Annotated in this window: 61 protein-coding genes and 4 tRNA genes (1 of these 65 only partly in view); 55 read left to right on the top strand and 10 right to left on the bottom strand. The window is 62.5% G+C overall.

Going from position 1 to position 54,545, the window contains the following annotated elements; all coding sequences use genetic code 11:
- Positions 1–173: 173 nt before the first annotated feature.
- Positions 174–737: a type 1 glutamine amidotransferase domain-containing protein gene (locus tag KUW00_RS17380; protein WP_124805273.1), complete on the top strand. Its 564-nt coding sequence runs from the start codon at positions 174–176 to the stop codon at positions 735–737.
- A 158-nt stretch (positions 738–895) separates the two neighbouring features.
- Here KUW00_RS17380 and nhaC read toward each other — a convergent pair whose 3' ends face one another.
- Both nhaC and KUW00_RS17370 read right to left on the bottom strand, forming a co-directional pair.
- Entirely contained in the window at positions 896–2,389 is a 1,494-nt protein-coding gene (gene nhaC, locus KUW00_RS17375) for a Na+/H+ antiporter NhaC (RefSeq protein ID WP_222569686.1), read from the bottom strand.
- Positions 2,390–2,410: 21 nt separating this feature from the next.
- Positions 2,411–3,550 carry a trans-sulfuration enzyme family protein gene (locus KUW00_RS17370; protein ID WP_222569685.1) on the bottom strand — a complete coding sequence of 380 codons (1,140 nt, stop codon included), beginning with the start codon at positions 3,548–3,550 and terminating at the stop codon, positions 2,411–2,413.
- Positions 3,551–3,703: 153 nt separating this feature from the next.
- Here KUW00_RS17370 and KUW00_RS17365 point away from each other — a divergent pair, with 153 nt between their 5' ends.
- The 48 genes from KUW00_RS17365 (at position 3,704) to KUW00_RS17130 (ending at position 38,734) form a co-directional block, all read left to right on the top strand.
- On the top strand, positions 3,704–4,384 hold the full coding sequence (locus tag KUW00_RS17365; RefSeq protein ID WP_213230097.1) for a FadR/GntR family transcriptional regulator: 681 nt from the start codon (positions 3,704–3,706) through the stop codon (positions 4,382–4,384).
- Positions 4,385–4,752: 368 nt separating this feature from the next.
- Positions 4,753–5,805: a biotin--[acetyl-CoA-carboxylase] ligase gene (locus KUW00_RS17360; protein WP_222517135.1), complete on the top strand. Its 1,053-nt coding sequence runs from the start codon at positions 4,753–4,755 to the stop codon at positions 5,803–5,805.
- Entirely contained in the window at positions 5,802–6,641 is an 840-nt protein-coding gene (locus KUW00_RS17355) for a type III pantothenate kinase (RefSeq protein ID WP_045990874.1), read from the top strand. The genes KUW00_RS17360 and KUW00_RS17355 overlap by 4 nt, the downstream gene beginning before the upstream one ends.
- A gap of 210 nt (positions 6,642–6,851) precedes the next feature.
- A tRNA-Tyr gene (locus tag KUW00_RS17350) sits at positions 6,852–6,935 on the top strand.
- Positions 6,936–7,053: 118 nt separating this feature from the next.
- Positions 7,054–7,127: transfer RNA gene (locus KUW00_RS17345), tRNA-Gly, on the top strand.
- 41 nt (positions 7,128–7,168) lie between these two features.
- Positions 7,169–7,243, top strand: a tRNA-Thr gene (locus KUW00_RS17340).
- Between the two features lie 143 nt (positions 7,244–7,386).
- Positions 7,387–7,462 (top strand) — tRNA-Trp (locus KUW00_RS17335).
- 72 nt (positions 7,463–7,534) lie between these two features.
- Positions 7,535–7,903 carry a preprotein translocase subunit SecE gene (gene secE / locus KUW00_RS17330; RefSeq protein ID WP_045990873.1) on the top strand — a complete coding sequence of 123 codons (369 nt, stop codon included), beginning with the start codon at positions 7,535–7,537 and terminating at the stop codon, positions 7,901–7,903.
- A gap of 8 nt (positions 7,904–7,911) precedes the next feature.
- The gene (gene nusG, locus KUW00_RS17325) at positions 7,912–8,445 is read left to right on the top strand and encodes a transcription termination/antitermination protein NusG (RefSeq protein ID WP_045990872.1); all 534 of its coding nucleotides are present in this window, start codon (positions 7,912–7,914) and stop codon (positions 8,443–8,445) included.
- A gap of 141 nt (positions 8,446–8,586) precedes the next feature.
- Entirely contained in the window at positions 8,587–9,018 is a 432-nt protein-coding gene (gene rplK / locus KUW00_RS17320) for a 50S ribosomal protein L11 (protein WP_045990871.1), read from the top strand.
- Positions 9,019–9,020: 2 nt separating this feature from the next.
- The gene (gene rplA / locus KUW00_RS17315) at positions 9,021–9,713 is read left to right on the top strand and encodes a 50S ribosomal protein L1 (protein WP_045990870.1); all 693 of its coding nucleotides are present in this window, start codon (positions 9,021–9,023) and stop codon (positions 9,711–9,713) included.
- 253 nt (positions 9,714–9,966) lie between these two features.
- Positions 9,967–10,470: a 50S ribosomal protein L10 gene (gene rplJ, locus KUW00_RS17310; protein WP_045990869.1), complete on the top strand. Its 504-nt coding sequence runs from the start codon at positions 9,967–9,969 to the stop codon at positions 10,468–10,470.
- An 80-nt stretch (positions 10,471–10,550) separates the two neighbouring features.
- Positions 10,551–10,925: a 50S ribosomal protein L7/L12 gene (gene rplL, locus KUW00_RS17305; protein WP_108133877.1), complete on the top strand. Its 375-nt coding sequence runs from the start codon at positions 10,551–10,553 to the stop codon at positions 10,923–10,925.
- 234 nt (positions 10,926–11,159) lie between these two features.
- Complete coding sequence (rpoB, locus tag KUW00_RS17300) at positions 11,160–15,239, top strand: DNA-directed RNA polymerase subunit beta (RefSeq protein ID WP_045990867.1); 4,080 nt, start codon at positions 11,160–11,162, stop codon at positions 15,237–15,239.
- A gap of 87 nt (positions 15,240–15,326) precedes the next feature.
- Positions 15,327–19,544, top strand: a complete 4,218-nt coding sequence (gene rpoC / locus KUW00_RS17295) for a DNA-directed RNA polymerase subunit beta' (protein WP_222569684.1) — start codon at positions 15,327–15,329, stop codon at positions 19,542–19,544.
- A 148-nt stretch (positions 19,545–19,692) separates the two neighbouring features.
- On the top strand, positions 19,693–20,067 hold the full coding sequence (gene rpsL, locus KUW00_RS17290) for a 30S ribosomal protein S12 (protein WP_045990865.1): 375 nt from the start codon (positions 19,693–19,695) through the stop codon (positions 20,065–20,067).
- A 112-nt stretch (positions 20,068–20,179) separates the two neighbouring features.
- The gene (gene rpsG / locus KUW00_RS17285; RefSeq protein ID WP_023007554.1) at positions 20,180–20,650 is read left to right on the top strand and encodes a 30S ribosomal protein S7; all 471 of its coding nucleotides are present in this window, start codon (positions 20,180–20,182) and stop codon (positions 20,648–20,650) included.
- Positions 20,651–20,680: 30 nt separating this feature from the next.
- Entirely contained in the window at positions 20,681–22,801 is a 2,121-nt protein-coding gene (gene fusA / locus KUW00_RS17280) for an elongation factor G (protein ID WP_045990864.1), read from the top strand.
- Positions 22,802–22,829: 28 nt separating this feature from the next.
- Positions 22,830–24,023: an elongation factor Tu gene (tuf, locus tag KUW00_RS17275; protein ID WP_045990863.1), complete on the top strand. Its 1,194-nt coding sequence runs from the start codon at positions 22,830–22,832 to the stop codon at positions 24,021–24,023.
- A 160-nt stretch (positions 24,024–24,183) separates the two neighbouring features.
- The gene (gene rpsJ, locus KUW00_RS17270; RefSeq protein ID WP_045990862.1) at positions 24,184–24,495 is read left to right on the top strand and encodes a 30S ribosomal protein S10; all 312 of its coding nucleotides are present in this window, start codon (positions 24,184–24,186) and stop codon (positions 24,493–24,495) included.
- 151 nt (positions 24,496–24,646) lie between these two features.
- Positions 24,647–25,285 (top strand): 50S ribosomal protein L3, encoded by a 639-nt coding sequence (gene rplC, locus KUW00_RS17265; protein WP_045990861.1) that lies wholly within the window; start codon positions 24,647–24,649, stop codon positions 25,283–25,285.
- A gap of 14 nt (positions 25,286–25,299) precedes the next feature.
- Entirely contained in the window at positions 25,300–25,908 is a 609-nt protein-coding gene (gene rplD / locus KUW00_RS17260; RefSeq protein ID WP_045990860.1) for a 50S ribosomal protein L4, read from the top strand.
- Positions 25,905–26,201 (top strand): 50S ribosomal protein L23, encoded by a 297-nt coding sequence (rplW, locus tag KUW00_RS17255; protein ID WP_045990859.1) that lies wholly within the window; start codon positions 25,905–25,907, stop codon positions 26,199–26,201. Before rplD ends, rplW begins: the two co-directional genes overlap by 4 nt.
- 17 nt (positions 26,202–26,218) lie before the next feature.
- Positions 26,219–27,049 carry a 50S ribosomal protein L2 gene (gene rplB / locus KUW00_RS17250; protein WP_108133879.1) on the top strand — a complete coding sequence of 277 codons (831 nt, stop codon included), beginning with the start codon at positions 26,219–26,221 and terminating at the stop codon, positions 27,047–27,049.
- Positions 27,050–27,082: 33 nt separating this feature from the next.
- Complete coding sequence (gene rpsS / locus KUW00_RS17245) at positions 27,083–27,358, top strand: 30S ribosomal protein S19 (protein WP_045990857.1); 276 nt, start codon at positions 27,083–27,085, stop codon at positions 27,356–27,358.
- A gap of 18 nt (positions 27,359–27,376) precedes the next feature.
- On the top strand, positions 27,377–27,709 hold the full coding sequence (gene rplV / locus KUW00_RS17240) for a 50S ribosomal protein L22 (protein ID WP_045990856.1): 333 nt from the start codon (positions 27,377–27,379) through the stop codon (positions 27,707–27,709).
- Positions 27,710–27,720: 11 nt separating this feature from the next.
- A complete protein-coding gene (gene rpsC, locus KUW00_RS17235) occupies positions 27,721–28,419 on the top strand; it encodes a 30S ribosomal protein S3 (protein ID WP_045990855.1) in 699 nt (232 codons plus the stop codon).
- A 15-nt stretch (positions 28,420–28,434) separates the two neighbouring features.
- A complete protein-coding gene (rplP, locus tag KUW00_RS17230) occupies positions 28,435–28,848 on the top strand; it encodes a 50S ribosomal protein L16 (RefSeq protein ID WP_045990854.1) in 414 nt (137 codons plus the stop codon).
- Entirely contained in the window at positions 28,848–29,039 is a 192-nt protein-coding gene (rpmC, locus tag KUW00_RS17225) for a 50S ribosomal protein L29 (protein WP_045990853.1), read from the top strand. The genes rplP and rpmC overlap by 1 nt, the downstream gene beginning before the upstream one ends.
- 1 nt (position 29,040) lies before the next feature.
- Positions 29,041–29,301 (top strand): 30S ribosomal protein S17, encoded by a 261-nt coding sequence (gene rpsQ, locus KUW00_RS17220; RefSeq protein WP_045990852.1) that lies wholly within the window; start codon positions 29,041–29,043, stop codon positions 29,299–29,301.
- Between the two features lie 48 nt (positions 29,302–29,349).
- Complete coding sequence (gene rplN, locus KUW00_RS17215) at positions 29,350–29,721, top strand: 50S ribosomal protein L14 (protein WP_009723896.1); 372 nt, start codon at positions 29,350–29,352, stop codon at positions 29,719–29,721.
- Positions 29,722–29,735: 14 nt separating this feature from the next.
- Entirely contained in the window at positions 29,736–30,053 is a 318-nt protein-coding gene (gene rplX, locus KUW00_RS17210) for a 50S ribosomal protein L24 (RefSeq protein WP_045990851.1), read from the top strand.
- 18 nt (positions 30,054–30,071) lie between these two features.
- Positions 30,072–30,611, top strand: coding sequence for a 50S ribosomal protein L5 (rplE, locus tag KUW00_RS17205; protein ID WP_045990850.1), 540 nt, complete (start codon positions 30,072–30,074; stop codon positions 30,609–30,611).
- Between the two features lie 10 nt (positions 30,612–30,621).
- On the top strand, positions 30,622–30,927 hold the full coding sequence (rpsN, locus tag KUW00_RS17200; protein ID WP_045990849.1) for a 30S ribosomal protein S14: 306 nt from the start codon (positions 30,622–30,624) through the stop codon (positions 30,925–30,927).
- Between the two features lie 32 nt (positions 30,928–30,959).
- Positions 30,960–31,352 carry a 30S ribosomal protein S8 gene (rpsH, locus tag KUW00_RS17195; RefSeq protein WP_045990848.1) on the top strand — a complete coding sequence of 131 codons (393 nt, stop codon included), beginning with the start codon at positions 30,960–30,962 and terminating at the stop codon, positions 31,350–31,352.
- Between the two features lie 9 nt (positions 31,353–31,361).
- Complete coding sequence (gene rplF / locus KUW00_RS17190) at positions 31,362–31,892, top strand: 50S ribosomal protein L6 (RefSeq protein ID WP_045990847.1); 531 nt, start codon at positions 31,362–31,364, stop codon at positions 31,890–31,892.
- 9 nt (positions 31,893–31,901) lie between these two features.
- Positions 31,902–32,252 (top strand): 50S ribosomal protein L18, encoded by a 351-nt coding sequence (rplR, locus tag KUW00_RS17185; protein ID WP_045990846.1) that lies wholly within the window; start codon positions 31,902–31,904, stop codon positions 32,250–32,252.
- A gap of 11 nt (positions 32,253–32,263) precedes the next feature.
- Positions 32,264–32,764: a 30S ribosomal protein S5 gene (rpsE, locus tag KUW00_RS17180; RefSeq protein ID WP_045990845.1), complete on the top strand. Its 501-nt coding sequence runs from the start codon at positions 32,264–32,266 to the stop codon at positions 32,762–32,764.
- Between the two features lie 6 nt (positions 32,765–32,770).
- Complete coding sequence (gene rpmD, locus KUW00_RS17175) at positions 32,771–32,953, top strand: 50S ribosomal protein L30 (protein WP_045990844.1); 183 nt, start codon at positions 32,771–32,773, stop codon at positions 32,951–32,953.
- A 3-nt stretch (positions 32,954–32,956) separates the two neighbouring features.
- On the top strand, positions 32,957–33,391 hold the full coding sequence (gene rplO, locus KUW00_RS17170) for a 50S ribosomal protein L15 (RefSeq protein ID WP_222569683.1): 435 nt from the start codon (positions 32,957–32,959) through the stop codon (positions 33,389–33,391).
- Positions 33,392–34,723, top strand: a complete 1,332-nt coding sequence (secY, locus tag KUW00_RS17165; protein ID WP_045990842.1) for a preprotein translocase subunit SecY — start codon at positions 33,392–33,394, stop codon at positions 34,721–34,723.
- Between the two features lie 49 nt (positions 34,724–34,772).
- Positions 34,773–34,886 carry a 50S ribosomal protein L36 gene (gene rpmJ / locus KUW00_RS17160; protein WP_031384759.1) on the top strand — a complete coding sequence of 38 codons (114 nt, stop codon included), beginning with the start codon at positions 34,773–34,775 and terminating at the stop codon, positions 34,884–34,886.
- A gap of 122 nt (positions 34,887–35,008) precedes the next feature.
- Complete coding sequence (rpsM, locus tag KUW00_RS17155; protein ID WP_045990841.1) at positions 35,009–35,365, top strand: 30S ribosomal protein S13; 357 nt, start codon at positions 35,009–35,011, stop codon at positions 35,363–35,365.
- Between the two features lie 39 nt (positions 35,366–35,404).
- On the top strand, positions 35,405–35,791 hold the full coding sequence (gene rpsK / locus KUW00_RS17150) for a 30S ribosomal protein S11 (RefSeq protein WP_013331014.1): 387 nt from the start codon (positions 35,405–35,407) through the stop codon (positions 35,789–35,791).
- A 12-nt stretch (positions 35,792–35,803) separates the two neighbouring features.
- A complete protein-coding gene (gene rpsD, locus KUW00_RS17145; protein ID WP_045990840.1) occupies positions 35,804–36,424 on the top strand; it encodes a 30S ribosomal protein S4 in 621 nt (206 codons plus the stop codon).
- 80 nt (positions 36,425–36,504) lie between these two features.
- The gene (locus tag KUW00_RS17140) at positions 36,505–37,503 is read left to right on the top strand and encodes a DNA-directed RNA polymerase subunit alpha (RefSeq protein ID WP_108133880.1); all 999 of its coding nucleotides are present in this window, start codon (positions 36,505–36,507) and stop codon (positions 37,501–37,503) included.
- A 39-nt stretch (positions 37,504–37,542) separates the two neighbouring features.
- On the top strand, positions 37,543–37,932 hold the full coding sequence (rplQ, locus tag KUW00_RS17135) for a 50S ribosomal protein L17 (RefSeq protein WP_045990838.1): 390 nt from the start codon (positions 37,543–37,545) through the stop codon (positions 37,930–37,932).
- A gap of 226 nt (positions 37,933–38,158) precedes the next feature.
- Positions 38,159–38,734: a lysozyme inhibitor LprI family protein gene (locus KUW00_RS17130; protein ID WP_222569682.1), complete on the top strand. Its 576-nt coding sequence runs from the start codon at positions 38,159–38,161 to the stop codon at positions 38,732–38,734.
- Between the two features lie 162 nt (positions 38,735–38,896).
- Here the strand turns inward: KUW00_RS17130 and uvrA are convergent, their stop codons facing one another.
- A complete protein-coding gene (gene uvrA / locus KUW00_RS17125) occupies positions 38,897–41,767 on the bottom strand; it encodes an excinuclease ABC subunit UvrA (RefSeq protein WP_045990837.1) in 2,871 nt (956 codons plus the stop codon).
- 184 nt (positions 41,768–41,951) lie between these two features.
- Here uvrA and KUW00_RS17120 point away from each other — a divergent pair, with 184 nt between their 5' ends.
- Together KUW00_RS17120 and ssb are read left to right on the top strand one after the other, a co-directional pair.
- Positions 41,952–43,337, top strand: coding sequence for an MFS transporter (locus KUW00_RS17120; protein ID WP_108133424.1), 1,386 nt, complete (start codon positions 41,952–41,954; stop codon positions 43,335–43,337).
- 294 nt (positions 43,338–43,631) lie between these two features.
- Entirely contained in the window at positions 43,632–44,297 is a 666-nt protein-coding gene (gene ssb, locus KUW00_RS17115) for a single-stranded DNA-binding protein (RefSeq protein WP_045990835.1), read from the top strand.
- Positions 44,298–44,502: 205 nt separating this feature from the next.
- Here ssb and nadE read toward each other — a convergent pair whose 3' ends face one another.
- Together nadE and KUW00_RS17105 are read right to left on the bottom strand one after the other, a co-directional pair.
- Positions 44,503–45,333, bottom strand: a complete 831-nt coding sequence (gene nadE, locus KUW00_RS17110) for an ammonia-dependent NAD(+) synthetase (protein ID WP_108133425.1) — start codon at positions 45,331–45,333, stop codon at positions 44,503–44,505.
- Between the two features lie 26 nt (positions 45,334–45,359).
- The gene (locus tag KUW00_RS17105; RefSeq protein ID WP_222569681.1) at positions 45,360–45,884 is read right to left on the bottom strand and encodes a CinA family protein; all 525 of its coding nucleotides are present in this window, start codon (positions 45,882–45,884) and stop codon (positions 45,360–45,362) included.
- A 203-nt stretch (positions 45,885–46,087) separates the two neighbouring features.
- Between KUW00_RS17105 and KUW00_RS17100 the strand changes: the two genes are divergently transcribed.
- The 3 genes from KUW00_RS17100 to KUW00_RS17090 all read left to right on the top strand — a co-directional run bounded on the left by KUW00_RS17100 (position 46,088) and on the right by KUW00_RS17090 (position 48,745).
- A complete protein-coding gene (locus KUW00_RS17100; RefSeq protein WP_045990832.1) occupies positions 46,088–46,861 on the top strand; it encodes a sulfite exporter TauE/SafE family protein in 774 nt (257 codons plus the stop codon).
- 235 nt (positions 46,862–47,096) lie between these two features.
- Positions 47,097–47,993, top strand: coding sequence for a sugar nucleotide-binding protein (locus KUW00_RS17095; protein WP_045990831.1), 897 nt, complete (start codon positions 47,097–47,099; stop codon positions 47,991–47,993).
- Complete coding sequence (locus KUW00_RS17090; protein WP_222569680.1) at positions 47,990–48,745, top strand: lysophospholipid acyltransferase family protein; 756 nt, start codon at positions 47,990–47,992, stop codon at positions 48,743–48,745. The genes KUW00_RS17095 and KUW00_RS17090 overlap by 4 nt, the downstream gene beginning before the upstream one ends.
- Before the next feature lie 72 nt (positions 48,746–48,817).
- Here KUW00_RS17090 and KUW00_RS17085 read toward each other — a convergent pair whose 3' ends face one another.
- From KUW00_RS17085 to fabA, 4 genes are all read right to left on the bottom strand, one after another.
- Entirely contained in the window at positions 48,818–49,381 is a 564-nt protein-coding gene (locus KUW00_RS17085) for a PH domain-containing protein (protein WP_108133428.1), read from the bottom strand.
- Positions 49,382–49,468: 87 nt separating this feature from the next.
- Complete coding sequence (locus tag KUW00_RS17080) at positions 49,469–50,224, bottom strand: M48 family metallopeptidase (RefSeq protein WP_222569679.1); 756 nt, start codon at positions 50,222–50,224, stop codon at positions 49,469–49,471.
- A gap of 292 nt (positions 50,225–50,516) precedes the next feature.
- The gene (gene fabB / locus KUW00_RS17075) at positions 50,517–51,734 is read right to left on the bottom strand and encodes a beta-ketoacyl-ACP synthase I (RefSeq protein WP_045990828.1); all 1,218 of its coding nucleotides are present in this window, start codon (positions 51,732–51,734) and stop codon (positions 50,517–50,519) included.
- Between the two features lie 13 nt (positions 51,735–51,747).
- A complete protein-coding gene (gene fabA, locus KUW00_RS17070) occupies positions 51,748–52,263 on the bottom strand; it encodes a 3-hydroxyacyl-[acyl-carrier-protein] dehydratase FabA (RefSeq protein WP_045990827.1) in 516 nt (171 codons plus the stop codon).
- A 222-nt stretch (positions 52,264–52,485) separates the two neighbouring features.
- Between fabA and KUW00_RS17065 the strand changes: the two genes are divergently transcribed.
- A complete protein-coding gene (locus tag KUW00_RS17065; protein WP_108133430.1) occupies positions 52,486–54,342 on the top strand; it encodes a putative bifunctional diguanylate cyclase/phosphodiesterase in 1,857 nt (618 codons plus the stop codon).
- A gap of 19 nt (positions 54,343–54,361) precedes the next feature.
- Here KUW00_RS17065 and KUW00_RS17060 read toward each other — a convergent pair whose 3' ends face one another.
- Positions 54,362–54,545, bottom strand: partial view of a DUF2878 family protein gene (locus tag KUW00_RS17060; protein WP_222569678.1) — the final stretch only. The gene runs 317 nt beyond the window's last position; the window shows 184 of its 501 coding nt (coding positions 318–501); the start codon falls outside the window, past its right edge; it ends in the stop codon at positions 54,362–54,364.

Below are 54,545 nucleotides of genomic sequence, written 5' to 3'. Positions count from 1 at the left end.
CTAAGCCAGCGCTATCACCGGAATCTTCCACCAGAAGGGGAGAGTGGCGACCGACAAACTTGATTTAGGCTTGTGCGATACGCGGGTTGAAGCACGGCGGCTGGACCTCCATCTTGTACAAGCACGTGACAGATAGAGTCGATTGTCTGATTTATCGATCCATGGAGGATGTCATGACGCAGCAAGTGGAAGGCAAACGTGTCGCGATTCTCGCCACCCACGGTTTCGAGGAGTCGGAGCTGGCGGTACCCAAGGCGAAGCTCCAGCAGCAGGGCATCGTGGTGCACGTGGTCTCCCCGGAGGCCAAGGGCATCAAGGCCTGGGCAGAAAACGACTGGGGCGACACCTACGACGTCGACGTGGCCCTGGATGATGTCAGCGAACATGACTATCACGCTCTGGTGTTGCCTGGCGGCCTGTTCAATCCCGACGCCCTGCGCCAGGACGAGAAGGCCTTGAGCTTCGTCAAGGCTTTCTTCCAGGCTCACAAGCCGGTGGCAGCGATCTGCCACGCCCCCTGGATCCTGATCAACGCCGGGGTGGTCGAAGGTCGCAGGCTGACCTCCTACCCGAGTGTCGAACAGGATCTGCGCAATGCAGGCGCCGATTGGGTCGACGAGCAGGTAGTGGTGGATAACGGCCTGGTGACCAGCCGTAAGCCTGATGATCTGGATATCTTCTGCCACAAGCTGGTCGAGGAAATCCACGAAGGGCGTCACGAGAAGCAGCACGCCTGACGCTGTTCGATACAGCAACCTGGCGGAACGCAACAGGCCCCCGGCGACCAAGTCGCCGGGGGCCTGTTGCGTGTCGAGGTGGTGTTGGCTGGTGATGTAGCCGAGCCAGTTCGACGGGCTAGTTCGACGGGCTAGTTCGAAGGGCTAGTTCGACGGGCCTATTTGACGGTGGAAGAAGCGTTCATTGATGGAGTGACCGAATCGGTCTGTTCCTCGCCAGTGGGCTCGATGCGCTTTACGCCGAACCAGCCGGTCCAGGGCCCGATCATGGCCAGCAGGATCGAGAAGACGATACCCAAGTAATTGAACAGCGCCCATGGAGCGTAGTCGAGGGTGGCGACACCCAGGGTGCCTACCATGTAGACGGCGGAGACGGTCCAGGGGGCCAGCGGCTCGGGAATCATGCCGCCGTCTTCCATGCTGCGCGACAGATTGAGCTGGTGCAGGCCTCGCTTGCGATATTGCTCGGCGAACAGCTCACGGGTCAAAAAGAAGGTTACGTAGCTGTTGCCGGTGGCCAGGATGATGGTGCTGCTGGCCGCCAGCGAGGCCAGGATAGTGCCGCGGGCGGAGCGCACGTAGGCCAGGCTGCGATCGAGCACGACCTTGAGGATGCCGGCTGCCTCAAGCGCCGAGGCAAAGAAGAAGGCGCACAGCGCGAACAGCACTGCTCCGTGCATGCTGTAGAGCCCGCCACGGTTCAGCAGGCTGACCAGTGCCGGGGGCAGGGTGGCGACGTCCAGGCCCGGGTTGAAGCCGGCCAGCAGGCTGACGTTGAAGCCCGAGACTGCGGCCTTGGCCACCGCCTCGGGACTGGCGCCCTGGAGCAGTATCGCCAGCAGGGCGGCGCAGGCCGAGGCCAGGAACAGTACCACCAGGGTCGGCTTCTTGCGCACCGAGCCGAACAGCACGATGGCCACCGGCAGCAGCAACAGGAAATTCAGCTGATAGAGCCCGCCGATGGTCTCGGCGCTGGCGGCGATGGCCTCCGGGGTGCCCTCTGCCAGGTCCATGTTGAGGCCGAGTATCAGGTAGACCACAGCGGCCACCACGCTGGCGGGCAGTGAGGTGTACATCAGGTGGCGGATGTGTCGGTACAGGTCTTCGCCTACCACCATGGAAGCCATGATGGTGGTGTCCGACAGCGGCGATAGCTTGTCGCCGAAGTAGGCGCCCGAGAGCACCGCGCCGGCGGTGATCGCCAGGTTGATGTCCATGGCCGCGGCGATGCCCATGATGGCCACCCCCAGGGTCCCGGCGGAGCCCCAGGAGGTGCCGGTGAAGGTGGAGACGATGGCGGTGCCGAAGAACGCCATGACGTACAGGTAGCGGGGATCGATCAGCTCCAGGCCATGGTAGATGAAGTAGGGAATGGTGCCCGAGATCATCCAGGTGCCGATGATGATACCGATGCTGTAGAGCACCAGTAGCGCGGACAGGGCGGTGCGTACCTTGTTGCCCATGATGTCCATGACGCCTTCCCAGGTCCCGCCGTGCAGCAGACTGAACAGGGTGGCGGCGGCGCCCAGGGTGATCAGCACCAGTTCGGTGGGTAGGCCCGCCACCACGATGCCGTAGACGATGGCGAAGGCGATGGCGGTCAGCAGTATCAGGGATGGAACAAGACCAGGTTGTCGTTGTGTAGCTGGCATGGGATGTCCTCCTCGTGGTGATCAGCGGTCGAGCGCGGCGAACCCCCGCTCGAGGTCGTCGATGATGTCGTCGATGTGTTCAAGCCCGATGGCCAGGCGAATCAGCGGCTGGCCGCTGCCGTCGGGGCGCATGGGAGACAGCGCGAGACTTTCGTAGCCGCCCCAGCTGACGCCGATACGCATCAGTTCGAGGGCGTCGATGAAATTCGCGATGCGCGAGTAGCTGGGGTGGTGAAGCGCAAGGCTGAGCAGGCCCGAATGGCCGTGCAGCTGGCGGGCGGCCCAGTCGGCGGCGGCGCCTTTGGCGAGGCTCGGGTGATGCACCGCTGCGACCTGCGGGTGGTCAGCGAGAAAACGGGCGACCGCCAAGGCGTTGCGCTGATGCTCGGCCATGCGCACCGGCAGGGTGCGTAGACCGCGCAGGATCAGCGAGGCGCTGTGGGGCGACAGAGCGGCGCCCAGCAACTGGTGACCGTTGGCGAAGAGCCTGTCGATCAGCTCGGCGTCGGCGATGACTGCGCCGCCGACCACGTCGCTGTGCCCGCCGATGTACTTCGACAGCGAGTGCACCACCATATCGATGCCGTGGGTAAGCGGCTTCTGGAACAGCGGGGTGGCCCAGGTGTTGTCGATCAGCGTGAGGATGCCGCGTTTCCGGGCGATGGCGGAGATAGCCTCGAGGTCGGCCAGCTCCATGCGCAGCGATGACGGACTCTCGATGTAGATCAGGCGGGTCTCGGGCCGCAGGTGGTCGCTCACATCCTGATCACCGCCAATACCGTCGTGGCTGACGCCGTAGCGGGCCATATGGTCGAGCAACTCGACGCTCGGCCCGTAGGTCTGGTTGATGCGCAGGACGTGGTCGCCGTGCTTCAGCAGCGAGAATAGCGTGGCGGAGATGGCGCCCATGCCGGAGGCAAAGGCCTTGCAGGCCTGGCCACGTTCCAGCGCCGCCAGCTTGTCTTCCAGCAACTTGACGGTGGGATTGAGCCCGCGGCTATAGATGAAGTGGTCGCGTTCGGCCAGCTGTGCGCGGCTGAAGCTTTCGAGGTCCGGGAAGGTGAAGATGCTGGTCTGGTAGACGGGAGGTGCCACGGCGCCGTGATGATCCTGGCGGTGTTCGAAGGCGTGACTACAGATATGGCGATCCTGTGGGTCCACGGTGCGGTCTCCGCAAGCAGGGTGGATTGAGCTATCAGCCTGTCTGATAGCTAAGCTAGCACGGCCCTGCTGGCCCCACAATTGATCCAGAAGAGGTTTGCCGTTACCGTCGATCAGGCCCCTGGACGCCTTTCCTGCCTGGATGCCAACGTCATGAAACGACTCTACTTATCGGACACCGTCGCCGGAGAGATCAGCGCCTATATCGCCAAAGAGCAGTTGGCGCCGGGGGCGCGCCTACCTTCGGTGGGGGAGTGGATGGAGCGCCTGGAGGTAGGTCGATCTACCCTCCGGGAGGGCCTCAAGAAGCTCCAGGCCGAGGGCATCATCGAGGTGGTCAACGGCAAGGGGATCTTCGTCAGCGAACAGCGGACCTTTCAACTGCTGGCCAGTCTTGGCATCCACGACGCCAGGGCGCATCTGCTGGAGATGCTCGAGGTTCGCCAGGCGCTGGAGGCTCAGGCCATCCTGCTGGCCGTGCGGCACGCCGAAGAGGCCGCCTTCGAGGCCATGGCCGGCCACCTGGATGACTATCGACGTGCTCGGGCGAGGGAGGATTTCCTCGCGGTCAGCGAGGCCGACGCGGCCTTTCACCTGGCGATCTATCAGGCCTGCGGCAATCGCGTGCTGGTCGGGCTGATCCAGATGATGCACGACGAGCTGTACCTGTCCTGGGACTCGCCGGACGATCGTCATGAAGTCTTTGACGCAAGTTTTGCCCACCACGAAGACCTGCTCGAGGCCATGCGGCGGCGTGATGAGCAGGCCGCTCTGGCCGCCTTCGACAACCTGGTCGGTGCCACGCGCAAGAGCATCGAAGCCATGGTGTCGTGAAGACGCCGGCCTGGTGGCTGGTTCGTTGCGCCTGCAGCAATAGCGTACAGGGCGGGCTTCGCCCATCAGATATTGCTGCTTCGATGCAGCAAGCAGCGACGCAGTGGCCAGTCAGTAGGCGGCTGGCATTGGCGTTGTGGAGGACTTTCGAGTCCAGGCTCGGGCATTGTCCGCGTGGCTACAATCGAGCAGAGTGGCGGACGCTTGCATGGTGCCTTTTTCCTTTTGCTCGCCACCGCCCGCCGGTGCTCGTAACACCTGGAGGAGTTGCTCAGAGGCACACCCACAGGAGTGTTGCAGACGCGTGGATTTCCGGCGACAGGCGACATTCGATAGACTATGCCCTTTTCCCGTGGAAGGGGCGAGGGATGACCATTGGTGAGCTGATTCGGCTGTTGAGTGACGGCGAGTTCCACTCCGGCCAGCAGCTGGGGGAAAAGCTGGGCGTGTCGCGGGCGGCGGTGTGGAAGCAGCTGCGCAAGCTTGAGGATCTCGGCATCCCCATGGAGGCGGTCAAGGGGCAGGGGTATCGGCTAGCCGAACCCCTTGAGCTGCTCGATGGGCCCTCGGTGGTAGCCGCGTTGTCACGCGAGTCGCGTCGGCACCTCTCGCGCCTCTTCGTGGAAGACACCCTGCCCTCGAGCAACGAGTTCCTGCGCGAGCGTTTTCGTCAGGGAGCAGGGCACGCTGAGGCCTGCCTGGTCGAACAGCAGAGCGCCGGCCGTGGGCGGCGCGGGCGCACCTGGACGACCCCCTGGGGGCGCACGCTGATGTGCTCCGTGGGCTGGCGCTTCGATTCGGGTGTCGCTGCCCTGGAAGGCCTCAGCCTGGCCATCGGTGTGGTGCTGGCCCAGGTGCTGGAACGCCATGGGCTCAAGCCCGGGCTGAAGTGGCCCAACGACGTGCTGTTGCCCTTGGGCCCGCAAGGGTCGGCTCAGCAAGGATTGGATGAGCAGGGAGCGACCGGGCAGGGGGCGGGTCAGCAGGGCTTTGGCAAGCTGGCCGGTATTCTGGTCGAGATGAGCGGTGACGCCGCCGGCCCCTGCGAGGTGGTGCTCGGCATGGGCATCAACGTGGATCTGCCGGAGAGCTTCCGGGCGAAGATCGATCAGCCGGTCGCTTGTGTGCATGATCAGGCTCCAGGGCTATCCCGTAACGTGCTGGCGGCCGAATTGCTGGACGGTCTGCTGGGCATGCTGGCAGGTTTCGAGGAGCAGGGGTTCGATGCCTGGCGCGACGCCTGGAACGCACGTCACGCCTTTGCCGGTTGGGACATCGAAATCATTCGAGGGGAGCAGCGCGAGCTGGCCCAGGCAGGAGACGTGGATGGCAGTGGCAATCTCTGGGTGCGCAAGGGCGTTGACGGAGAGCGGCAAGAGCGCCTGGTGGGAGGAGAGATCAGCGTGCGGGCTCGCCCATGATTCTTGATCTGGATATCGGCAATACCCTGTCCAAGTGGCGCCTGAAGGACGCTGACAGCAGCGAGATTCGCTCCAGGGGCGCGGTGTGGACCCGGGAGGAGTGGAAGCCCGGGTCGGACATTCCCGACCTCGACGTGGTCGAGACGGTGCGCATTTCCAGTGTAGCGAGGCGTTCGGTGCTGGCGCAGACCGAGTCGCTGCTCAAGGACCGGGTGCGTTCGGTGCACGTGGCGCGCTCCTGCCACGAAGCACTGGGCGTCACCAACGGCTATCACGAGCCGGGTCGACTGGGCGTGGATCGCTGGATGGGGGTGCTGGCGGGCTATCAGCTCGCCGGTGCCAGCTGCACGGTGGACTGTGGCAGTGCCATCACCATCGACTTCGTGCTGCCAGGCGGGCGTCATCTCGGGGGGTACATCCTGCCGGGGCTGCGTCTGATGAAAGAAAGCCTGAAGTTGGGCACCCGCAACGTGGCCATCGATCCGGACAGCGAGGCAGACGAGCTGCTCGCTCCTGGGCGGCGCACGGTAGAGGCGGTCAATCACGGCATCTACATGGCCGCTGTCAGCGCGGTCAATCGGATCTACAGCGAGGTCTGCGACCGTGAGGGGGTGGCGCTACCCATGCTGGTCACCGGCGGCGATGCCAGGGTGGTGTCTCGTGGTATTCGCGTACCCCACGCGATCTGGCCGGACATGGTCTACGCCGGTCTTGAAGCGTGTTTCCCTCTGACGGCAGCAGAACGTGCCGGCAAGATGGCGGGGGCGCCGGTGCCACCCGCGCCCGTAGCGCTGGAAAAGATCCGCGCGGGCCTGGCGTTTTCGATGCTGCTGTGACCGTGGTTTTCCGGTGCGCCGTAAAAAAAGCCTATGGAAGCCTTGCGTTATCCATTCTGCTTTGACACAATGCGCCGCGTTCCGAGGTACAGCGACCCGCGGGTTGCAGGCTGCCGTCGAGATAGGTTGTAAGAGTTTTGCGTACAGCTTGATTCTTTTAAAGCAACCACTTGATTTCTCGGAGCAGGGCGATAAAATACGTCGCCAGTTGGAGGGGTTCCCGAGTGGCCAAAGGGAGCAGACTGTAAATCTGCCGCGAAAGCTTCGAAGGTTCGAATCCTTCCCCCTCCACCAGATTTTGATCGATCAGAGTTGTGGTTTCTGGTTGATGTGGAGCAGGCGGTCGGACGCTGCCAGGCTGGTTTGGGTTCGGTGGGCTTTGCTTCAGCAAAGAAGGTTTAGTACCGATTTTGCGGGCATAGTTCAATGGTAGAACCTCAGCCTTCCAAGCTGATGATGCGGGTTCGATCCCCGCTGCCCGCTCCAGAGTTCAGGCAATGTGAAGTAGTTGGATTGCCGAAGAGTGCGCTCATGTAGCTCAGGGGTAGAGCACACCCTTGGTAAGGGTGAGGTCGACGGTTCAAATCCGTCCATGAGCTCCATCTAAGAAAAGCGAGCCTAGGCTCGCTTTTTCTTTCTCCGCCGCGTCTGCAGGGCGGAGGGGGTTGCCAGGCGAGATCCGTTTCGCTATCATGGCGCCCGCTGTTGCAGAGGCTGCCCGCAAAGGGTGGTTTGCATCGAGTACAGGCCAGTAGCTCAATTGGCAGAGCAGCGGTCTCCAAAACCGCAGGTTGGGGGTTCGATTCCCTCCTGGCCTGCCAGTCTTCCCCAGGCTGGCAGTTTTTTATATACTTTCGTGTTTCGATTGCCGCGCCCTGAGGAGTCTCGTTTTCATGAAGCATAACGCCGAGGTGCAGGAGTCGCGCCACGACGGGCTCAAGTGGGCGGTTGTCGTCGTTCTTCTGGTGCTGGCCGTCGTTGGCAACACCTACTTTGCCGACCAGCCGCTTCTGTATCGTGTTCTGGGCGTTGTTGCCCTGTCTGTCGTTGCTGCCCTGGTCGCATTGACCACCACCAAGGGGCGTGAATTGGTGGAGCTGGCGCAGAGCGCCAGGAAGGAAATTCAACGTGTCGTCTGGCCGACGCGCCCCGAGACCATCCAGACCACCGCCATCGTGCTGGTGGCTGTGCTGGTGGTCGGGCTGCTGCTCTGGTTGATCGACACGCTGCTCAGCTGGGCGATGTCCGGCGTCATCGGTTAGGAGTCTTCATGTCCAAGCGTTGGTACGTCGTCCACGCCTACTCCGGCTTCGAGAAGCACGTCATGCGCTCGCTGATCGAGCGTGTGAAGATGCACGGCATGGAAGATCTCTTTGGTGAGATTCTGGTGCCGACCGAAGAAGTCGTCGAGATGCGTGACGGCAAGCGCCGCAAGAGTGAGCGCAAGTTCTATCCCGGCTATGTGCTGGTCGAGATGGAAATGGTCGACGAGACCTGGCACCTGGTCAACGAGACGCCCCGTGTCATGGGCTTTATCGGCGGGACCAAGGAGAAGCCGGCGGCGATCACTCAGCGCGAGGCCGACGCCATTCTCAGTCGCGTCAGGGATGGGGCCGAAAAGCCGCGTCCCAAGACCATGTTCGAGCCCGGTCAGTCGGTGCGCGTCATCGATGGCCCCTTCGCCGATTTCAACGGCGTGGTCGAAGAGGTCAACTACGACAAGAGTCGTCTGCAGGTCAGCGTGCTGATCTTCGGGCGCGCCACTCCCGTCGAGCTGGAGTTTTCCCAGGTCGAGAAGGAGTAGGTCGACAAGTTTCTTACGGTGGGTCTGCTCAGGCAGGCCCGCCGTCATGTGCTGAAAGTTTTCAGTGCGTAGGGGTCGCCTCGAGAGGCGGCCGTTTTGTCCGGGGAGCCGCAAGGCGCTACTACCCAACTGGAGTCCATCATGGCCAAGAAAGTACAGGCTTACATCAAGCTGCAGGTTGCAGCTGGTAAGGCCAACCCGAGTCCCCCCGTGGGTCCCGCGCTGGGTCAGCACGGTGTCAACATCATGGAATTCTGCAAGGCGTTCAACGCCGAGACGCAGAACATCGAGCCGGGTCTCCCGACTCCCGTGGTCATCACCGTCTACTCCGACCGCAGCTTCACCTTCGTCACCAAGACACCGCCCGCCGCGGTGCTGCTGAAGAAGGCCGCTGGCATCAAGTCCGGCTCTGGTGAGCCGAACAAGAAGAAGGTCGGTACCGTGACCCGCGAGCAGCTCGAAGAGATCGCCAAGACCAAGGAGCCGGACATGACGGCTGCCGATCTCGACGCCGCGGTGCGTACCATTGCCGGTAGCGCCCGCAGCATGGGCCTCAACGTGGAGGGTCTCTGATCATGGCAAAGCTTACCAAGCGCGCAAAGCAGATTCGCGACAAGGTTGACGCCACCAAGGTCTACTCCATCGACGAGGCCGTGGCTCTGCTCTCCGAGCTGTCCACCGTCAAGTTCAAGGAGTCGCTGGACGTCGCCATCAACCTGGGCGTCGATCCGCGTAAATCCGACCAGGTGGTTCGCGGTGCGACCGTGATGCCCAACGGTACCGGCAAGGACGTGCGCGTTGCCGTCTTTACCCAGGGTGCCAACGAAGAAGCCGCCAAGGAAGCCGGTGCCGACATCGTCGGTATGGACGACCTGGCCGAGCAGGTCAAGAAAGGCCAGCTCGACTTCGACGTGGTCATTGCCTCGCCGGACGCCATGCGTGTCGTCGGCCAGCTGGGTCAGATCCTGGGTCCGCGTGGCCTGATGCCGAACCCCAAGGTCGGCACCGTGACCCCCGACGTCGCTACCGCCGTCAAGAACGCCAAGGCCGGTCAGGTGCGTTTCCGTACCGACAAGAACGGCATCATCCACACCACCCTGGGCAAGGTCGATTTCGAAGCCGACGCCATCAAGGGCAACCTGGATGCGCTGCTCGCCGACCTGAAGAAGCTCAAGCCGAGCACTTCCAAGGGCGTGTACTTCAAGAAGATGACCCTGTCCACCACCATGGGCCCGGGTCTGACCGTCGATCACTCCGCGCTGGTGTGATGCGACACAACAGGCAAGACACTTTGCGGTCCCCGTGCCGGGTGATTCACCCGGCCGGCGGGGCACCGTCAAAGACCGCAGGCGCCGCCGCCTGACCTTCGGGTCTGCCGGCGGCTTAATCGCCCCCGGGCACCTGCGCAGATGGTGTTGCCGCCAGGCATCTGGTGAGCACCATCATTGAAGCCCCTCTTCTACGGAAGGGGAGATGGTAACCATCGGAGCCCTCGGGTTCCGGCACGAAGGAGTGATCACAGTGGCACTAGCACTCGAAGGCAAGAAGGCAATTGTTGCCGAGGTCAGTGAAGTCGCCAAGGATGCACTCTCCGTCGTAGTTGCCGACTCTCGCGGCGTCGCGGTCCACAAGATGACCGAACTGCGTAAGCAGGCTCGCGAGAATGGCGTCCAGGTGCGTGTTGTGCGCAACACCCTGGCACGCCGCGCCCTGACCGGTACTCCCTGGGAGTGCCTGTCAGAGACCTTCGTTGGTCCGACTCTGCTGGCCTTCTCCAACGAACATCCGGGCGCTGCCGCTCGTCTGTTCAAGGAGTTCGCCAAGGATGAGAAGAACTTCGAAGTCAAGGCGCTGGCCTATGAAGGTGAGCTGATCCCGGCAAGCGATATCGACCGTCTGGCGACCCTGCCGACCTACGATGAGGCGATCGCCAAGCTGATGTCCGTCATGAAGGAAGCTTCTGCCGGCAAGCTGGTTCGTACTCTCGCTGCGCTGCGCGACCAGAAGCAGGAAGAAGCCGCTTAAGGCGTCGTCCTGTCGACCGACCACGATCCATTTCGCGTTCTCGGGTGACCGAGACGCCCGCAAAGTTAGGAATCTAGACAATGGCACTGACCAAAGAAGATATCATCAACGCCGTCTCCGACATGTCCGTCATGGAAGTCGTCGAGCTGATCGAAGCCATGGAAGAGAAGTTCGGCGTTAGCGCCGCTGCTGCTGTCGTGGCTGGCCCGGGCGCTGGTGGCGAAGCCGCCGCTGCCGAAGAGCAGACCGAGTTCGACCTGGTGCTGACCTCCGCTGGCGACAAGAAGGTCAACGTCATCAAGGCCGTCCGCGAGATCACTGGTCTCGGCCTGAAGGAAGCCAAGGGTGCCGTCGACGGCGCGCCGGCGACCATCAAGGAAGCGATGAGCAAGGACGACGCGGAAGAAGCCAAGAAGAAGCTGGAAGAAGCCGGCGCGTCCGTGGAGCTCAAGTAATCCTTGTGCCCATGGCTTTACGCGCTGCGTAAGCTTCCACGGCTGGTGGCGGGACGCCCGCTACCGGCCTTTTTCTGTTGTCACTAGCTGCCTGCCCCCAAGGGCCTGTAGCTTGCAGAATTCCGACGGCGAGTCACTCATCCGAGGACTTGCCGTCAGCGCCTGACGGAGACCGTCCGTCGGGTGGCGCCGACACGCATCGGTCACCCATGGTGAACAAGCTGGGGAATACAGATGGCTTACTCATACACTGAGAAAAAACGCATCCGCAAGGATTTCGGCAAACTGCCCCAAGTGATGGATGTGCCTTACCTGCTGGCCATCCAGCTTGATTCCTACTACGACTTTCTCCAGCAGGACCGCTCTCCCGAAGAGCGCATGGAAGTCGGCCTGCACGCCGCCTTCAGGTCCGTGTTCCCGATCGAGAGCTTCTCCGGCAACGCTGCGCTCGAGTACGTCAGCTATCGTTTCGGCACTCCGGCCTTCGACGTCAAGGAATGCCAGCTGCGCGGCGTCACCTACTCCGCTCCTCTGCGTGTCAAGGTTCGCCTGATCATCTACGACAAGGAGTCGTCGAACAAGGCCATCAAGGACATCAAGGAGCAGGAAGTCTACATGGGGGAGATCCCCCTGATGACCGAGAACGGTACCTTCGTGGTGAACGGTACCGAGCGCGTCATCGTGTCTCAGCTTCACCGTAGTCCCGGCGTGTTCTTCGATCACGACAAGGGCAAGAGCCACAGCTCCGGTAAGCTTTTGTACTCCGCTCGCGTGATTCCTTACCGCGGCTCCTGGCTGGACTTCGAGTTCGACCCGAAGGACAACGTCTTCGTGCGTATCGACCGTCGTCGCAAACTGCCGGCGTCCGTGCTGCTGCGCGCGCTGGGCATGAGCGCCGAGGAGATCCTCGACGAGTTCTTCGACACCAGCACCTTCCATATCGAGAAGTCCGGCTTCTCGGTGGAGCTGGTGCCGTCTCGCCTGCGTGGCGAGACCGCGACCTTTGACATCAAGGGCGCCGACGGTGAGGTCATCGTCGAAGAGGGTCGTCGTGTCACCCAGAAGCATATCCGCCAGTTGGAGAAGGCGGGTCTCGAGCGTCTGGAAGTGCCGATGGACTACCTGTTCGGCAAGACCCTGGCCAAGGATCAGATCAACCCCGCCACCGGCGAGCTGATCTGCCCCTGCAACTCCGAGATCACCCCGGAGCTGCTCGAGGCCCTCGGTCAGGCCGGCATCACCACCATCGAGACGCTCTACACCAACGATCTGGACTGCGGTCCCTTCGTCTCCGACACCCTCAAGCTGGACACCACCGGTTCCCAGCTCGAGGCGCTGGTCGAGATCTACCGCATGATGCGCCCCGGCGAGCCGCCCACCAAGGAAGCCGCCGAGACGCTGTTCAACAACCTGTTCTTCAGCGAAGACCGCTATGACCTGTCCGGCGTCGGCCGGATGAAGTTCAACCGTCGTCTGCGTCGTGATTCCGACACCGGTTCCGGTGTGCTGGATCGTACCGACATCCTCGACGTGCTGCGCGAGCTGATCAACATTCGTAACGGCTTTGGCGATGTCGACGACATCGACCACCTGGGCAACCGCCGCATCCGCTGCGTCGGCGAAATGGCAGAAAACCAGTTCCGTGTCGGCCTGGTGCGTGTCGAGCGCGCGGTCAAGGAGCGTCTGTCCATGGCCGAGAGCGAAGGCCTGATGCCTCAGGACCTGATCAATGCCAAGCCGGTGGCCGCTGCGGTGAAGGAGTTCTTCGGCTCCTCTCAGCTGTCCCAGTTCATGGACCAGAACAACCCGCTGTCCGAGGTGACCCACAAGCGTCGTGTGTCCGCTCTCGGCCCGGGTGGCCTGACCCGTGAGCGCGCCGGTTTCGAGGTGCGTGACGTTCACGCTACCCACTACGGCCGTCTTTGCCCGATCGAGACGCCGGAAGGTCCGAACATCGGCCTGATCAACTCGCTGGCGACCTACAGCCACACCAACAGCTACGGCTTCCTCGAGACGCCGTACCGTAAGGTCGTGGATGGTGTGGTCACCGACGAGGTGGTGCACCTGTCGGCCATCGAGGAAGGTGACTTCGTCATCGCCCAGGCCTCGGCCACCGTCAACGCCGACAAGAAGCTGGTCGACGATCTGGTCCAGGTGCGTCACCGCGGCGAGACCACCTTCATGCGTCCCGAACAGGTGACGCTGATGGACGTGTCTCCGCGTCAGGTGGTGTCCGTCGCCGCCGCACTGATTCCGTTCCTCGAGCACGATGACGCCAACCGCGCCCTGATGGGTGCCAACATGCAGCGTCAGGCGGTGCCGACCCTGCGTGCCGACAAGCCGCTGGTCGGTACCGGCATGGAGCGCTTCGTCGCCCGTGACTCCGGTGTCTGTGCCGTGGCCCGTCGTGGCGGCGTGATCGACTCGGTCGACGCCAAGCGCATCGTGGTGCGGGTCAACGAAGACGAGATCATCGGCGGTGAGGCCGGTGTCGACATCTACAACCTGACCAAGTACCTGCGTTCGAACCAGAACACCTGCCAGAACCAGCGTCCGATCGTTCGCCCCGGCGACAACGTCGCGCGTGGTGACATCCTGGCCGACGGTCCGTCCGTCGACATGGGTGACCTGGCGCTTGGCCAGAACATGCGCATCGCCTTCATGCCGTGGAACGGCTACAACTTCGAGGACTCCATCCTGCTGTCCGAGCGAGTGGTCCAGGAAGACCGTTTCACTACTATCCACATCCAGGAACTGACCTGTGTGTCCCGTGACACCAAGCTGGGGCCGGAGGAGATCACCTCCGATATCCCCAACGTCGGTGAATCGGCACTGGGCAAGCTGGATGAGGCCGGTGTGGTGTACATCGGTGCCGAGGTCGGCGCCGGCGACATCCTGGTCGGCAAGGTCACGCCCAAGGGCGAGACCCAGCTGACCCCGGAAGAGAAGCTGCTGCGTGCGATCTTCGGTGAGAAGGCGTCCGACGTGAAGGACACCTCTCTGCGTGCCCCCACCGGCATGAAGGGCACCGTCATCGACGTTCAGGTGTTCACCCGCGACGGCGTCGAGAAGGACTCGCGCGCTCTGTCCATCGAGCAGATGCAGCTCGACGAGGTGCGTAAGGACCTGCAGGAGACCTACCGCATCGCCGAGGACGCCACCTTCGAGCGTCTCAAGCGCACCCTGTCCGGTCAGCCGGTCAACGGTGGTCCGCGCCTGTCCAAGGATGATGTGCTGTCCGAGGACTATCTCGAGGAGCTGCCGCGTCAGCAGTGGTTCAAGCTGCGCATGCAGGACGAGAAGCTCAATGAACTGCTGGCTCAGGCCGACGAGCAGCTCGAGAACCGTCGCAAGGAAATGGACGAGCGTTTCGAAGACAAGAAGCGCAAGCTCACCCAGGGCGACGATCTGGCACCGGGCGTGCTCAAGATCGTCAAGGTCTACCTGGCGATCAAGCGTCGCCTGCAGCCGGGTGACAAGATGGCCGGCCGTCACGGTAACAAGGGTGTCATCTCGGCTATCATGCCGATCGAGGACATGCCGTTCGACGACAACGGTGAGCCCATCGACGTGGTGCTGAACCCGCTGGGTGTACCGTCGCGGATGAACGTCGGTCAGATCCTCGAGACGCACCTGGGCATGGCGGCCCGCGGTCTCGGCGTGAAGATCGAGCACATGCTGCGTGACGCCCGCGAGCAGCAGCTGGCTCAGCTGCGCGAGTTCCTCGGAGAGGTCTACAACTCCACCCAGGGTACCCGCGTCGAGGAGATCGAGTCGCTGTCCGATGACGAGATCATCGCGCTGGCCAAGAACCTGAAGAAGGGCGTGCCGATGGCGACGCCGGTGTTCGACGGTGCCAAGGAGCACGAGATCAAGCACCTGCTGAAGCTAGCCGATCTGCCGGATTCCGGCCAGATGACCCTGTACGACGGGCGTACCGGCGAGTCGTTCGATCGTCCGGTGACGGTGGGCTACATGTACATGCTGAAGCTCAACCACCTGGTCGACGACAAGATGCACGCGCGTTCCACCGGCTCCTACTCGCTGGTCACCCAGCAGCCGCTGGGCGGCAAGGCGCAGTTCGGTGGTCAGCGCTTTGGTGAGATGGAGGTCTGGGCCCTGGAGGCCTACGGCGCCGCTTACACTCTGCAGGAAATGCTCACGGTCAAGTCCGATGACGTGGAAGGTCGTACCAAGATGTACAAGAGCATCGTGGATGGCGATCACACCATGCAGGCGGGCATGCCGGAATCCTTCAACGTATTGGTGAAGGAAATCCGCTCGCTGGGCATCGATATCGAACTGGAGAGCTGAGGCGGCCCGAAAGGCGCTTCAATGAATGACGGTCCGCGGGGAGCAATAGCTCCCCGCCCATGACAACTCCGCAACGGAGCCGACCTAATGAAAGATTTGGTGAAAGTCCTCAAATCGCAGTCACAGTCCGACGAGTTCGACGCGATCAAGATCACGCTCGCGTCGCCGGACATGATCCGCTCCTGGTCCTTTGGCGAGGTCAAGAAGCCGGAGACCATCAACTACCGGACTTTCAAGCCCGAGCGTGATGGCCTGTTCTGCGCCAAGATCTTCGGTCCGGTGAAGGACTACGAGTGCCTGTGCGGCAAGTACAAGCGCATGAAGCACCGCGGCATCATCTGCGAAAAGTGCGGCGTCGAAGTCACCAAGGCCGCCGTGCGCCGCGAGCGCATGGGGCACATCGAGCTGGCAAGTCCGGTCGCCCACATCTGGTTTCTGAAGTCGCTGCCGTCTCGCATCGGCATGCTGATGGACATGACCCTGCGCGACATCGAGCGCGTGCTCTATTTCGAGAGCTTCATGGTCGTCGATCCCGGCATGACCACCCTCGAGCGTGGCCAGCTGCTCAACGACGAGCAGTACTTCGAGGCCCTCGAGGAGTTCGGCGATGACTTCGACGCCCGTATGGGTGCCGAGGCCGTCCAGGCGATGCTCAAGGATATCGATCTCGAGGAAGAGATCGAGCGTCTGCGCGAAGAGATCCCGCAGACCAACTCCGAGACCAAGATCAAGAAGCTGTCCAAGCGTCTGAAGCTGCTCGAAGCCTTCCAGGGCTCCGGCAACGATCCGGCGTGGATGGTGATGGAAGTGCTGCCCGTGCTGCCGCCGGACCTGCGTCCGCTGGTACCGCTGGATGGCGGCCGCTTCGCGACCTCGGATCTCAACGATCTGTACCGTCGCGTGATCAACCGCAACAACCGCTTGAAGCGTCTGCTCGACCTCAATGCGCCGGACATCATCGTGCGCAACGAAAAGCGCATGCTGCAGGAATCCGTCGATGCGCTGCTCGACAACGGTCGTCGCGGTCGCGCCATCACCGGCTCCAACAAGCGTCCGTTGAAGTCGCTGGCCGACATGATCAAGGGCAAGCAGGGGCGTTTCCGTCAGAACCTGCTGGGTAAGCGCGTCGACTACTCCGGCCGCTCGGTCATCACCGTGGGCCCAACCCTGCGTCTGCACCAGTGCGGTCTGCCCAAGAAGATGGCGCTTGAGCTGTTCAAGCCGTTCATCTACTCCAAGCTGCAGGCCAGCGGCCAGGCGTCCACCATCAAGGCCGCCAAGAAGATGGTCGAGCGCGAGCTGCCGGAGGTGTGGGACATCCTCGCCGACGTCATCCGCGAGCACCCGGTGCTTTTGAACCGCGCCCCGACCCTGCACCGTCTCGGTATCCAGGCGTTCGAGCCGCTGTTGATCGAAGGCAAGGCGATCCAGCTGCACCCGCTGGTGTGTGCCGCCTACAACGCCGACTTCGACGGTGACCAGATGGCCGTGCACGTGCCGCTGACGCTGGAAGCCCAGCTCGAAGCGCGCGCGCTGATGATGGCCACCAACAACGTGCTGTCACCGGCCAACGGCGAGCCGATCATCGTGCCGTCCCAGGACGTGGTGCTGGGTCTGTACTACATGACCCGCGAGCGCATCAACGCCAAGGGCGAGGGCATGGTGTTCTCCGACCTCAACGAGGTCGAGCGCGCCTTCGGCACCCAGAACGTGTCGCTGCACGCCCGCGTCAAGGTGCGCCTGGACGAGGTCGACATCGACGAAGAGACCGGCGAGCGCTCCGAGCACCGCCGTCTGCGTGACACCACCGTCGGCCGTGCGCTGCTGTTCCGCATCCTGCCGCAAGGGGTGCCCTTCGATCTGGTCGACCAGGCCATGAAGAAGAAGGCCATCTCCAAGCTGATCAACGAAGTGTATCGTCGCGCCGGTCTCAAGGCCGCGGTCATCTTCGCCGACCAGTTGATGTACACCGGCTTCCGTCTGGCCACCTGGTCCGGCGCCTCCATCGGCGTCAACGACTTCGTCATCCCGGACGCCAAGGCCGAGATCGTCGAGGCGGCCGAGGAAGAGGTCAAGGAAATCGAGGACCAGTTCTCCTCCGGTCTGGTGACCGCGGGTGAGAAGTACAACAAGGTCATCGATATCTGGGCGCGTGCCAACGACCAGGTCGCCAAGGCGATGATGGCGGGCATCTCCAAGGAGACCGTGATCGACCGCGAAGGCAAGGAAGTCGAACAGGACTCCTTCAACAGCGTGTTCATCATGGCCGACTCCGGTGCCCGTGGTAGCGCCGCCCAGATCCGCCAGCTGGCGGGTATGCGTGGTCTGATGGCCAAGCCGGATGGCTCGATCATCGAGACCCCGATCGTCGCCAACTTCCGTGAAGGTCTGAACGTACTCCAGTACTTCATCTCGACCCACGGTGCGCGTAAGGGTCTGGCGGATACCGCTCTGAAGACCGCCAACTCCGGTTACCTGACCCGTCGTCTGGTCGACGTCGCCCAGGACGTGGTCATCACCGAGGTCGACTGTGGCACCGAGCGTGGCCTGACCCTGCACCCGGTCATCGAAGGCGGCGACATCATCGTCTCGCTGGCCCAGCGTGTACTCGGCCGAGTGGTCGCTCAGGACGTCATCGACCCGAGTACCGACGAAGTGCTGATTCCGCGTGGCACCCTGCTGGACGAGGCCTGGTGCGAGCAACTCGACACCATGGGCGTCGACGAGATCATCGTGCGCAGCACCATCACCTGTGAAACCAGTCACGGTGTGTGTTCGTCCTGTTACGGGCGCGATCTGGCCCGCGGCCACCAGGTCAACATCGGTGAGTCGGCCGGCGTCATCGCCGCCCAGTCCATCGGTGAGCCGGGTACCCAGCTGACCATGCGTACCTTCCACATCGGTGGTGCCGCCTCGCGGGCCTCTGCGGTGGACAGCGTCCAGGTCAAGCATGGCGGCAAGGTGCGCCTGCACAACATCAAGTACGTGGAACGCGCCGACGGCAAGCTGGTCGTGGTGTCGCGCTCCAGCGCCCTGGCGGTGGCCGACGAGCATGGCCGCGAGCGTGAGTACTACAAGCTGCCTTACGGTGCCGAGCTTTCGGTGCGTGACGGTGATGCGGTCGATCCCGGCCAGGCCGTGGCCAAGTGGGATCCGCACACCCACCCGATCGTCGCCGAAGCGGAAGGCCAGGTGCACTACGTCGACATGGACGAAGGCCTGACCATGCACCGCAGCGTCGACGAGATGACCGGTCTGTCCTCGATCGAGATCATCGAGTCCGCGGCGCGGCCGATGGCCGGTCGCGACAAGCGCCCGATGATCATGCTCAACGACACCGCCGGCAAGCCGGTGACCGTCTCCGGCAGCGACACTCCGGTGCAGTACCCGCTGCCCGGCAAGGCGATCGTCACCGTCGACAATGGCTCGTCCATCGGCATCGGTGAGATCGTCGCGCGTATCCCGGTGGAGGCGTCCGGCAACAAGGACATCACCGGTGGTCTGCCGCGCGTGGCCGACCTGTTCGAGGCGCGCAAGCCGAAGGAGCCGTCCATCCTGGCCGAGATCAGCGGTGTGATCAGCTTCGGCAAGGAAACCAAGGGCAAGCGTCGTCTGACCATCACCCCGTCCGAAGGCGACCCCTTCGAGATGCTGATTCCCAAGTGGCGTCAGATCGCGGTGTTCGAGGGCGAGACGGTCGAGAAGGGCGAGGTGATCTCGGATGGTCCGAGCAACCCGCACGACATCCTGCGACTGCTCGGCATCGCCGAGCTGGCCAAGTACATCGTGGCCGAGGTACAGGACGTCTATCGTCTGCAGGGCGTTGGCATCAACGACAAGCACATCGAAGTGATCGTGCGTCAGATGCTGCGCAAGGTCGAGATCACCGACGCCGGTGACTCCGACTTCATTCCGGGTGATCAGGTCGAGCTGGTCCGTGTGCTGGAGCAGAATGCCGTGCTCCAGGCCAATGACAAGTTCCCGGCCAAGTACCAGCGCCTGCTGCTGGGTATCACCAAGGCCAGCCTGGCCACCGAGTCGTTCATCTCTGCGGCCTCCTTCCAGGAGACGACCCGCGTGCTGACCGAAGCGGCGGTCACCGGCAAGCGCGACTACCTGCGCGGCCTGAAGGAAAACGTGGTGGTGGGACGTCTGATCCCGGCCGGTACCGGTCTGACCCACCACGAGGAGCGTCGTCGCAAGCGTGAAGACACCGAGCGACTGCTCCAGCCGTCGGCCTACGACGTCGAGCAGGAGCTGGGCGCCCAGCTCACCGCGCTGGACTCGGACGACGACGAGATCTGATGTCGGCAAAAAGCCTGGAGCCTTTGCGGCTCCGGGCTTGACGCGCCTTGGCATCAGCCAGTAGAATGCGCAGCCTTTAACAGTGGGGTGGGTGTATCCGCGCCACTGTGAAAAGGCTTAGGCAACCCATTGGAGTCAGCTAACAGCTATGGCAACGATTAATCAGCTCGTGCGCAAGCCGCGCAAGCGTCAGGCCGCGAAGACCGACGTGCCTGCGCTTCAGGCCTGCCCGCAGAAGCGCGGCGTCTGCACCCGCGTCTACACCACCACCCCGAAGAAGCCGAACTCCGCACTGCGGAAGGTCTGCCGTGTGCGCCTGACCAACGGCTACGAGGTGTCCTCTTACATCGGCGGTGAAGGCCACAACCTCCAGGAGCACTCTGTGGTCCTGATTCGTGGCGGTCGAGTAAAGGACCTTCCGGGTGTGCGTTATCACACCGTTCGCGGCGCTCTCGACACCTCCGGTGTCCAGAACCGTCGTCAGGGCCGTTCCAAGTACGGCACCAAGCGTCCGAAGTCCTAAGGGCTGCGTCGCTTTCCATTACCAAGTTTGACCCGGTCTGATAAGAGTAAGGTCGAGCCGCCAAGCGCGAGTCTCGGGTTTACCTGAAGGACCCTTCAACCGAGGGCTTATCATGCCTAGAAGAAGAGTTGCGGCCAAGCGCGAGATTCTGCCGGATCCCAAGTTCGGATCCGAGCGTCTGGCCAAGTTCATGAACCACCTGATGATCAGCGGCAAGAAGTCCGTAGCTGAGCGTATCGTCTATGGTGCGCTGGACAGGGTTGCCGAGCGTTCCAATGAAGAGCCGCTGGAAATCTTCGACAAGGCGCTGGAAACCATCCAGCCCATGGTCGAGGTGAAGTCTCGCCGCGTCGGCGGTGCGACCTATCAGGTGCCGGTCGAAGTCCGTCCGTCCCGCCGCCAGGCGCTTGCCATGCGCTGGCTGGTGGACGCCGCTCGCCGTCGTGGCGAGAAGACCATGGTGCAGCGTCTGGCTGGCGAAATGCTGGATGCAGCCGAAGGCAAGGGTTCGGCAGTCAAGAAGCGTGAAGACGTGCATCGCATGGCAGAAGCCAACAAGGCCTTCTCTCACTACCGCTTCTAAAGCGCATCGCCAACCAACGGGAGTTACATCGTGGCTCGCAAGACTCCGCTTAAGCGTTACCGCAATATCGGTATCGTGGCCCACGTCGACGCCGGTAAGACGACTACTACCGAGCGTGTCCTGTTCTACACCGGTCTGTCCCACAAGGTCGGTGAGGTCCATGAGGGCGCTGCCACCATGGACTGGATGGAGCAGGAGCAGGAGCGTGGTATCACCATCACCTCCGCGGCGACCACCTGCTTCTGGCAGGGCATGAACAAGCAGTTCGATGAGCACCGCATCAACATCATCGACACCCCTGGACACGTTGACTTCACCATCGAAGTCGAACGTTCCCTGCGTGTGCTTGACGGTGCCGTCGTCGTGCTGTGTGGCTCCTCCGGTGTGCAGCCGCAGACCGAGACCGTCTGGCGCCAGGCTAACAAGTACGAAGTTCCGCGCATGGTGTTCGTCAACAAGATGGACCGCAGCGGCGCTGACTTCTTCATGGTCGTCAACCAGCTGAAGGATCGTCTCGGCGCCAACGTCGTGCCGATCCAGATCAACTGGGGCTCCGAGGACGAGTTCAAGGGCGTCATCGACCTCATCCAGATGAAGGCCATCCTGTGGGATGAAGACAACTTCGGGATGAACTACGACCTCGTTGATATCCCGGCGGAGCTCCAGGAGACCGCCGAAGAGTATCGCGAGCAGATGGTCGAGGCCGCCGCCGAGGCGTCCGAAGAGCTGATGGACAAGTACCTCGAAGAGGGCGAGCTGACCAACGACGAGATCAAGGCTGGTCTGCGTCGTCGTACCCTCGACAACGAGATCGTGCTGGTCACTTGTGGCTCTGCGTTCAAGAACAAGGGCGTTCAGGCCGTTCTCGATGGCGTCATCGAGTACATGCCGTCTCCCACCGAGGTCAAGGCGATCGAAGGTGAGCTCGACGACAAGGACGGCACCATCGCGACCCGTGAGGCCGATGACAGTGCGCCTTTCGCCGCGCTGGCGTTCAAGATCGCGACCGACCCCTTCGTTGGCACCCTGACCTTCATCCGCGTCTACTCCGGCGTGCTGAAGTCAGGCGACAGCGTCTACAACTCCGTCAAGCAGAAGAAGGAGCGCGTCGGTCGTATCGTCCAGATGCACTCCAACTCGCGCGAGGAGATCAAGGAAGTTCTGGCCGGCGACATCGCCGCCTGTATCGGCCTGAAGGACGTGACCACCGGTGATACCCTGTGCGACCTGAACGACAAGATCGTTCTCGAGCGCATGGAGTTTCCGGATCCGGTTATCTCCGTGGCCGTGGAGCCGAAGTCCAAGGCTGACCAGGAAAAGATGGGTATTGCACTGGGCAAGCTGGCCCAGGAAGATCCGTCCTTCCAGGTCAAGACCGACGAAGAGACTGGCCAGACCATCATCTCCGGCATGGGCGAGCTTCACCTCGACATCATCGTTGACCGCATGCGTCGCGAGTTCAAGGTCGAGGCGAACATCGGCAAGCCGCAGGTGGCCTACCGTGAGACGATTCGTCAGAGCGTCGAGCAGGAAGGCAAGTTCGTTCGTCAGTCCGGTGGTCGCGGTCAGTACGGTCACGTACACCTGCGCATCGAGCCGTTGACGGCCGAAGACAAGGGCGACGACGAAGAGATGCACTTCAAGTTCGCTTCCGAGATCGTCGGCGGCGTGGTTCCGAAGGAATACGTGCCGGCCGTCGAGAAAGGGGCCTATGAGCAGCTCCAGAACGGTGTCATCGCGGGCTACCCGATGATCGACGTCAAGGTAACGCTGTTCGACGGTTCCTACCACGACGTGGACTCCAACGAGACCGCGTTCAAGGTCGCCTCTTCCATGGCGATCAAGCAAGGCGCTCCCAAGGCCAAGGCAGTTCTGCTCGAGCCGGTGATGAAGGTCGAGGTCGTGACCCCTGAAGAATTCATGGGTGACGTCATGGGCGACCTGAACCGCCGCCGGGGCCTGGTCCAGGGTATGGATGACTCTTCCTCCGGCAAGGTCATTCGCGCCACCGTGCCGCTGGCTGAGATGTTCGGTTACGCAACCGACCTGCGCTCTCAGACCCAGGGCCGCGCAAGCTACACCATGGAGTTTGCGGACTACGAAGAGGCGCCGTCCAGCGTCGTTGAAGCCGTCATCAACCAGAACGGTTAACCGTTAGCTAACGAAAGAGGTCATAGCAGTGGCTAAGGAAAAATTCGAACGTTCCAAACCGCACGTCAACGTCGGCACCATCGGTCACGTCGACCACGGCAAGACTACCCTGACGGCGGCCCTGACTCGCGTTTCTGCCGAGGTGTTCGGCGGTGACTGGCGTGAGTTCGACACCATCGACAATGCTCCGGAAGAGCGTGAGCGTGGTATCACCATCGCCACCTCTCACGTCGAGTATCAGTCCGAGGAGCGTCACTACGCTCACGTCGACTGCCCGGGACACGCTGACTACGTCAAGAACATGATCACCGGTGCTGCCCAGATGGACGGCGCTATCCTGGTCTGTTCCGCTGCTGACGGCCCCATGCCGCAGACTCGCGAGCACATCCTGCTGTCTCGTCAGGTTGGCGTTCCGTTCATCGTCGTGTTCCTGAACAAGGCCGACATGGTCGACGACGAAGAGCTGCTCGAGCTGGTCGAGATGGAAGTTCGTGAACTTCTGTCCGAGTACGACTTCCCGGGCGACGACACTCCGATCATCACCGGCTCTGCCCTGATGGCTCTGGAAGGCAAGGACGACAACGGCATGGGTACTACCGCCGTTGCCAACCTGATCAAGGCTCTGGATGCTTACATCCCCGAGCCGGAGCGTGCTGTCGACCAGCCGTTCCTGATGCCGATCGAAGACGTGTTCTCCATCTCTGGTCGCGGTACCGTTGTGACCGGTCGTGTCGAGCGCGGCATCGTCAAGCCGGGCGAAGAGATCGAGATCGTTGGTATCAAGGACACCACCAAGACTACCGTTACCGGTGTCGAGATGTTCCGTAAGCTGCTCGACGAAGGTCGTGCTGGCGAGAACGTCGGTGCCCTGCTGCGTGGTACCAAGCGTGACGAAGTCGAGCGTGGTCAGGTTCTGGCCAAGCCGGGCACCATCACTCCGCACACCCAGTTCGAGGCGGAAGTGTACGTGCTGAGCAAGGACGAGGGTGGTCGTCACACTCCGTTCTTCAAGGGCTACCGTCCGCAGTTCTACTTCCGTACCACCGACATCACCGGTACTTGTGAACTGCCGGAAGGCGTCGAGATGGTCATGCCGGGCGACAACGTCCAGATGGTCGTCAACCTGATCGCTCCGATCGCCATGGACGAAGGTCTGCGCTTCGCCATCCGCGAAGGCGGCCGTACCGTCGGCGCTGGCGTCGTGGCCAAGATCCTGGTCTAAATCAGACCGGTGATCACCGAAGGGGGCTCCGCAAGGAGCCCCCTTTTCTGCGCATCGTCATTGAGGGTTTGACTCTCGATGGCGCGGCGCATATAATGCGCATCCTTTGAATGCGTGGGTTGACGGCTCGCGCCGTCAAGTTCCATTGGAGTTAGGGCAAATGCAGAACCAGAAGATTCGCATTCGGTTGAAGGCTTTCGACCATCGCCTGATCGACCAGTCCGCCGCGGAGATTGTTGAAACCGCCAAGCGTACCGGCGCCCAGGTTCGTGGTCCGATTCCTCTGCCGACCAATCGCGAGCGTTACACCGTGCTGGTTTCTCCGCACGTGAACAAGGACGCCCGTGATCAGTACGAGATTCGTACCCACAAGCGTGTGCTCGACATCGTCGAGCCGACCGAGAAGACCGTTGATGCCCTGATGAAGCTCGACCTCGCCGCTGGCGTGGACGTGCAAATCAAGCTCGACTGATATCACTAGACACCGCGGCCCAGCGTCCCTCTCACCCAGTAGAGGTTCAGCAGCCGCCACGCCGGGATGGCGTTACACAACGTGCTAGTGGAATGCTCTGGAAAGGGCAGCCATAGCGGGTGATAGCCCCGTACACTAAAGGAGACTAAGCATGACTATCGGTTTGGTCGGTAGGAAGGCCGGCATGACCCGTGTCTTCACCGAAGACGGCGCGTCTGTGCCCGTAACCGTTATCGAGGTTGATCCCAACCGCGTGACCTGCGTGAAGTCTGTCGAATCCGACGGCTACGCCGCGGTCCAGGTGACAACCGGCTCCCGCAAAGCCAAGCATCTGTCCAAGGCCCAAGCTGGCCTGTACGCCAAGGCAGGTGTCGAGGCTGGTCGTTCCCTGATGGAGTTCCGCCTGAGCGAAGGCGACGAAGCTCCGGAAGTGGGCGGCGAACTCACCGTATCCCTCTTCGAAGCTGGTCAAAGCGTTGACGTGACCGGCACCTCCAAGGGTAAGGGCTTCCAGGGCGCAGTGAAGCGCTGGAACTTCCGTACCCAGGACAACAGCCACGGTAACTCTCTGTCCCACCGTGCTCCGGGTTCCATCGGCATGTGCCAGACCCCGGGCCGCGTGTTCAAGGGCAAGAAGATGGCCGGCCAGATGGGCAACGCACGTTGCACCGTTCAGAGCCTGGAAATCGTCCGTGTCGATGCCGAGCGCAACCTGCTGCTGATCAAAGGCGCCGTTCCTGGTGCTACCGGCAGTGATGTCATCGTGCGCAGCGCCGTCAAAGCTGGCTGAAGGGGAACTTTCCAATGAATCTGAATCTTGCAGGTGCAAGCGCCGGGACCGTTGAGCTGTCCGACGCTACCTTTGGCAAAGAATTCAACGAAGCGCTCGTGCACCAGGTCGTCACCGCCTATCTGGCTGGTGGTCGTCAGGGCACCCGCGCCCAGAAGAACCGCTCCGACGTCCGTGGCGGCGGCAAGAAGCCGTGGCGCCAGAAGGGCACCGGTCGCGCTCGCGCCGGTACCATTCGCTCGCCGATCTGGCGCAGCGGTGGTGTGACCTTCGCGGCCCGTCCGCAGGACCACTCCCAGAAGGTCAACCGCAAGATGTACCGTGCGGCCATGCGCTCGATTCTGTCCGAGCTGGTCCGTCAGGAGCGTCTTGTTGCCGTTGATGCCTTCTCTGTCGAGTCACCCAAAACCAAGCAGCTGGTCGCCAAGCTTTCCGACCTGGGCCTGGAGAAGGTGCTGATCGTCACCGAAGAAGTCGACGAGAACCTGTACCTGGCAGCCCGCAACATCCCCAACGTGGATGTGGTGGACGTCGCCGCCGCCGACCCGGTCAGCCTGGTCGCCTTCGACAAGGTCCTGGCTACCGTCTCCGCACTGCGCAAATTCGAGGAGAAGCTGGCATGAACCAGGAGCGTGTATTCAAGGTTCTGCTTGGTCCGCACGTGACCGAGAAGGCCGCCATGGCCGCCGAGCGTAACCAGTACGTGTTCAAGGTGGCGAGTGACGCAACCAAGCCCGAGATCAAGGCTGCCGTCCAGGAGCTGTTCGGCAAGAAGGTCGACCGCGTTTCTGTTCTGAACGTGAAGGGCAAGACCAAGCGCACCGCGCATGGTGTTGGTATGCGCAAGGGTTATCGCAAGGCGTACGTGACACTGGCCGCCGGCGAGACGCTTGAAGACTTCTCTGGCGCCGAGTAAAGGCAGGAGTACGGATCATGGCAATCGTCAAGACAAAACCCACATCCGCCGGTCGTCGCCACGTCGTCAAGATTGTTGGTGAGGAACTGTACAAGGGCCGCGCTTACGCGCCGTTGCTCGAGAAGCAGTCCAAGTCCGGTGGTCGTAACAACCAGGGTCGCATCACCACTCGCCACGTCGGCGGTGGTCATCGCAACCACTATCGGATCATCGACTTCAAGCGCACCAAGGATGGCGTTCCGGCCATCGTCGAGCGTCTGGAGCATGACCCGAACCGTAGCGCCCACATCGCGCTGCTGAAGTACATCGACGGTGAGCGTCGCTACATCATCGCCCCCAAGGGCGTGAGTGCCGGTGATCGCCTCGAGTCCGGCGTCAATGCGCCGATCAAGAAGGGCAACGCACTGCCGCTGCGCAACATCCCGCTGGGTTCCACGGTGCACTGCATCGAACTGAAGCCTGGCAAGGGTGCTCAGATCGCACGCAGCGCCGGTACCAGCGCCCAGCTGGTGGCTCGTGAAGGCAACTACGCCACCCTGCGTCTGCGCTCCGGCGAGATGCGCAAGGTGCTGGCCGAGTGCCGCGCGACCCTGGGTGAGGTGAGCAATTCCGAGCACAGCCTGCGTCAACTTGGCAAGGCCGGTGCAAAGCGCTGGAGAGGTGTGCGCCCGACTGTTCGCGGTGTCGCGATGAACCCGGTGGATCACCCGCACGGTGGTGGTGAAGGCCGCACCAGCGGTGGTCGTCATCCGGTGTCCCCGTGGGGTATGCCCACCAAGGGCCACAAGACCCGCAAGAACAAGCGCACCGACAAGCTGATCGTCCGCCGCCGCAAGGCTCGCGGTTAAGATCCCACGCCAAGACATTAAGAGGTAACGGCTGTGCCACGTTCACTGAAGAAAGGTCCTTTTGTAGACCTTCATCTGCTGAAAAAGGTTGAGACTGCAGCGGAAAAGAACGATCGCAAACCGATCAAGACCTGGTCGCGTCGTTCAATGGTCCTGCCCAACATGGTCGGGCTCACCATTGCAGTCCATAACGGTCGCCAACACGTCCCGGTGCACGTCTCCGAGGAAATGGTTGGCCACAAGCTGGGCGAATTCGCTGCTACCCGCACCTATCGCGGCCATGCGGCGGATAAGAAAGCCAAACGGTAAGCCAGAGAGGATTAAGAGATGGAAGTCACAGCAAAGCTGCGTGGCGCCAGTTTATCCGCCCAGAAGGCCCGTTTGGTGGCTGATCAGGTGCGCGGTAAGCCTGTCGCCGAAGCAATCGACCTGCTGACCTTCTCACCGAAGAAGGCGGCCAAGCTGGTCAAGAAGGTGCTGCAGTCCGCCATCGCGAATGCGGAAGAAAACAACGGCATGGACATCGACGAGCTGCGCGTCTCGACCATCTGTGTCGATGAGGGTACGACGCTCAAGCGCATCCGTCCGCGCGCCAAAGGCCGTGCGGATCGCATTTTGAAGCGCACTTGCCACATCACCGTCAAGGTAGCCGAGAAGTAGGAGTCGACCAGATGGGTCAGAAAGTCAATCCGACAGGCATCCGACTGGGTATCGTCAAAGACCATACCTCTGTCTGGTACGCCGAGCGCGGCGCCTATGCCGATAAGCTCAACAACGACCTCGCGGTGCGTAGCTTCCTGGAAGAGCGTCTGAAAAACGCCTCCGTTAGCAAGATCACCATCGAGCGTCCCGCGAACAACGCGCGCATCACCATTCACACTGCCCGTCCGGGCATCGTGATTGGCAAGAAGGGCGAAGATGTCGATCGCCTGCGTCGCGACGTCACCGAGATGATGGGCGTGCCTGTTCACGTCAACATCGAGGAAGTTCGCAAGCCCGAGCTGGATGCTCAGCTCGTCGCACAGAACATTGCCGGCCAGCTCGAGCGCCGTGTGATGTTCCGTCGCGCCATGAAGCGCGCTGTCCAGAACGCCATGCGTCTGGGCGCTGGCGGCATCAAGGTGCAGCTCTCCGGTCGCCTCGGCGGCGCGGAAATTGCCCGCACCGAGTGGTACCGCGAAGGTCGTGTTCCGCTGCATACCCTGCGTGCGGACATCGATTACGCCACCTACGAAGCAAAGACCACCTACGGCATCATCGGTGTCAAGGTCTGGGTCTTCAAGGGTGAAATCCTCGGGGGCATCGAGGAGGTCCGCGCCAAGGCGAAGCAGAGCCAGGCAGCGCCCTCCAAGAAGAAAGGTTCCAGGTAAGGGGAGAGCGATTCGATGTTACAACCCAAGCGTACAAAATTCCGTAAGGTGCAGAAGGGCCGCAACCGTGGCCTGGCGCATCGCGGAAGCAAAGTGAGCTTCGGCGAGTTCGGCCTCAAGGCCACCGGCCGCGGTCGTGTCACCGCCCGTCAGATCGAAGCTGGCCGTCGTGCCATCACCCGTCACGTCAAGCGTGGCGGCAAGATCTGGATCCGTGTCTTCCCGGACAAGCCGATTTCCAAGAAGCCCCTGGAAGTCCGGATGGGTAAAGGTAAGGGCTCCGTCGAGTACTGGGTCGCACAGATTCAGCCCGGTCGTGTCCTTTACGAGATCGAAGGCGTTTCCGAGGAACTGGCCCGCGAAGCTTTCGCACTGGCCGCTCAGAAATTCCCGGTCTCCACCACCTTTGTGAAACGGACGGTGATGTGATGAAAGCCCAGGAAATTCGTGAAAAGTCCGCCGAGCAGCTCAATGAGCAGCTCCTCGAACTCCTCCGCGAGCAGTTCAACCTGCGCATGCAGAAGGCCACCGGCCAGCTGAGCCAGACTCATCTGCTCAAGCAGGTTCGTCGGGATATCGCCCGCGTGAAGACTGTGCTCAACGAGAAGGCAGGTGTCTGAGATGGCCGAAGAGAAAAAAGCCCGTACGCTCACCGGCAAGGTGGTGAGCGACAAGATGGACAAGTCCATCGTTGTAATGATCGAGCGTCGTGAGCGCCACCCGATCTACGGCAAATACGTTAAGCGCTCCACCAAGCTGCACGCCCACGACGAGACCAACCAGGCCAAGGCCGGTGACACGGTATCCATCCAGGAATGCCGTCCGCTGTCCAAGAAGAAGGCCTGGACCCTGGTCGAGGTTGTCGAACAGGCCAAGGGTTAAGGCCACGGCCTTAACCTCGTGCAGTCAGTTTAGGTTTGGAGAAAACCGATGATTCAGACTCAGACAATGCTGGATGTCGCCGACAACAGCGGAGCGCGCCGGGTGCAGTGCATCAAGGTGCTGGGTGGTTCACACCGCCGCTACGCTCGCGTTGGTGACGTCATCAAGGTCACGGTGAAGGAAGCTATTCCGCGCGGCAAGGTCAAGAAAGGCCAGGTGCTGAAAGCGGTAGTTGTCCGGACCCGCAGTGGCGTCCGTCGCAGCGACGGTTCGCTGATTCGCTTCGATGGAAATGCGGCCGTCTTGTTGAACAACACCAACGAGCAGCCGATCGGTACCCGTATCTTCGGGCCGGTGACGCGTGAACTTCGCAACGAGAAGTTCATGAAGATCATTTCCTTAGCGCCTGAAGTGCTGTAAGGGAGCGAGGCGACATGCAAAAGATCAAACGTGATGATGAAGTGATCGTCATCGCCGGCAAGGACAAGGGTAAGCGCGGTACCGTGAAGCGCGTCCTCAAGGACGAGCGGTTCGTGGTAGCGGGTGTGAACATGATCAAGCGTCACACCAAGCCGAACCCCATGGCCGGCAATCAGGGCGGTATCGTCGAGCGCGAGGCTCCGATTCACGCGTCCAACGTAGCCATCTTCAATCAGGAGACCGGTAAGGCGGATCGCGTCGGCTTCCAGATCAAGGAAGACGGTACCAAGGTACGTATCTACAAGTCGACGCAAGCGCAGATCGACGCCTAACGCGAGTCGGGTAGCAAAATGGCGAACTTGAAAGAACGTTATCAAAACGAGGTGGTGGCTCAACTGAAAGAGCAGTTCAGCTACGCCAACGTTATGCAGGTACCCCGGATCACCAAGGTGACTCTGAACATGGGTATCGGCGAAGCGACCAGCGATAAAAAGCTGATCGACGCTGCCGTCGGCGACCTGGAGAAGCTCTCCGGTCAGAAGCCGATGGTGACCAAGGCACGTAAGTCCATCGCGGGCTTCAAGGTGCGTGAAGGCTGGCCGATCGGCGTGAAGGTCACACTGCGCAGTGAGCGCATGTGGGACTTCCTCGATCGCCTGGTGAATATCGCGATCCCCCGCGTTCGTGACTTCCGTGGTCTCAACCCGAAGTCCTTCGACGGTCGTGGCAACTACAGCATGGGGGTGCGTGAGCAGATCATCTTCCCGGAGATCGAGTATGATAAGATCGACCGGATTCGTGGTCTGGATGTCACCATCACCACCACTGCCAACACCGATGACGAAGGTCGTGCGCTCTTGAGTGCACTGAACTTCCCGTTCAAGAAATAGGGGTGGGATCATGGCAAAGAAGAGCATGATTGAGCGTGAACTGAAGCGCACGCAACTGGTTGAGAAGTATGCTGCCAAGCGTGCTGAGCTCAAGGCGATCATCCAGGACGTGAACAGCTCCGATGAGGAGCGCTTCGATGCGCAGCTGAAGTTGCAGTCGCTGCCGCGTGACTCCAGCCCCGTGCGTCAGCGTAACCGCTGCCGCGTGACTGGCCGTCCGCACGGCTACTACAACAAGTTCGGCCTTGGCCGTAACAAGCTGCGTGAAGCCGCCATGCGTGGCGACGTGCCCGGACTGAAGAAGTCCAGCTGGTAACGCCACGTAGAATCATCAGGAGCGCAAGTTAAATGAGCATGCAAGACACTCTGGCGGATATGTTTACCCGTATCCGCAATGCGCAGCAGGCCACCAAGGAGACGGTCACCATGCCGTCCTCCAAGATCAAGGTTGAAGTGGCCCGCGTGCTGAAAGAAGAGGGTTACATCACTGACTTCGCCGTGAGCGAATCAGCCAAGCCCGAGCTGACCGTCAGCCTCAAGTACTTCGAAGGCAAGCCGGTCATCGAGCATCTGCAGCGGGTTTCCAAGCCGTCCCTGCGTAGTTACAAGGGCAAGGATGCGCTGCCGAAGGTCGCCGATGGCCTGGGTGTCGCGATCGTCACCACCTCCAAGGGTGTGATGACAGATCGTGCCGCGCGTCAGGCTGGTGTCGGCGGCGAAGTCCTCTGCACCGTATTCTAGGAGTTTGGAATGTCCCGCGTAGCCAAATATCCGGTTAAAGTGCCCGCTGGCGTCGAGGTCAAGATCGACGGCGCCACGCTGACCGCCAAAGGCGGTCAGGGCACCCTCTCCATGCCCGTTCACGACGATGTCGTGGTCGCGCAGGAAGATGGCCAGCTGACCTTCCAGCCGAGCAAATCTGCTAAGAGCTGGGCCATGGTCGGCACCACCCGTGCCCTGGTTCAGAACCTGGTCACCGGCGTGTCCGAGGGCTTTACCAAGTCTCTCGAAATCATCGGCGTCGGTTATCGCGCTCAAGCGAAAGGCCAGACGCTCAACCTGACACTGGGCTTCTCTCACCCGGTCGACTATCAACTGCCTGAAGGTGTCACGGCGGAAACGCCGAAGAACACCGTCATCGTGCTGAAGAGCGCGGACAAGCAGAAGCTCGGCCAGGTCGCAGCGGAAATCCGCGCTTTCCGTCCGCCTGAACCCTACAAGGGCAAGGGTGTGCGTTACGCGGATGAGCAGGTCCGCCGTAAAGAAGCCAAGAAGAAGTAAGGCAGGGTTATGAACGCGAAGAAAGAATCTCGTCTCCGTCGTGCCCGCCGCGCTCGCGCGAAGATCCGCGAGCTGGGCGTGTCTCGCCTGTGCGTCAATCGTACCCCCCGTCACATCTACGCGCAGATTATCTCGCCGGATGGTGGCAAGGTCCTGGCCAGCGCTTCCACGCTGGACAAGAGCCTGCGCGAGGGTTCGACCGGCAATGCAGACGCCGCAGCCAAAGTTGGTGCGCTGATCGCTGAACGCGCCAAGGAAGCGGGCATCACCCAGGTGGCCTTCGACCGCGCTGGCTTCAAGTACCACGGTCGTGTGAAGGCCCTGGCCGACGCCGCACGTGAAGGCGGCCTGGAATTCTAAAGGGTTTTACGATGGCGAAGAACGAACAGCAAAACGGCGATCTGCAGGAAAAGCTCGTGCAGGTCAACCGTGTCGCCAAGGTGGTCAAGGGTGGCCGTATTTTCGGCTTCACCGCTCTGACTGTCGTGGGCGACGGTAACGGTCGCGTCGGCTTCGGTCGTGGCAAGGCACGTGAAGTGCCGGTCGCGATTCAGAAGGCGATGGACCAGGCGCGCCGCAACATGATCAAGGTGAACCTGGTCGGCGGTACCCTCCAGTATCCGGTCAAGGCACGTCATGGCGCCTCCAAGGTGTACATGCAGCCGGCCTCTGACGGTACTGGTATCATCGCCGGCGGCGCCATGCGCTCCGTGCTGGAATTGGCCGGCGTGCACAACGTCCTGGCCAAGTGCTATGGCTCCACCAATCCGGTGAACGTGGTCCGCGCGACCGTGAATGGCCTGGCTTCCATGCAGTCGCCGGAAGACGTGGCCGCCAAGCGCGGTCTCTCAGTCGAAGCGATCACGGGGTAATACACCATGGCAGCTACGATCAAGGTTACCCAGACCCGCAGCACCATCGGCACGTTGGCCAAGCACAAGGCCACCATGAAGGGCCTCGGCCTGCGCCGCATCGGTCACACGGTTGAACTGGAAGACACCCCTGCCGTTCGCGGCATGATCCACAAGGTCAACTACCTTGTGCGTGTTGAGGGAGAGTAATCCATGAAACTTAACAGCCTGAGCCCGGCACCGGGCTCCAAGCACGCTGAAAAGCGCGTCGGTCGTGGCATCGGTTCCGGTCTGGGCAAGACCGGCGGCCGTGGCCACAAGGGCCAGAAGTCGCGCAGCGGTGGCAGCGTGAAGCCCGGCTTCGAGGGCGGTCAGATGCCCCTGCAGCGTCGTCTGCCGAAGTTTGGTTTCACCTCCGCCAAGTCTTTGGTTTCCGAGGAAGTCCGCCTGGCCGAGCTGGCCAAGGTCGCGGGTGACGAAGTCACTCTGGAAAGCCTCAAGGAAGCCAATGTGCTGAAGGATTCCACGCAGCATGCGAAGGTGATCCTTTCCGGCGATCTGAACAAGGCGGTCACCGTTCGCGGTCTGCGGGTCACCAAGGGTGCCCGCGCTGTGATCGAAGCCGCCGGTGGCAAGGTAGAGGACTAAATGGCCAAGTCAGGAAACATGCCGGCGATGGGCAGCGGTCTGAGTGAACTGTGGGCGCGTTTGCGCTTCGTGCTCCTCGCCATCGTGGTCTACCGTATCGGTGCCCACATACCCGTTCCCGGTATCAATCCTGACCAGCTTGCTGCCTTGTTCAGGGAGCAGCAGGGCACCATCCTGGGCATGTTCAACATGTTCTCGGGCGGTGCCCTGGAGCGCATGAGTATCCTCGCCCTCGGCATCATGCCGTACATCTCGGCGTCGATCATCATGCAGCTCCTGACCGCCGTCTCGCCCCACCTCGAGCAGTTGAAGAAGGAGGGCGAGAGCGGCCGCCGCAAGATCAGCCAGTACACGCGCTACGGCACGGTGGTGCTGGCCCTGGTTCAGGCCACCGGCATGTCCGTGGGTCTGGCCAGCCAAGGCATTGCCTATACGGCCGATCTCAGCTTCTATTTCACCGCGATCATCACCTTCGTGAGTGGCGCGGTGTTCTTGATGTGGCTGGGTGAGCAGATCACCGAGAAGGGCATCGGCAACGGCATTTCGCTGCTGATCTTCGCGGGTATCGTCGCCGGCCTGCCCGGAGCTGTGGCTCAAGCCTTCGAGCTTGCCCGCAACGAGGGCGCGTGGAATGTGTTGCCGCTGTTGGCGCTTAGCCTTCTGGGTATCGCCACCGTGGCGTTCGTCGTGTTCATCGAACGCGGCCAGCGCCGGATCACGGTGAACTACCCGCGCCGCCAGGTAGGCAACAAGATGTATGCAGGGCAGAGCAGCTACCTGCCGCTCAAGGTCAACATGGCGGGTGTCATTCCGGCCATCTTTGCCTCGAGCATCCTGTTGTTCCCCGCCTCCCTCGGTCAGTGGGTAGGTGCGGGCGACGGCATGGAATGGTTGCAGCGCGCGTCCCAGGCGTTGGCCCCAGGTCAGCCCCTTTATATCTTGCTTTTCGCGGCGGCGGTGGTATTCTTCTGCTTCTTTTACACAGCGCTGGTCTTCAACCCCAAGGATGTGGCCGACAACCTCAAGAAGTCGGGTGCCTTCCTGCCGGGGATTCGTCCTGGCGAGCAGACCGCTCGTTATGTCGACAAGGTCATGACTCGTCTGACCCTGTTCGGCGCTCTCTACATCACTGCGGTTTCCCTGATGCCCCAGTTCCTGATCGTAGCGTGGAACGTGCCGTTCTTCTTTGGCGGTACCTCGCTGCTGATCGTGGTCGTGGTCATCATGGACTTCATGGCCCAGGTGCAGTCGCACCTCATGTCGCACCAGTATGAGTCGGTGATGAAGAAGTCCAACCTGAAAGGCTACGGTAGCGGCGGCATCATGCGCTAAGGCGCCGCAGGCCGATTTGGCACGCCGCAAGCCGATTTTGGAGAGAACGATGAAAGTTCGAGCTTCCGTGAAGAAAATGTGCCGCAATTGCAAGATCATTCGTCGCAATGGCGCTGTTCGCGTCATCTGCACCGAGCCGCGGCACAAGCAGCGCCAGGGTTAATCCTGGCCTGAATTGAACCGGGTGCTGGCATACCCCTTGCCCTAATGACGGGAAGGGGGTATGCTATTGCGCCTTTTGTAGTTGATTAACCGAGCAAGCCGCTCAAACTTCGGAGTAAGCTGATGGCCCGTATTGCAGGCGTCAATATCCCGGACAACAAGCATGCGGCGATCTCGCTGACCTACATCTTCGGGATTGGCCGTACTCGCGCACAGGAAATCTGTGAAGCGACCGGCATCGCGCCGACCACCAAGATCCAGGATCTGTCATCTGAAGAGATCGACAGCCTGCGTAGTGAAGTCGGCAAGTATACCGTTGAAGGCGACCTTCGTCGTGATGTGACGCTGAACATCAAGCGTCTCATGGACTTGGGTTGCTACCGTGGTCTGCGTCATCGTCGTGGTCTTCCGATGCGCGGTCAGCGCACCAAGACCAACGCGCGTACCCGTAAGGGACCGCGTAAGCCGATCCGCAAATAACACGCACGTTCTGGCGTAAAGACAGGAATTGACATCAACATGGCTAACCCGCGTAGCAACCGTAAAAAGGTTAAAAAGCAGGTAGTGGATGCCGTTGCGCATATCCATGCCTCTTTTAACAACACGATCATTACGATCACAGACCGCCAGGGCAACGCTCTTTCCTGGGCGACAGCCGGTGGTTCGGGTTTTCGTGGTTCTCGCAAGAGCACCCCGTTCGCTGCTCAAGTGGCAAGCGAGCGTGCAGCAACTGCTGCAGCCGAGTATGGTGTGAAAAACGTCGACGTGCTGGTCAAGGGCCCCGGTCCTGGCCGTGAATCCGCCGTGCGTGCACTCAACGCCGCCGGCTTCCGCGTGCAAAGCATCACCGACGCGACGCCCATTCCCCACAATGGCTGCCGTCCGCCGAAGAAACGCCGCGTTTAAGGAGACAGATTCATGGCTCGTTACATTGGACCGAAGTGCAAACTGTCTCGCCGGGAAGGTACCGACCTCTTCCTCAAGAGCGGTGTCACTCCCTTCGAGAAAAAGTGCAAATCCGAACAGATTCCGGGTGTGCACGGCCAGCGCCGTCAGCGTCTTTCCGACTACGGCTTGCAGCTTCGCGAGAAGCAGAAAGTACGTCGCATGTACGGCGTACTCGAAAAGCAGTTCCGCAACTACTACAAGGAAGCCGCCCGCCTGAAGGGTGCGACCGGTGAATTGTTGCTGCAGCTGCTTGAGTCCCGACTGGACAACGTCGTCTACCGCATGGGCTTTGGCGCCACTCGCTCCGAGGCTCGTCAGCTGGTAAGCCACAAGGCGATTGCCGTCAACGGCAAGACCGTCAACGTGGCCTCCTACCAGGTCAAGCCCGGCGACGTGGTATCCGTTCGTGAAAAGGCCAAGCAACAGGCGCGTATCCAGAACGCCCTGAGCATCGCCGCCAACCGTGGCGACGTGGCCTGGATCGAACTCGACGCCAAGAAGATGGAAGGCACCTTCAAGGCCCTGCCTGAGCGCGGTGACCTGACTGCCGACATCAACGAGCAACTGATCGTCGAGCTGTACTCGAAGTAAGCGGTCCGTCCGCGCCGCCCTCCTCCGGGAGGGCGGCGGTTATTACCGAGTATTCGTTTGGCAGCCTGAAAGGTGTTCATATGCAGCGTTCAGTGACAGAGTTTCTCCGTCCTCGCGACATCAAGGTCGAAGAGATCAGCGCACACCACGCAAAGATCGTGCTCGAGCCGTTCGAGCGTGGCTTCGGCCACACGTTGGGCAATGCTCTGCGTCGTATCCTGCTCTCGTCCATGCCCGGCTGCGCCGTGGTGGAGACCGAGATCGCTGGTGTCGACCATGAGTACAGCGCGATCGAGGGTGTCCAGGAAGATGTCATCGAAATCCTCCTGAACCTCAAGGACGTGGCGATCAAGATGCACAGCCGCGACGAGGCGATGCTCTCGCTGAACAAGCAGGGCCCGGCCGTCGTCACCGCTGGTGACATCGCCGTCGATCACGACGTCGAAGTGGTCAACCCCGAGCACGTCATCGCCCACGTCAATGAAGGCGCCGAGCTCAAGATGCAGCTGAAGGTGGCCCGTGGTCGCGGCTATGAGCCTGCGGATGTCCGCAGCGAAGCCGACGACGAGACACGCGCCATCGGCCGTCTGCAGCTGGATGCGACCTTCAGCCCCGTGCGCCGCGTTTCCTACAGCGTCGAAGCCGCCCGCGTCGAACAGCGCACCGACCTCGACAAGCTGATCATCAACCTGGAAACCGACGGCACCCTGGATCCGGAAGAGGCGATCCGTCGCAGCGCGACCATCCTGCAAGAGCAGCTGGCAGCGTTCGTCGACCTGGAAGCCGACAAGGAACAGGAAGTGGTCGAGGAAGAGGATCATATCGATCCCATCCTGCTGCGCCCCGTAGACGATCTCGAGTTGACCGTTCGTAGCGCCAACTGCCTGAAAGCCGAGAATATCTACTACATCGGCGATCTGATTCAGCGCACCGAGGTGGAGCTGTTGAAGACCCCGAACCTCGGCAAGAAGTCCTTGAACGAGATCAAGGACGTGTTGGCTGCTCGTGGTCTGTCCCTTGGCATGCGGCTTGAAAATTGGCCGCCGGCTAGCCTGAAGGACGACAAGGCCACCGCCTAAGCGTCGGCTCGAGTCCCAGTTTGGTAAGGAATCACAACCATGCGTCATCGTAAGAGTGGTCGTCACCTCAATCGTACCAGCTCGCACCGCCAGGCCATGTTTCGCAACATGAGCGTGTCGCTGGTCGAGCACGAAGTGATCAAGACAACCCTTCCCAAGGCCAAGGAGCTGCGTCGTCATATCGAGCCGCTCATCACCCTGGCCAAGGAAGACAGCGTCGCCAACCGGCGTCTGGCCTTCAGCCGTACCCGCTCGAAGGAAGCGGTCGGCAAGCTCTTCAATGAGCTGGGTCCGCGTTACGTCGAGCGTCCGGGCGGTTACGTCCGTATTCTCAAGTGCGGTTTCCGCACCGGCGATAACGCCCCCATGGCCTACGTCGAGCTGGTCGATCGCCCTGTCGTTGAAGAAGAGGCCGTCGGCGAGGAGTAATCCTTTCGACAGCGCTTCGACACGACGCGAAACCGACACCTCCGGGTGTCGGTTTTTTTATGTCTGTCATTTGTCGACGGGACTCTTGGGCATGATGGTCGGAAGCTGGGCCGGCCCGAGAGGGCTGGCATCCAGGGGCAGCGATGACATAAGCGCCAGGGCTGTGTGTCCGCACGGCGTGGCTTCCCCTATGCTGTCAGTCAGGGACAAGGTATCGGGGGAAGGCATGCAAAGGACGTGGCAGAGGCTGTTGTCGATGCTGGTGCTGTCGCCAGTCATCGCCGTGGCGCAGACGCCGGGCGATCCAGAAGAAGCGGGCAAGGAGGCTGCCCAGGCGTCATCATTGGCCGAGGTGGGGGGCAGTGCGGCGCCCACGGTCGCCGCAGCCGAGGTGCGCGACTGCTTTGTACAGATGGGCCAGGGGGCGGTGGGTGACTGCATCGGACTCGCCGCCGACGCCTGCCAGCAGACCCCGGGCGGGGCCACGACCCTGGGCATCGTCGATTGTCTGGCCCAGGAGACCCGGGTCTGGGATGAACTGCTCAACGCCCAGTATCAGGAGCTGCGCGCGTTGATGCGCGAGCAGGACGAGGGGAATCCTGATGTGGGTATCTCCCGGGTGGACGCGCTAAGGGACGTGCAGCGCGCCTGGGTCACCTTTCGCGACGCCGAGTGCGGCTACGCCTATGCCCGCTATCAGGATGGCACCATCCGCAGCGTCGTCGCGGCCGCCTGTCAGCTTGAACAGACCGCCCGGCGGGCGCTTGCCTTGAAGGGCATCCTGCACGAGAGCAGCCTTTAGGTAGGGTGTGGCTGACGCTGCTGTGTCCTCGCGCTTCTGTGTGAAACAAAGAGCGAACCATCAGGAACAGAAAAGGGGAAGGCCTTGGCCTTCCCCTTTCGCTGCTTCTTTCATCGCTGCTTTCGATTGTCGCTGCGGCTACACGCGTTCCACCCGCGGGCCTCAGGCGGTCGCGGTTTCCTTGTCGCCCTTGCGCGAGGTGGGGGCGGCGCGTTTGAGCAGCGGCTTGAGGAAGCGCCCGGTGTGGGAGACCTCCATCTCGGCGAGCTGTTCCGGGGTGCCCTCGGCGATGATGCGTCCACCGCCGGACCCGCCCTCCGGGCCCAGGTCGATCAGCCAGTCGGCGGTCTTGATCACGTCAAGGTTGTGCTCGATGACCACCACGGTGTTGCCGTGGTCGCGCAGCCGGTGGAGGACCGTCAGCAGCTGGCGGATGTCCTCGAAGTGCAGGCCTGTGGTGGGCTCGTCGAGGATGTACAGGGTCTTGCCGGTATCGCGCTTGGCCAGCTCCCGGGCCAGCTTGACCCGCTGGGCCTCGCCGCCGGACAGGGTGGTGGCGCTCTGGCCCAGGCGGATGTAGGTCAGGCCCACGTCGACCAGGGTCTGCAGACGACGGGCGATGGCGGGCACCGGGCTGAAGAACTCCAGCGCCTCCTCCACGGTCATCTCCAGCACCTCATCGATGGTCTTGCCCTTGTAGTGGATATCCAGGGTCTCGCGGTTGTAGCGCTTGCCCTTGCACACGTCGCAGGGCACATAGATGTCCGGCAGGAAGTGCATTTCTACCTTGATCATGCCCTCGCCCTGACACGCCTCGCAGCGCCCGCCCTTGACGTTGAACGAGAAGCGGCCGGGCTTGTAGCCGCGTGAGCGTGCCTCCTGGGTGCCGGCGAACAGTTCACGAATGGGGGTGAAGATGCCGGTGTAGGTCGCCGGGTTGGAGCGCGGCGTGCGGCCGATCGGGCTCTGGTCGATGTCGATGATCTTGTCGAGCTGATCGAGCCCCTCGATGCCGGTGTAGGGCGACGGCGTCAGGGTAGTGGCCTTGTTCAGCTCGCGCGCGGCGATCGGCATCAGGGTCGAGTTGATCAAGGTCGACTTGCCCGAGCCGGACACCCCGGTGACGCACACGAACAGCCCCAGCGGCAGCTCCAGGGTGACGTCCTGGAGATTGTTACCCGAGGCGCCGGTGAGCTTGAGCATCTTTTCCGGGTTGCCGGGGATGCGCCAGGGCGGTACCTCGATGGCGCGGGTACCGGACAGGTACTGACCGGTCAGCGAGGCCGGGTTGGCCATGACCTCCTCCGGGGTGCCCTCGGCGACGATCTCGCCGCCATGGACGCCGGCGCCGGGGCCGATGTCGAGCACGTGGTCGGCGGCACGGATCGCGTCCTCGTCGTGTTCGACCACGATCACCGTGTTACCCAGGTCACGCAGGCGTTCCAGGGTCTGCAGCAGGCGGTCGTTGTCGCGCTGGTGCAGGCCGATGGAGGGCTCGTCGAGGATGTACATCACGCCCACCAGGCCGGCACCGATCTGGCTGGCCAGGCGGATGCGCTGGGCCTCGCCACCGGACAGGGTCTCGGCGCTGCGCTCCAGGTTGAGGTAGTCGAGGCCGACGTTGACTAGGAACTCGAGCCGCGCCGAGATCTCGTTGAGGATCTTCTCGGCGATCTCGCCGCGCCGGCCAGGCAGGCTGAGTTCGCTGAAGTAGCGCTGGGCGTCGCCGATCGGCAGGCGCACCACCTCGGGCAGGGTGGTGTCGTCGACGAACACGTGGCGGGCTTCCTTGCGCAGGCGCGAGCCCTCGCAGGTGCGGCAGGGCTGCACCGCGATATAGCGGGCGAGTTCCTCGCGGACCATGCTCGACTCGGTCTCGCGGTAGCGGCGCTGCATGTTCGGCAGCACGCCCTCGAAGGGGTGCTCGCGGGTGACCTTCTTGCCACGATCATTGACGTAGCTGAAGGCGATGTCGTCCTTGCCGCTGCCGTTGAGGATTACCTCGCGCTCGTGACGGGCCAGATCCTGCCACGGGGTCTCGAGGGTGAAGCGGTAGTGCTCGGCCACCGACTTCAGCTGGTTGAAGTAGTAGACGCTGCGCCGGTCCCAGCCCTTGATCACGCCTTCCGCCAGGGACAGCTCCGGGTGGCTGATCAGTTTTTCCGGGTCGAAGAACTGCTGCACCCCCAGGCCGTCGCAGGTGGGGCAGGCGCCGGCCGGGTTGTTGAACGAGAACATCCGCGGTTCGAGTTCGGCGATGGAGTAGCCGCAGACCGGACAGGCGAAGCGCGCCGAGAACGCCATGTCGTCCTGTTCGCCGTCCATGAAGTGGACCATGGCGGTACCGTCGGCCAGACCCAGGGCGGTCTCGAAGGATTCCGCCAGGCGCTGCTCGAGGCCTTCGCGTACCTTGATGCGGTCCACCACCACGCTGATGTCGTGCTTGCGGTTCTTGTCCAGCGGGCGCACGTCGTCGAGTTCCAGCACCTGGCCGTCGACCATGGCGCGTACAAAGCCCTGGGAGCGCAGCTCTGCCAGCAGCTGCAGGTGCTCGCCCTTGCGACCGCTGACCACCGGGGCCAGCAGCATCAGCTTGCTGCCTTCCGGCAGCGCCATCACCTGGTCGACCATCTGCGAGATGGTCTGGGCCTCGAGGTCCTCGCCGTGTTCCGGGCAGCGCGGGGTGCCGGCACGGGCGAACAGCAGGCGCAGGTAATCGTAGATCTCGGTGATGGTGCCGACGGTGGAGCGCGGGTTGTGGGAGGTGGACTTCTGCTCGATGGAGATCGCCGGCGACAGCCCCTCGATATGGTCCACGTCGGGCTTTTCCATCATCGACAGGAACTGGCGCGCATAGGTGGACAGCGACTCCACGTAGCGGCGCTGCCCCTCGGCGTAGAGGGTATCGAAGGCCAGCGACGACTTGCCGGAGCCAGACAGCCCGGTGACCACGATCAGCTTGTCACGGGGTAGTTCGACGTCGATCTGCTTGAGGTTGTGGGTGCGGGCACCCCTGACCAGAATCTTGTCCATTCCCACCTCGAAGACGCGGCAAAAGGTCGATTATACGTGGCCGGTCGCCCGGCCGGCAAAGCCACCGGTGAAAAGACGCTTGTGAAATGACTCGAGTGTCGGCATTTTCTGGATCGCCCCCAGGCGCTAGAATATGCGGTCCACCTTCGGGGCTCTCTCCCCGCTCTCAAGCCGGAATTCGTTCATGTCCAAGGCCAGACTCTTGTTAGCCTCCGAGCGGCGCGCCATCGTCGGTCTGGCGGGGCTCTACGCCACACGCATGCTCGGGCTGTTCATGGTGTTGCCCGTACTCGCCCTCAACGCCGACCACCTGGTCGGGGCCACCCCTCTGCTGGTGGGGCTGGCGCTCGGCGTCTATGGCCTGACCCAGGCGGTACTGCAGATTCCCTTCGGTCTGCTGTCGGATCGCATCGGGCGCAAGCCGGTGATTGCTGCTGGCTTGGGGCTGTTTCTGATCGGCAGCGTGGTCGCCGCCCAGGCGGACTCCATCGCCATGATGATTGTCGGTCGCAGTCTGCAGGGCAGCGGTGCGGTGGCCGCCGCCATCATGGCGCTTCTGGCCGACCAGACCCGCGAGCAGGTTCGCACCGCCGCCATGGCGACCATCGGTCTGTCGATCGGCGTGGCCTTTGGCGTCGCCATGGTGCTCGGCCCGCTGGTGGCCAGCCACTTTGGCCTGGCCGGGGTGTTCTACTTCACCGCCCTGCTGGCGGCGCTGGGGATGCTGGTGCTGTGGAAGCTGGTGCCGCCGGCGCCGCGCCGGCGCGGCCATCGTGACGTCGGCCTCGACCGCGGGCAGCTCGCCAGCATCCTCGGGCGCATGGACCTGTGGCGCATGGACGCCTCCATCTTCAGCCTGCACCTGATCCTGATGGCGATCTTCACCGCCGTGCCGTTCAAGCTGGTCGATGCCGGCGTCGTCGAAGCCCGCCATGGCCTGGTCTACCTGGTGGTGATGGGACTGTCCTTCGTCGCCATGGTGCCGCTGGTGATCGTGGCCGAGAAGAAGCGCAAGATGAAGCTGATGTGCCTGGGTGCCATCGCTACCATCACCCTGAGTCTGGTCGGGCTGGGCCTCGCCGGTTCGGGCCTGGTAGCCCTGGGCGCCTGGCTGCTGGCCTTCTTTACCGCCTTCAACCTGCTCGAGGCCACCCTGCCGTCGATGATCAGCAAGCTGGCGCCGGCCGGGGCCAAGGGCACGGCCATGGGGGTCTATTCCACCAGCCAGTTCCTGGGGGCCTTCCTCGGGGGCGTGATGGGCGGCTTCCTGGCCCAGCAGTTCGGGCTGTCGGCGGTGTTCCTGGGGGCCGCGCTGCTGGGGCTTGGCTGGTTCGTGCTGATGCTCGGCATGCGCGCGCCGCGCCACCTGTCCAGCGAGGTGGTGGCCCTGGCCGACGAACACGAGAGCGATACCCTGGACAACCTGATGGCGCGCTTTGCCGCCGTCGCCGGGGTCGAGGACGTCCTGGTGGTGCCAGAAGAGCGGCTGGCCTACCTGAAGGTGGATCGCGCCACCCTGGACACCGAGGCGCTGGCGCGGCTGACCCGTTCGTCGACCCAGCGCTCCTAGGTAGCGGTAGATAGTTGCGGTAGATAGTCGCGGCGCCTGGTGTCGGCACCTTGTCGCGACATCAGGTCGCAGCACCACGTCGCAGCACCACGTCGCAGCACCACGTCGCAGCACACTGTCTGCGCTCGAGTGCCGAGGCGTTCTTCACGGCGGCGAATCGTCTCGATCTCGCGTATAGTAGCGACATCCGCTTTTGTGGCGTCGACCGATCGACGCCGACCGATTGTCACCGGGGGCGTGGCAGCTATCCTGCCCGCCGGCCCGGCACCCATTGTCTGCATCAAGGAGTCAACCATGGCCCGTGGCGTCAACAAGGTCATCCTCATCGGCAACCTCGGCCAGGATCCGGAGGTACGCTTTACACCGTCCGGCACCGCCGTGGCCAACCTGAACCTCGCGACCACCGATACCTGGATGGACCGCCAGAGCGGCCAGCGCCAGGAACGCACCGAATGGCACCGGGTGGTGATGTTCAACAAGCTGGCCGAGATTTCCCAGCAGTACCTCAAGAAGGGCTCGAAGCTGTACATCGAAGGTCGCCTGCAGACCCGCAAGTGGCAGGACCAGAACGGCCAGGATCGCTACTCCACCGAGATCGTCGCCAACGACATGCAGATGCTCGATGGTCGCGGTGAAGGCGGCCAGGGTGGCGGCTTCGGCGGCGGCCCTCAGGGCGGCGGCAACTTCGGCGGTGGTCAGCCCCAGCAGGGCGGTGGCAACTTCGGTGGTGGTCAGCCCCAGCAGGGTGGCAACTTCGGTGGTGGCCAGCCCCAGCAGGGTGGCAACTTCGGTGGCGGCCAGCCCCAGCAGGGCGGCAACTTTGGCGGTGGCCAGCAGGGTGGCGCTCAGCAGAACCGTCCGCCCCAACAGGCACCCAACCAGGGCGGTGGTCAGAAGGGCGGCTTTGGCGCACCGGACCCGGGCAACTTCGACGACTTCGACGACGAGATCCCGTTCTAAGCCCCGTTCTAAGCCCCGTTGTGGATGCCATCAAATGGCGTCATTAGCAAACCAAGGAGGCCCTGCATCGGCAGGGCCTTCTTGCGTTCCGGGTCTTCTTTTTTGGTCAGCGCCTTATCAGTGCAGTGCCTCTTCTCGCCCAGTGCCTCTTTCTCTTGCAGCGTCTCTCTTCGGCCAAGGCGCTTCGCCTCAGGTGCCCGGGGTATCAGGGCGTCCTGGGCATGGCACGCTTGTGGGCGGTGCGTCGCCAGGTGGCGATGATGCGCTCGGCGTCCTCGGGGGCGACGCTCTCGCCGGTGAGGAAGCGGTCGATGGCGGCGTAGCTGACGCCGAGGGCTTCCTCGTCACTCAACTGCGGGCGCAGTGACTCCAGGTCCGCCGTTGGTACCTTGTTGACCAGGGTATCCGGGGCGCCCAGTTGTGCAGCCATGTCGCGGACCTGGCCCTTGGTCAGGCCGGCCAGGGGCACCAGGTCGCAGGCGCCGTCACCGTGCTTGGTGTAGAAGCCCATCACTGCCTCGGCGGCCTGGTCGGTGCCGATGACCAGGCCACCTTGAGCGCCGGCCACGGCGTACTGGGCGATCATCCGCTGGCGCGCCTTGATATTGCCCATCACGAAGTCGCGATGGGCCTGGTCGCGAAACTCAAGGCCTGCCTGCTCCAGCGCTTCCAGCATGGCGTCGCTGGCCGGCTTGATATTGACCGTCAGGCACTCGTCCGGCTGGATCGCGTCCAGCGCCTGCCTGGCGTCGTCATCATCCTGCTGCTCGCCATAGGGCAGGCGCATGGCGATGAAGCGTGCTTCGGGCAGTCGCTCCCGCGCCGCCTCGACCGCCCGCTGGGCCAGCAGGCCGGCGCTGGTCGAGTCCACGCCGCCACTGATGCCGAGCACCAGGCAGTGCTGGCCGGTGGTGTGAAGCTGGTCGATCAGAAACGCCTGGCGCCGCTGAATTTCATCCCTGATGTCCGCCCCGGGCTGGACTTCGAGTTCACGCGCGATGATGCGCTGCAACTGGTCGATATCGTCGTGGGTCATCCGTGCCTCCTTGCGGGATTGGGGTGTCAGTCGTGCTCACACCAGTAGGGCGCGAGCTTGCCGTCGCGAATGTCGCGGTGCCAGTCACACACCCGTTTGAGGGCATGATGGGCCGCCGCCAGGCGGACCTCGTTGCGATCCCCGTCGAAATGCTCGGTGGTGGTGATCACGTAGATCTTGTCCTCGTAGCGAAAGCCCCAGCCCAGGCACACCGTGCCCTTGGGCGGTCCATCCTCGGGTTCGCCTGGGCCGGCGATGCCGGTGTTGGCGATCGCCAGCTTGGCGTTGGAGTTGTTCAGGGTGCCCAGCACCATCTCCCGGGTGATCTCCTCGCCGGTCAGGCCGTAGCGCGAGATGGTCTCGAAGGGGATCCCGAGGTAGCGGTTCTTGGCCTCGGGCGAGTAGACGGCCAGTCCGCTGTCGATGACCTGGCCGCTGCCAGGTACGCGGGCCAGTTCCGAGGCGATCAGACCGGCGGTGCAGGACTCCGCGGTGGCCAGCTTGATGTCGTGCTCGGTCAGGTAGTCGACAAGATCTTCCAGCCATTCCATGGCGTGCTCTCCTGCGATGATGAGAGTGGGAAATGCTCGTTTTGGCAAATTCAGCATAGGGGCTGAAGGCCGGGTCTTCCAACCCACTCCTTGCGAGACGGATGCCTCTCCATCTCCACTGATGTCTTATGTTGCTGTGCAGCCAGACAGGCTAAAGTGATAAGCAGACAAATCATTTAGTGGTAATCCAGAGGGAGCGGCGGATGCAGGATCTGTTGTGGTACCAGTACGCGTTGATCGGGCTGATCTTCTGCTGGAGCGGCTTCGTGCGCTCCAGTCTGGGGTTCGGTGGGGCGGTGCTGGCGCTGCCCTTCCTGCTGCTGGTGCTCGATGAGCCACTGGTGTTCCTGCCGCTGGTGGCGGTGCATCTGTTGATCTTCTCGAGCTGGATCGCCTGGCGCGGCCATCGTCAGATCCAGCAGACCGGCAATACCGGCGACAGCAATATCGACTGGCGCTACTTGAAGCGCGCGCTGGCGATCATGATCGTGCCCAAGCTGATCGGCGTGGTTGGCCTCTTGACCCTGCCGGCTGAGCTGATGACGGCGGTGATCTTCGTGATCGTGATCGTCTACGGCGCCAGCTACGCCCTCAATCGCCCCTTTCGTAGCCGCAGCAAGACGGTGGACGTGGTGCTGCTGGCGCTGGGCGGCTACGTCAGCGGAGCATCGCTGATCGGCGCTCCGCTGATCGTCGCGGTATTCGCCTCCCATGTGGCCAAGCACCAGCTGCGCGACACCCTGTTTGTGCTGTGGTTCATCCTGGTGGTGATCAAGATGGTGTCCTTCATCATCGCCGGAGTGGACCTGCAGCTCGAGCATCACCTGTGGCTGTTGCCCTGCGCCATGGTGGGCCATGTACTCGGCGAGCGAGTCCACCAGGCGCTGCTCGGTGCTCGCTCCGAGGTGTTCTTCCGGGTGCTCGGGGTGGTGCTGGTGGCGGTCAGCCTGGTGGGCCTTGCGACCAGCGTCGGCTGATCGCGCCAACCGGCAGCCAGACGTTTCCACCTCGATGGATGGCGAGAGTCTGCTACCTCCAAGAGGGGCGCTGATCGATGAGCAGTTGGTGTAGAATATGGCCCTTTGGTGTCCTCGGGCGTGATGTGCGAGCGGTGGTTCTCGCCGCTATTCTTGTCGCAGCGTCTGGACACCGGCCGTAACGCCAGGGCGTCGTACGAGTCTCGTGCGGCGCTCTCATGGACGAGGAGTCGTCGTGAAGCTGCTGATTCTGGACGCCGGGCATTGTCTGTCCCTGGCCCTGGCGCGGGAAAGCAATCGGCGCGGTGATACCGAGCTGGTGATCGATCCCGCGACCCGCGTGGATCCTGAAGCGCTGCGTACGCTGGCGCCGGACGCGCTGATCATTCCCCCCTTGTCGCGCCCCTTCAGCGTGCCGCCCGCCGCGGTGGTCGAACACGCCGAGGCGGTCGAGGCCTGCATGGAGGCGTGCCGTGACGTCGGCATACCGCTGGTGTGGTGCGTCTGTGACCAGCTCTACGAGGATGGCCACGATTCGCCCATCGACGAGCACGTGATTCCTGCCCCCCGGGACGAGGGGCTGCGCCGGCTGGTGGCGACGGGTGACCGCATCCGTGCCGAGTGCCCTGAGCACCTGATCGTGCGGGTCGGTCCCATGTTCGCCCTGGAGGGTAGCCACGCCTGGCTCGGCGAACTGCTCGATACCCTGATCGATGGCGGCACCGTACCCGCCGAGACCGACGTGACCCTGTGCCCGACGTCCGCTGATGCCGTGGCCATGGCGCTGATCGGCATGCTGCAGCAGCAGTCCTGCGGCGCCAATGCCTGGGGCAGCTACCATCTGGCCGGGGTAGAGCCGGTCAGCGCCTATACCTTCGTGTGCATGGTGCGCACCCAGTTGGGCACGCGTCTGGAAGGCCAGGGCGAAAACATCGCGCTGGGCGAGGTGAAGGCGCTCAGCCACCACCATGATCAGCCGCTGCGCCGGGTACTCAACTGTCGCCGGGTGCTGGAAGTGTTCGGGGTACACCAGAAACCCTGGCGGCTCGAGGTGGGTCGCATGCTCGACACCTGGTGTCGAGCGCGGGAAGACGTGGCCTGCCAGGCGACGAGTCAGGGGAAGGACGCATGAATATGCTGCGCAGCGTGATCTTCTATATTGGCTATTTTGCCGCGATGCTGGTGTGTGGCTTGCTGTTTCTGCCGCCGGCGCCGCTGCTGCCACTGCGCTCGCGCTATCGGCTGCTCAACCTCTACAACCACTTCATCATCGCCTGGTTCAGCCTGGTGTGCGGGGTGCGCTACGAGATGAAGGGGCGTGAAAAACTGCCCGATGGGCCGGTGGTCATCCTGTCCAATCACCAGTGCGAGTGGGAAACCGTCTACCTGCAGTTGCTCAAGCCTCCGGTGTGCACGGTGCTCAAGAAGGAACTGTTGAACTTTCCGATCTTTGGCTGGGGGCTGCGCCTGTTGCACCCCATCGCCCTGGACCGCTCCAAGCCTGCCCGAGCCATGCGCCAGGTACTGAGCCAGGGAGGCCAGCGGCTCAAGGAGGGGTTGTCGGTGCTGATCTTTCCCGAGGGAACCCGGGTAGAGCCAGGCAAGCGTCGCCGCTACAACAAGAGTGGGGCGGTGATCGCCTGTCGCGCCGGGGTGCCGGTGGTGCCGGTGGCCCACAACGCCGGCGAATGCTGGCCGGGGCGTGACTGGATCAAGCGGCCTGGCCGCATCTCGCTGGTGGTGGGCGAGCCCATCGCCACCGAAGGACGCACCCCTGAAGAGGTGCTGGTCGAGACCGAAGCCTGGATCGAGGCGCGCCTGGAAGAGATCTCCAGCGTGCCGAGGCCCGCGCCCGAAGAACTGGCGCGCAGTGTCAGTCGCTGAACGCGATCCGGCCCCACTGGGGCCGGGCTTGGGGCGCTCGGCATCATCGCCGATCGGCGAGAGAAAAGGCGGTCAAGCCGTCGCTTCGGTGGTGTTTTCCATCTCCTGATAGCCTGTCCGCTGTCTTTCGGCAACGCTCAGGTCATGTACACGCTCTCGCATGCCGTGGACGTCCTTGATGCCGGGAATAAGTTGTTGCGGATGGGTCCGGTCTGCCGTCAGCAGTATCAGGTTGCCCAAACCAAAGAGCCTGAGCAGCAAAGGCTCTGATGTCGACAGGTCGCGGATGCGTGCGATCTCCAACTGATCCACGCGGCGATTCAAGACGCCGTGATAGTAGTAGACTCGGCGCGGTGTGATATCAAACTTGGTGTTGGCCAAGCCAATGATCTTGCAGATGGGGATAATAAGACAGATCGCCCAAAGCGCAATAACAACATGTGATTCTTTCAGAGGAAACAATGGGTCCCCGTAGTATATGCCGATGTATATCTCATAAAAAAATCGCCAGATTTGCTTTGCGAATAACGTTCCAATCGATGCGAGCAACAATCCAACTATCAGCGAACCCACTCCCGCCAGAATCGAAGGCTTCAGCGTTGCGATAACGCTTTCATTCGAGGTGCTGTCGCTCATGGTCTTCTCCTTTTGTCGTTGGTGCGGGCCAAGCGAGTGCGGCAGCTCCGAGCACGCAAGGGCTGAAGCTGCCACCTATCGCCAGTACTAGCCGTTGGCCAGGCGCTCGCGAATATTGTCGGCGCGTTCCATGGAGCCCGGGTGTGACGACATCAGGCTGCTTTCACCGCCGTCGAGCTCGGCGAACTTCTGGAAGCCGGTCATCAGGCCCTCGCGCGGGATGTCTCGCTCGGTCAGTAGATCAAAGGAGAAGTTGTCGGCGTCGCTTTCCTGACTCTGGGAGAACTGGGCGTTGATGAACTTCTCGCTCAGATCACCCAGTTGAGAGTCTGACAGGGTCGCCATCGCGCTGTTGCCGGATGCCGCCATGGCGTCTCTGGCGATCGAGGTAGCGTAGGCCGTCTGCATGGCCTTGCGGCTATGCCCCAGGGCCACGTGACCCAGTTCATGACCCAGCACACCCTCGATCTCGTTGTCGTTCATCATGTCCATCAGCCCGCTGTAGACACGCACGCAGCCGTTGGCCATGGCCCAGGCGTTGATGTCGTCGGTCATGTAGACCTTGTAGTTGACCGGGGTGCCTTCGATCTGGTGGCCCAGGCGGTCGGCAATGCGTTCCAGGCGCTGTGCATACTCAGAGTCAGGCGACGCCAGGACGGATTGGCTGTCCATCTGCTGGCAGCTCTGGTCAGACATGGCCTTGACCTCGGCATCGCTGATGGTGGCGGCGTTGAAGCCGGCGAGCCCGGTGTTGATCATGCTGTCGGTGGACATGTTCTCGCAGCCGGTCAGCAGGGTGGTGCAGCCAAGCACGGCGACAGAAAGCGTAAGGCGTAGGTTCATGCTCATCATCCTTGATGAAAGAGGGAGTCGGGATGGTTCCTGCAGGACAAGGTCCTGATCGGCGGTTGCGCGCGCAGGATCGCGACGGGAGTTTCTGGAGCGCAAGCTGACCGTGTTCGGAGTTGTAGCACGCGCTATTGCAGCGCAACAAACCTACCCATTTTTCGTGTTTTTCAGACAACACTTTGTCAGCAATATCGTCTTGCTCACCCTGGTAGTGGGAATAGCGCTATCCACAAACAACGACGGCGCCCCGAGGGGCGCCGTCGTGTTACTACCTGGCCGGGCTGGATCAGTCGTTGAAGCGCTGCAGCACCAGACAGGCATTGGTACCGCCGAAGCCGAAGCTGTTGGACAGTACGCGATCCAGCTTCACGCCATCACGGCGGCTGGTGACGATATCGAAGCCCTGGGCCTCGTCGTCCAGGTCGCTGACGTTGGCCGAGGCGGCGATGAAGTCGTTCTCCATCATCAACAGCGAGTAGATCGCTTCCTGCACGCCGGTGGCGCCCAGGGAATGCCCGGTCAGAGACTTGGTGGAACTCATTGCCGGGGTGCTGTCACCGAAGACCTCGCGCACCGCCTTGAGCTCGGCCACATCGCCCACCGGCGTGGAGGTGCCGTGGGTGTTGATGTAGTCGATGTCGCCGTCGACGCTGGCCATGGCCTGGCGCATGCAGCGAATGGCGCCTTCACCTGACGGCGCGACCATGTCCTTGCCGTCGGAGGTGGCGCCGTAGCCGACCACCTCGGCGTAGATCTTGGCGCCGCGAGCCTTGGCGTGCTCGAGCTCTTCAAGCACCAGCATGCCGCCGCCGCCGGCGATGACGAAGCCATCGCGGCTCTTGTCGTAGGGGCGAGAGGCGGTCTGCGGGTCGTCGTTGTAGCTGGTCGACAGCGCACCCATGGCGTCGAACAGACACGACAGCGTCCAGTGCTCCTCCTCGCCGCCGCCGGCGAATACCACGTCCTGCTTGCCGAGCTGGATCTGTTCCATAGCGGAACCGATACAGTGGGCAGAGGTGGCGCAGGCAGAAGAGATGGAGTAGTTCACGCCCTTGATCTTGAACGGGGTCGCCAGACAGGCCGAGACGGTGCTGCCCATGGTGCGGGTGACCCGGTAGGGGCCCACACGGCGCAGACCCTTCTCGCGCATCACGTCGGCGGCCTCCACCTGGTTGGCGCTGGAGGCGCCGCCGGACCCGGCGATCAAGCCGGTACGTTCGTTGGACACCTGCTCGGGCGTGAGGCCGGAATCCTCGATGGCCTGGGCCATGGAGACATAGGCGTAGGCCGCAGCGTCACCCATGAAGCGGCGCAGCTTGCGGTCCACCAGTTCGTCCAGGTCGATGTCGACCACGCCGGCGACGTGGCTGCGGAAGCCGCGCTCGGCGTATTCTTCCTTGAAACGAATGCCGGACTGGCCGTTCTTGAGTGCCTCGAGTACCTGTTGCCGGTCATTGCCCAGGCACGACACGATGCCCAGACCGGTGACTACCACTCGTCGCATGGGAGCCTCCTGATCAGAAATTCGCGGTGGAGGTGAACAGGCCGACACGCAGGTCGTTGGCCTGATAGATATCGCGGCCATCGACGGAAACGGTGCCGTCCGCCATGCCCAGAATCAGGCGGCGGGTGATGACGCGCTTGATATTGATGCGGTAGGTGACCTTCTGGGCGTCAGGCATGATCTGCCCGCTGAACTTGACCTCGCCGCAGCCCAGCGCCCGGCCGCGTCCGGGGTGACCGAGCCAACCGAGGTAGAAGCCCACCAGCTGCCACATGGCATCGAGGCCGAGGCAGCCGGGCATGACGGGGTCGCCCGGAAAGTGGCAATCGAAGAACCACAGGTCAGGGCGGATATCGAGCTCGGCGATCAGTTCGCCCTTTCCGTACTCGCCACCCTCTTCGTAAATGCGCGTGATGCGGTCGAGCATCAGCATGTTGGGGGCCGGCAGCTGGGCATTGCCCGGGCCGAACAGCTCACCGCGGCTGCAAGCCAGCAGTTCATCGCGATCAAAAGAGTGTTGCTTGGTCACTGGAGCGTTCCGAGAGTCGAAGTGATGTACGCCGCGCACGGCAATCTGCCGCCATGCGGCCTGCCTAGTCTACTGTTCGTGGGGGCTGAATGCACCCCGTGGGCCTTCGATCATGGTCGTGGTAGACAGAAAGTCTGCTTTGACACTACAGATTTCGGGCAAAGCGCCGATAACGACAGCACACTTTTTTCGCGTTCTCTATCGCGGGAGTCCAATTCGACCATGTGGCCTCGGTTATCTTTCAATCGCCCGCTGATCTGGCTCGGGCTCTCGGCGATGTCAGCCGTCCTGTGGCTGCCGAGCGTCTCGCTCAGGCTCGGTGCGCTGTTGCTGATGGCGGTGGCCATGTGGGACGGCTGGCGTCAGGTGAAGCTCGAGCAGCGTCGCTCGCGGTTGACCGAGCAGGTGATGCGACAGTCGGGGGAGGCGGTGATGATCACCGACGACCAGCACCGTATCCAGGCGGTCAACCCGGCCTTTACCGAGCTCTCGGGGTTCGAGCTGTCCGAGGTGGCCGGCCTCAGCGCCAGCAACCTGGCGGCGGCGCGCCATGACAGTGCCTTCTTCGAGCGCTTCTGGCAGGCGCTGATCAGCGCCGGTCGCTGGGAAGGCGAGCTGTGGCAGCGACGCAAGGATGGCAGCGAGTACCCCATGTGGCTGGAGGTCCAGGTGATCACCGACCCCCATGGCCGCGCCGAGCACCATATCGCCACCTTTACCGATATCTCGCTGCGCAAGGCCCGGGAGCAGGACCTCAGGCGGATCGGTCGGGAAGACCCGCTGACCGGCCTGCCCAACCGTTTCCGTCTTCATGAATTGCTGGCCTCGCGTCTGCGTCATCTGCGTGCCGGTGAGTGCCTGGATCTGGCGCTGATCGATATCGATGGTTTCAAGGAGATCAACGACGGCCTCGGTGTCAGCGCCGGTGATCGATTGCTGGCACGTTTCGGCAAGCGCCTGGCCGGGCATGTGGCCGGCGGTGTGGTCGGGCGGCTGGGCGGGGACGAATTCATGGTCCTGCGTACCACTACCTACGACGACCACGAGCGCTGGGTCGAGGGCTTGAGGAGCCATCTGGGGGAGCCGTTCGAGATCGACGGCAGCACCTTGAGGCTCGGCATTACCATCGGCAGCTGTCGTGCCCCGGAAGACGGCAACGATGATGGCGTGCTGTTTCAGCGCATGGAGGCGGCGCTGGCGTCCGCCCGCCGCCATGGCGGTAATTGCTGCCAGCGCTTTCGGCCTGCCCTGGACGTCGGTGACGGTCCCAATCTGACGCTGCTCAATGACCTGCGGGAAGCGCTGGCCCAGGGAGGACAGCTTGAGCTTCACTACCAGCCACAGCATCGACTCTCCGATGACGCCATGATCGGCATGGAGGCCTTGCTGCGCTGGCGTCATCCCCGCGACGGGATGATCTCCCCGGCGGAGTTCATCCCCCTGGCGGAGCGTCATGGACTGATGGCGCCGCTGGGTGACTGGGTGATTCATCAGGCCTTGACCCAGCTCGCCCACTGGCGCTCGCGGGGGCTATCGCCGCTGCCGGTGTGGATCAACATCTCGGCGATGCAGCTGTTCCAGGGCGACCTGGAGAAGACCCTGGCCACCGGCCGCGCGCGCCATGACGTGGCGTCCCAGTGGCTGGGGCTCGAGCTGACCGAGTCGGTGCTGCTGGACGATCGTGGCGGCGATATCGTGCCGCGCCTGGAGCGATTGCGTGACCTGGGCCATCGCATCGCCCTCGACGACTTCGGTACCGGCTATTCGTCGCTGGGCTATCTCAAGGAGTTGCCGCTGGACAAGCTCAAGCTGGATCGTGCCTTCATCAAGGCGCTGCCGGGTGACAGCGCCGATGCGGCCATCGTCAACGCGGTCACGGCGATGGCCCGAGGGTTGTCACTGGAGATACTGGCCGAGGGCGTCGAAACCGCAGAACAGCGCGACTACCTGCGCCAGGCCGGTTGTGATGAGGTGCAGGGGTACTTCTACGCCCGGCCGATGCCGGCCCACGAGCTCGAAGCCCTGTGGCGGGAAAGCGCTACCCGTCAAGAGGCCAATACCCGTCAGGCGGTGGCCTGATGGCGTCTTCCGCCCTTGTTCAGCCAGAGCGCCGACGCAGGCCGATGCCGATGACCAGGCACAGCGAGGCCCAGATCAGCGCCTGGGTCGGCAGCAGCCAGTCGGCCAGCTCGACGCCCGCCAGTGCCGCGCCGCCCAGGTAGGACGAGGGGCCGCCGATCAGGCCGCCGAGGGCGGCGAGCCAGGGGCGCGCCCATAGCCAC

It is taken from the genome of Halomonas sp. DP5N14-9 (assembly GCF_019802175.1).
Lineage (GTDB): Bacteria > Pseudomonadota > Gammaproteobacteria > Pseudomonadales > Halomonadaceae > Halomonas > Halomonas litopenaei.
This window is presented reverse-complemented; position numbering and strand designations above follow the sequence as displayed.

What these genes read in the sequence shown, in the direction of transcription:
- KUW00_RS17120 (WP_108133424.1), top strand. Translation starts at nt 41,952, where the DNA reads ATGTCCAAGGCCAGACTCTTGTTAGCCTCCGAGCGGCGCGCCATCGTC.
- fabB (WP_045990828.1), bottom strand. Translation starts at nt 51,734, where the DNA reads ATGCGACGAGTGGTAGTCACCGGTCTGGGCATCGTGTCGTGCCTGGGC.
- rpmC (WP_045990853.1), top strand. Translation starts at nt 28,848, where the DNA reads ATGAAAGCCCAGGAAATTCGTGAAAAGTCCGCCGAGCAGCTCAATGAG.
- rplL (WP_108133877.1), top strand. Translation starts at nt 10,551, where the DNA reads ATGGCACTGACCAAAGAAGATATCATCAACGCCGTCTCCGACATGTCC.
- secY (WP_045990842.1), top strand. Translation starts at nt 33,392, where the DNA reads ATGGCCAAGTCAGGAAACATGCCGGCGATGGGCAGCGGTCTGAGTGAA.
- rpsK (WP_013331014.1), top strand. Translation starts at nt 35,405, where the DNA reads ATGGCTAACCCGCGTAGCAACCGTAAAAAGGTTAAAAAGCAGGTAGTG.
- rplA (WP_045990870.1), top strand. Translation starts at nt 9,021, where the DNA reads ATGGCAAAGCTTACCAAGCGCGCAAAGCAGATTCGCGACAAGGTTGAC.
- nhaC (WP_222569686.1), bottom strand. Translation starts at nt 2,389, where the DNA reads ATGCCAGCTACACAACGACAACCTGGTCTTGTTCCATCCCTGATACTG.
- rpmJ (WP_031384759.1), top strand. Translation starts at nt 34,773, where the DNA reads ATGAAAGTTCGAGCTTCCGTGAAGAAAATGTGCCGCAATTGCAAGATC.
- KUW00_RS17355 (WP_045990874.1), top strand. Translation starts at nt 5,802, where the DNA reads ATGATTCTTGATCTGGATATCGGCAATACCCTGTCCAAGTGGCGCCTG.
- rplW (WP_045990859.1), top strand. Translation starts at nt 25,905, where the DNA reads ATGAACCAGGAGCGTGTATTCAAGGTTCTGCTTGGTCCGCACGTGACC.
- rpsC (WP_045990855.1), top strand. Translation starts at nt 27,721, where the DNA reads ATGGGTCAGAAAGTCAATCCGACAGGCATCCGACTGGGTATCGTCAAA.
- ssb (WP_045990835.1), top strand. Translation starts at nt 43,632, where the DNA reads ATGGCCCGTGGCGTCAACAAGGTCATCCTCATCGGCAACCTCGGCCAG.
- rplR (WP_045990846.1), top strand. Translation starts at nt 31,902, where the DNA reads ATGAACGCGAAGAAAGAATCTCGTCTCCGTCGTGCCCGCCGCGCTCGC.
- KUW00_RS17130 (WP_222569682.1), top strand. Translation starts at nt 38,159, where the DNA reads ATGCAAAGGACGTGGCAGAGGCTGTTGTCGATGCTGGTGCTGTCGCCA.
- rpsJ (WP_045990862.1), top strand. Translation starts at nt 24,184, where the DNA reads ATGCAGAACCAGAAGATTCGCATTCGGTTGAAGGCTTTCGACCATCGC.
- rpsH (WP_045990848.1), top strand. Translation starts at nt 30,960, where the DNA reads ATGAGCATGCAAGACACTCTGGCGGATATGTTTACCCGTATCCGCAAT.
- nusG (WP_045990872.1), top strand. Translation starts at nt 7,912, where the DNA reads ATGTCCAAGCGTTGGTACGTCGTCCACGCCTACTCCGGCTTCGAGAAG.
- KUW00_RS17100 (WP_045990832.1), top strand. Translation starts at nt 46,088, where the DNA reads ATGCAGGATCTGTTGTGGTACCAGTACGCGTTGATCGGGCTGATCTTC.
- KUW00_RS17080 (WP_222569679.1), bottom strand. Translation starts at nt 50,224, where the DNA reads ATGAACCTACGCCTTACGCTTTCTGTCGCCGTGCTTGGCTGCACCACC.
- rplP (WP_045990854.1), top strand. Translation starts at nt 28,435, where the DNA reads ATGTTACAACCCAAGCGTACAAAATTCCGTAAGGTGCAGAAGGGCCGC.
- secE (WP_045990873.1), top strand. Translation starts at nt 7,535, where the DNA reads ATGAAGCATAACGCCGAGGTGCAGGAGTCGCGCCACGACGGGCTCAAG.
- uvrA (WP_045990837.1), bottom strand. Translation starts at nt 41,767, where the DNA reads ATGGACAAGATTCTGGTCAGGGGTGCCCGCACCCACAACCTCAAGCAG.
- rplV (WP_045990856.1), top strand. Translation starts at nt 27,377, where the DNA reads ATGGAAGTCACAGCAAAGCTGCGTGGCGCCAGTTTATCCGCCCAGAAG.
- rplD (WP_045990860.1), top strand. Translation starts at nt 25,300, where the DNA reads ATGAATCTGAATCTTGCAGGTGCAAGCGCCGGGACCGTTGAGCTGTCC.
- rpoC (WP_222569684.1), top strand. Translation starts at nt 15,327, where the DNA reads ATGAAAGATTTGGTGAAAGTCCTCAAATCGCAGTCACAGTCCGACGAG.
- nadE (WP_108133425.1), bottom strand. Translation starts at nt 45,333, where the DNA reads ATGACCCACGACGATATCGACCAGTTGCAGCGCATCATCGCGCGTGAA.
- KUW00_RS17365 (WP_213230097.1), top strand. Translation starts at nt 3,704, where the DNA reads ATGAAACGACTCTACTTATCGGACACCGTCGCCGGAGAGATCAGCGCC.
- KUW00_RS17090 (WP_222569680.1), top strand. Translation starts at nt 47,990, where the DNA reads ATGAATATGCTGCGCAGCGTGATCTTCTATATTGGCTATTTTGCCGCG.
- rplF (WP_045990847.1), top strand. Translation starts at nt 31,362, where the DNA reads ATGTCCCGCGTAGCCAAATATCCGGTTAAAGTGCCCGCTGGCGTCGAG.
- rplE (WP_045990850.1), top strand. Translation starts at nt 30,072, where the DNA reads ATGGCGAACTTGAAAGAACGTTATCAAAACGAGGTGGTGGCTCAACTG.
- KUW00_RS17085 (WP_108133428.1), bottom strand. Translation starts at nt 49,381, where the DNA reads ATGAGCGACAGCACCTCGAATGAAAGCGTTATCGCAACGCTGAAGCCT.
- rpsE (WP_045990845.1), top strand. Translation starts at nt 32,264, where the DNA reads ATGGCGAAGAACGAACAGCAAAACGGCGATCTGCAGGAAAAGCTCGTG.
- KUW00_RS17380 (WP_124805273.1), top strand. Translation starts at nt 174, where the DNA reads ATGACGCAGCAAGTGGAAGGCAAACGTGTCGCGATTCTCGCCACCCAC.
- rpsQ (WP_045990852.1), top strand. Translation starts at nt 29,041, where the DNA reads ATGGCCGAAGAGAAAAAAGCCCGTACGCTCACCGGCAAGGTGGTGAGC.
- KUW00_RS17105 (WP_222569681.1), bottom strand. Translation starts at nt 45,884, where the DNA reads ATGGAATGGCTGGAAGATCTTGTCGACTACCTGACCGAGCACGACATC.
- KUW00_RS17065 (WP_108133430.1), top strand. Translation starts at nt 52,486, where the DNA reads ATGTGGCCTCGGTTATCTTTCAATCGCCCGCTGATCTGGCTCGGGCTC.
- KUW00_RS17360 (WP_222517135.1), top strand. Translation starts at nt 4,753, where the DNA reads ATGACCATTGGTGAGCTGATTCGGCTGTTGAGTGACGGCGAGTTCCAC.
- rpmD (WP_045990844.1), top strand. Translation starts at nt 32,771, where the DNA reads ATGGCAGCTACGATCAAGGTTACCCAGACCCGCAGCACCATCGGCACG.
- rplO (WP_222569683.1), top strand. Translation starts at nt 32,957, where the DNA reads ATGAAACTTAACAGCCTGAGCCCGGCACCGGGCTCCAAGCACGCTGAA.
- rplK (WP_045990871.1), top strand. Translation starts at nt 8,587, where the DNA reads ATGGCCAAGAAAGTACAGGCTTACATCAAGCTGCAGGTTGCAGCTGGT.
- rpoB (WP_045990867.1), top strand. Translation starts at nt 11,160, where the DNA reads ATGGCTTACTCATACACTGAGAAAAAACGCATCCGCAAGGATTTCGGC.
- rpsL (WP_045990865.1), top strand. Translation starts at nt 19,693, where the DNA reads ATGGCAACGATTAATCAGCTCGTGCGCAAGCCGCGCAAGCGTCAGGCC.
- rpsD (WP_045990840.1), top strand. Translation starts at nt 35,804, where the DNA reads ATGGCTCGTTACATTGGACCGAAGTGCAAACTGTCTCGCCGGGAAGGT.
- rpsN (WP_045990849.1), top strand. Translation starts at nt 30,622, where the DNA reads ATGGCAAAGAAGAGCATGATTGAGCGTGAACTGAAGCGCACGCAACTG.
- rplB (WP_108133879.1), top strand. Translation starts at nt 26,219, where the DNA reads ATGGCAATCGTCAAGACAAAACCCACATCCGCCGGTCGTCGCCACGTC.
- rplC (WP_045990861.1), top strand. Translation starts at nt 24,647, where the DNA reads ATGACTATCGGTTTGGTCGGTAGGAAGGCCGGCATGACCCGTGTCTTC.
- KUW00_RS17140 (WP_108133880.1), top strand. Translation starts at nt 36,505, where the DNA reads ATGCAGCGTTCAGTGACAGAGTTTCTCCGTCCTCGCGACATCAAGGTC.
- rplQ (WP_045990838.1), top strand. Translation starts at nt 37,543, where the DNA reads ATGCGTCATCGTAAGAGTGGTCGTCACCTCAATCGTACCAGCTCGCAC.
- rplX (WP_045990851.1), top strand. Translation starts at nt 29,736, where the DNA reads ATGCAAAAGATCAAACGTGATGATGAAGTGATCGTCATCGCCGGCAAG.
- rpsM (WP_045990841.1), top strand. Translation starts at nt 35,009, where the DNA reads ATGGCCCGTATTGCAGGCGTCAATATCCCGGACAACAAGCATGCGGCG.
- rpsG (WP_023007554.1), top strand. Translation starts at nt 20,180, where the DNA reads ATGCCTAGAAGAAGAGTTGCGGCCAAGCGCGAGATTCTGCCGGATCCC.
- rplN (WP_009723896.1), top strand. Translation starts at nt 29,350, where the DNA reads ATGATTCAGACTCAGACAATGCTGGATGTCGCCGACAACAGCGGAGCG.